General features: G+C 59.9%; 47 protein-coding genes and 3 pseudogenes. 20 read left to right on the forward strand and 30 right to left on the reverse strand.

What is annotated here, in order from left to right; all coding sequences use genetic code 11:
• Nucleotides 1–317 precede the first annotated feature (317 nt).
• Nucleotides 318–1,172: pseudogene (locus AC3WJR_RS20035) on the forward strand (D-cysteine desulfhydrase family protein); the annotation flags it as partial.
• A gap of 169 nt (nt 1,173–1,341) precedes the next feature.
• Here AC3WJR_RS20035 and AC3WJR_RS20040 read toward each other — a convergent pair.
• The gene (locus tag AC3WJR_RS20040; RefSeq protein WP_492727381.1) at nt 1,342–2,385 is read right to left on the reverse strand and encodes an NAD-dependent epimerase/dehydratase family protein; all 1,044 of its coding nucleotides are present in this window, start codon (nt 2,383–2,385) and stop codon (nt 1,342–1,344) included.
• A 265-nt stretch (nt 2,386–2,650) separates the two neighbouring features.
• Between AC3WJR_RS20040 and AC3WJR_RS20045 the strand changes: the two genes are divergently transcribed.
• The 3 genes from AC3WJR_RS20045 (at nt 2,651) to AC3WJR_RS20055 (ending at nt 5,292) form a co-directional block, all read left to right on the forward strand.
• Nucleotides 2,651–3,736 (forward strand): NAD(P)H-dependent flavin oxidoreductase, encoded by a 1,086-nt coding sequence (locus tag AC3WJR_RS20045; protein WP_492727386.1) that lies wholly within the window; start codon nt 2,651–2,653, stop codon nt 3,734–3,736.
• Nucleotides 3,737–3,967: 231 nt separating this feature from the next.
• Nucleotides 3,968–4,780 (forward strand): ATP-grasp fold amidoligase family protein, encoded by an 813-nt coding sequence (locus AC3WJR_RS20050; RefSeq protein WP_492727388.1) that lies wholly within the window; start codon nt 3,968–3,970, stop codon nt 4,778–4,780.
• A 143-nt stretch (nt 4,781–4,923) separates the two neighbouring features.
• On the forward strand, nt 4,924–5,292 hold the full coding sequence (locus AC3WJR_RS20055) for a hypothetical protein (protein WP_492727390.1): 369 nt from the start codon (nt 4,924–4,926) through the stop codon (nt 5,290–5,292).
• 550 nt (nt 5,293–5,842) lie between these two features.
• Here AC3WJR_RS20055 and AC3WJR_RS20060 read toward each other — a convergent pair.
• The 8 genes and pseudogenes from AC3WJR_RS20060 to AC3WJR_RS20095 all read right to left on the reverse strand — a co-directional run bounded on the left by AC3WJR_RS20060 (nt 5,843) and on the right by AC3WJR_RS20095 (nt 17,272).
• Nucleotides 5,843–8,539, reverse strand: a complete 2,697-nt coding sequence (locus tag AC3WJR_RS20060; RefSeq protein ID WP_492727392.1) for a glycoside hydrolase family 3 C-terminal domain-containing protein — start codon at nt 8,537–8,539, stop codon at nt 5,843–5,845.
• 471 nt (nt 8,540–9,010) lie between these two features.
• Nucleotides 9,011–9,229: pseudogene (locus tag AC3WJR_RS20065) on the reverse strand (transposase); the annotation flags it as partial.
• Between the two features lie 419 nt (nt 9,230–9,648).
• Complete coding sequence (locus AC3WJR_RS20070; protein ID WP_492727394.1) at nt 9,649–9,984, reverse strand: hypothetical protein; 336 nt, start codon at nt 9,982–9,984, stop codon at nt 9,649–9,651.
• A 467-nt stretch (nt 9,985–10,451) separates the two neighbouring features.
• A complete protein-coding gene (locus AC3WJR_RS20075; protein WP_492727396.1) occupies nt 10,452–10,820 on the reverse strand; it encodes a response regulator in 369 nt (122 codons plus the stop codon).
• Nucleotides 10,821–11,083: 263 nt separating this feature from the next.
• Nucleotides 11,084–11,710 (reverse strand): hypothetical protein, encoded by a 627-nt coding sequence (locus tag AC3WJR_RS20080; RefSeq protein WP_492727398.1) that lies wholly within the window; start codon nt 11,708–11,710, stop codon nt 11,084–11,086.
• 39 nt (nt 11,711–11,749) lie between these two features.
• Complete coding sequence (locus tag AC3WJR_RS20085) at nt 11,750–13,822, reverse strand: beta-galactosidase (RefSeq protein WP_492727400.1); 2,073 nt, start codon at nt 13,820–13,822, stop codon at nt 11,750–11,752.
• Nucleotides 13,823–15,212: 1,390 nt separating this feature from the next.
• Entirely contained in the window at nt 15,213–16,325 is a 1,113-nt protein-coding gene (locus tag AC3WJR_RS20090; protein WP_492727402.1) for an SGNH/GDSL hydrolase family protein, read from the reverse strand.
• Between the two features lie 320 nt (nt 16,326–16,645).
• The gene (locus AC3WJR_RS20095; RefSeq protein ID WP_492727404.1) at nt 16,646–17,272 is read right to left on the reverse strand and encodes a TetR/AcrR family transcriptional regulator; all 627 of its coding nucleotides are present in this window, start codon (nt 17,270–17,272) and stop codon (nt 16,646–16,648) included.
• Nucleotides 17,273–17,347: 75 nt separating this feature from the next.
• Here AC3WJR_RS20095 and AC3WJR_RS20100 point away from each other — a divergent pair, with 75 nt between their 5' ends.
• Nucleotides 17,348–17,710 carry a darcynin family protein gene (locus AC3WJR_RS20100; RefSeq protein WP_492727406.1) on the forward strand — a complete coding sequence of 121 codons (363 nt, stop codon included), beginning with the start codon at nt 17,348–17,350 and terminating at the stop codon, nt 17,708–17,710.
• Nucleotides 17,711–17,724: 14 nt separating this feature from the next.
• Here the strand turns inward: AC3WJR_RS20100 and AC3WJR_RS20105 are convergent, their stop codons facing one another.
• Nucleotides 17,725–17,958: a LysR substrate-binding domain-containing protein gene (locus tag AC3WJR_RS20105; protein WP_492727408.1), complete on the reverse strand. Its 234-nt coding sequence runs from the start codon at nt 17,956–17,958 to the stop codon at nt 17,725–17,727.
• On the reverse strand, nt 17,936–18,544 hold the full coding sequence (locus AC3WJR_RS20110; RefSeq protein WP_492727410.1) for a LysR family transcriptional regulator: 609 nt from the start codon (nt 18,542–18,544) through the stop codon (nt 17,936–17,938). Before AC3WJR_RS20110 ends, AC3WJR_RS20105 begins: the two co-directional genes overlap by 23 nt.
• A 78-nt stretch (nt 18,545–18,622) precedes the next feature.
• On the opposite strand from AC3WJR_RS20110, the gene AC3WJR_RS20115 reads away from it, so the two are divergent.
• The 4 genes and pseudogenes from AC3WJR_RS20115 to AC3WJR_RS20130 all read left to right on the forward strand — a co-directional run bounded on the left by AC3WJR_RS20115 (nt 18,623) and on the right by AC3WJR_RS20130 (nt 23,101).
• Complete coding sequence (locus AC3WJR_RS20115; protein ID WP_492727412.1) at nt 18,623–19,417, forward strand: DODA-type extradiol aromatic ring-opening family dioxygenase; 795 nt, start codon at nt 18,623–18,625, stop codon at nt 19,415–19,417.
• 19 nt (nt 19,418–19,436) lie between these two features.
• Nucleotides 19,437–20,054 (forward strand): annotated as a pseudogene (locus AC3WJR_RS20120) (FMN-dependent NADH-azoreductase).
• A 366-nt stretch (nt 20,055–20,420) separates the two neighbouring features.
• Complete coding sequence (locus AC3WJR_RS20125; protein WP_492727414.1) at nt 20,421–21,638, forward strand: MFS transporter; 1,218 nt, start codon at nt 20,421–20,423, stop codon at nt 21,636–21,638.
• The gene (locus tag AC3WJR_RS20130) at nt 21,635–23,101 is read left to right on the forward strand and encodes an MDR family MFS transporter (protein ID WP_492727416.1); all 1,467 of its coding nucleotides are present in this window, start codon (nt 21,635–21,637) and stop codon (nt 23,099–23,101) included. Before AC3WJR_RS20125 ends, AC3WJR_RS20130 begins: the two co-directional genes overlap by 4 nt.
• 96 nt (nt 23,102–23,197) lie before the next feature.
• Here the strand turns inward: AC3WJR_RS20130 and AC3WJR_RS20135 are convergent, their stop codons facing one another.
• The 3 genes from AC3WJR_RS20135 to AC3WJR_RS20145 form a co-directional block, all read right to left on the reverse strand.
• Nucleotides 23,198–24,361 (reverse strand): acyltransferase family protein, encoded by a 1,164-nt coding sequence (locus AC3WJR_RS20135; protein ID WP_492727418.1) that lies wholly within the window; start codon nt 24,359–24,361, stop codon nt 23,198–23,200.
• Between the two features lie 163 nt (nt 24,362–24,524).
• Nucleotides 24,525–25,607, reverse strand: coding sequence for a molybdopterin-dependent oxidoreductase (locus AC3WJR_RS20140; RefSeq protein WP_492727420.1), 1,083 nt, complete (start codon nt 25,605–25,607; stop codon nt 24,525–24,527).
• Nucleotides 25,608–25,903: 296 nt separating this feature from the next.
• Nucleotides 25,904–28,198: a hybrid sensor histidine kinase/response regulator gene (locus AC3WJR_RS20145; RefSeq protein ID WP_492727421.1), complete on the reverse strand. Its 2,295-nt coding sequence runs from the start codon at nt 28,196–28,198 to the stop codon at nt 25,904–25,906.
• An 891-nt stretch (nt 28,199–29,089) separates the two neighbouring features.
• Between AC3WJR_RS20145 and AC3WJR_RS20150 the strand changes: the two genes are divergently transcribed.
• Complete coding sequence (locus AC3WJR_RS20150; protein WP_492727422.1) at nt 29,090–30,769, forward strand: methyl-accepting chemotaxis protein; 1,680 nt, start codon at nt 29,090–29,092, stop codon at nt 30,767–30,769.
• Nucleotides 30,770–31,079: 310 nt separating this feature from the next.
• On the opposite strand, the gene AC3WJR_RS20155 is transcribed toward AC3WJR_RS20150, so the two are convergent.
• The 6 genes from AC3WJR_RS20155 to AC3WJR_RS20180 all read right to left on the reverse strand — a co-directional run bounded on the left by AC3WJR_RS20155 (nt 31,080) and on the right by AC3WJR_RS20180 (nt 35,679).
• Nucleotides 31,080–31,799 carry a phosphocholine cytidylyltransferase family protein gene (locus AC3WJR_RS20155; protein ID WP_492727424.1) on the reverse strand — a complete coding sequence of 240 codons (720 nt, stop codon included), beginning with the start codon at nt 31,797–31,799 and terminating at the stop codon, nt 31,080–31,082.
• Nucleotides 31,796–32,890 (reverse strand): inositol-3-phosphate synthase, encoded by a 1,095-nt coding sequence (locus AC3WJR_RS20160; protein ID WP_492727425.1) that lies wholly within the window; start codon nt 32,888–32,890, stop codon nt 31,796–31,798. Before AC3WJR_RS20160 ends, AC3WJR_RS20155 begins: the two co-directional genes overlap by 4 nt.
• Before the next feature lie 7 nt (nt 32,891–32,897).
• Nucleotides 32,898–33,830, reverse strand: a complete 933-nt coding sequence (locus AC3WJR_RS20165) for a CDP-alcohol phosphatidyltransferase family protein (protein WP_492727427.1) — start codon at nt 33,828–33,830, stop codon at nt 32,898–32,900.
• A gap of 255 nt (nt 33,831–34,085) precedes the next feature.
• Entirely contained in the window at nt 34,086–34,274 is a 189-nt protein-coding gene (locus AC3WJR_RS20170) for a helix-hairpin-helix domain-containing protein (protein ID WP_492727429.1), read from the reverse strand.
• A 143-nt stretch (nt 34,275–34,417) separates the two neighbouring features.
• Nucleotides 34,418–35,293, reverse strand: a complete 876-nt coding sequence (locus AC3WJR_RS20175; RefSeq protein WP_492727430.1) for an SDR family oxidoreductase — start codon at nt 35,291–35,293, stop codon at nt 34,418–34,420.
• A 98-nt stretch (nt 35,294–35,391) separates the two neighbouring features.
• Entirely contained in the window at nt 35,392–35,679 is a 288-nt protein-coding gene (locus AC3WJR_RS20180; RefSeq protein WP_492727432.1) for a hypothetical protein, read from the reverse strand.
• 242 nt (nt 35,680–35,921) lie between these two features.
• On the opposite strand from AC3WJR_RS20180, the gene AC3WJR_RS20185 reads away from it, so the two are divergent.
• Nucleotides 35,922–36,368, forward strand: a complete 447-nt coding sequence (locus AC3WJR_RS20185; RefSeq protein WP_492727434.1) for a DUF4142 domain-containing protein — start codon at nt 35,922–35,924, stop codon at nt 36,366–36,368.
• 727 nt (nt 36,369–37,095) lie between these two features.
• Here the strand turns inward: AC3WJR_RS20185 and AC3WJR_RS20190 are convergent.
• Together AC3WJR_RS20190 and AC3WJR_RS20195 are read right to left on the reverse strand one after the other, a co-directional pair.
• Nucleotides 37,096–37,263, reverse strand: coding sequence for a hypothetical protein (locus AC3WJR_RS20190; RefSeq protein WP_354281230.1), 168 nt, complete (start codon nt 37,261–37,263; stop codon nt 37,096–37,098).
• A 441-nt stretch (nt 37,264–37,704) separates the two neighbouring features.
• On the reverse strand, nt 37,705–37,992 hold the full coding sequence (locus tag AC3WJR_RS20195) for an HU family DNA-binding protein (RefSeq protein ID WP_354281228.1): 288 nt from the start codon (nt 37,990–37,992) through the stop codon (nt 37,705–37,707).
• 527 nt (nt 37,993–38,519) lie between these two features.
• Between AC3WJR_RS20195 and AC3WJR_RS20200 the strand changes: the two genes are divergently transcribed.
• Nucleotides 38,520–38,687, forward strand: a complete 168-nt coding sequence (locus AC3WJR_RS20200; protein ID WP_492727436.1) for a hypothetical protein — start codon at nt 38,520–38,522, stop codon at nt 38,685–38,687.
• A gap of 64 nt (nt 38,688–38,751) precedes the next feature.
• The gene (locus AC3WJR_RS20205; RefSeq protein WP_492727438.1) at nt 38,752–39,567 is read left to right on the forward strand and encodes a transporter; all 816 of its coding nucleotides are present in this window, start codon (nt 38,752–38,754) and stop codon (nt 39,565–39,567) included.
• Between the two features lie 3 nt (nt 39,568–39,570).
• Here AC3WJR_RS20205 and AC3WJR_RS20210 read toward each other — a convergent pair whose 3' ends face one another.
• The 3 genes from AC3WJR_RS20210 to AC3WJR_RS20220 all read right to left on the reverse strand — a co-directional run bounded on the left by AC3WJR_RS20210 (nt 39,571) and on the right by AC3WJR_RS20220 (nt 41,309).
• On the reverse strand, nt 39,571–40,407 hold the full coding sequence (locus tag AC3WJR_RS20210) for a DNA adenine methylase (RefSeq protein WP_492727440.1): 837 nt from the start codon (nt 40,405–40,407) through the stop codon (nt 39,571–39,573).
• A 113-nt stretch (nt 40,408–40,520) separates the two neighbouring features.
• Nucleotides 40,521–40,787, reverse strand: a complete 267-nt coding sequence (locus tag AC3WJR_RS20215) for a hypothetical protein (protein ID WP_492727442.1) — start codon at nt 40,785–40,787, stop codon at nt 40,521–40,523.
• A gap of 126 nt (nt 40,788–40,913) precedes the next feature.
• Nucleotides 40,914–41,309 (reverse strand): hypothetical protein, encoded by a 396-nt coding sequence (locus tag AC3WJR_RS20220; protein ID WP_492727443.1) that lies wholly within the window; start codon nt 41,307–41,309, stop codon nt 40,914–40,916.
• A gap of 133 nt (nt 41,310–41,442) precedes the next feature.
• On the opposite strand from AC3WJR_RS20220, the gene AC3WJR_RS20225 reads away from it, so the two are divergent.
• Nucleotides 41,443–41,904, forward strand: coding sequence for an acyl carrier protein (locus AC3WJR_RS20225; RefSeq protein ID WP_492727445.1), 462 nt, complete (start codon nt 41,443–41,445; stop codon nt 41,902–41,904).
• Nucleotides 41,905–41,910: 6 nt separating this feature from the next.
• Here the strand turns inward: AC3WJR_RS20225 and AC3WJR_RS20230 are convergent, their stop codons facing one another.
• A complete protein-coding gene (locus AC3WJR_RS20230) occupies nt 41,911–42,162 on the reverse strand; it encodes a hypothetical protein (RefSeq protein ID WP_492727446.1) in 252 nt (83 codons plus the stop codon).
• A gap of 161 nt (nt 42,163–42,323) precedes the next feature.
• On the opposite strand from AC3WJR_RS20230, the gene AC3WJR_RS20235 reads away from it, so the two are divergent.
• Nucleotides 42,324–42,932, forward strand: a complete 609-nt coding sequence (locus AC3WJR_RS20235; RefSeq protein WP_492727448.1) for a hypothetical protein — start codon at nt 42,324–42,326, stop codon at nt 42,930–42,932.
• Nucleotides 42,933–43,314: 382 nt separating this feature from the next.
• Here the strand turns inward: AC3WJR_RS20235 and AC3WJR_RS20240 are convergent, their stop codons facing one another.
• A complete protein-coding gene (locus tag AC3WJR_RS20240) occupies nt 43,315–43,926 on the reverse strand; it encodes a DUF2971 domain-containing protein (protein WP_492727450.1) in 612 nt (203 codons plus the stop codon).
• A 64-nt stretch (nt 43,927–43,990) separates the two neighbouring features.
• On the opposite strand from AC3WJR_RS20240, the gene AC3WJR_RS20245 reads away from it, so the two are divergent.
• The 3 genes from AC3WJR_RS20245 to AC3WJR_RS20255 all read left to right on the forward strand — a co-directional run bounded on the left by AC3WJR_RS20245 (nt 43,991) and on the right by AC3WJR_RS20255 (nt 45,387).
• Entirely contained in the window at nt 43,991–44,224 is a 234-nt protein-coding gene (locus AC3WJR_RS20245) for a peptidase S24 (protein ID WP_492727452.1), read from the forward strand.
• A gap of 159 nt (nt 44,225–44,383) precedes the next feature.
• Nucleotides 44,384–44,515: a hypothetical protein gene (locus tag AC3WJR_RS20250; RefSeq protein ID WP_492727454.1), complete on the forward strand. Its 132-nt coding sequence runs from the start codon at nt 44,384–44,386 to the stop codon at nt 44,513–44,515.
• Between the two features lie 281 nt (nt 44,516–44,796).
• The gene (locus AC3WJR_RS20255; protein WP_492727456.1) at nt 44,797–45,387 is read left to right on the forward strand and encodes an RNA polymerase sigma factor; all 591 of its coding nucleotides are present in this window, start codon (nt 44,797–44,799) and stop codon (nt 45,385–45,387) included.
• 1,328 nt (nt 45,388–46,715) lie between these two features.
• On the opposite strand, the gene AC3WJR_RS20260 is transcribed toward AC3WJR_RS20255, so the two are convergent.
• Entirely contained in the window at nt 46,716–47,102 is a 387-nt protein-coding gene (locus AC3WJR_RS20260) for a type II toxin-antitoxin system VapC family toxin (protein WP_492727457.1), read from the reverse strand.
• Nucleotides 47,099–47,392, reverse strand: a complete 294-nt coding sequence (locus tag AC3WJR_RS20265; RefSeq protein WP_492727459.1) for an AbrB/MazE/SpoVT family DNA-binding domain-containing protein — start codon at nt 47,390–47,392, stop codon at nt 47,099–47,101. Before AC3WJR_RS20265 ends, AC3WJR_RS20260 begins: the two co-directional genes overlap by 4 nt.
• A gap of 260 nt (nt 47,393–47,652) precedes the next feature.
• On the opposite strand from AC3WJR_RS20265, the gene AC3WJR_RS20270 reads away from it, so the two are divergent.
• Both AC3WJR_RS20270 and AC3WJR_RS20275 read left to right on the forward strand, forming a co-directional pair.
• Nucleotides 47,653–48,348, forward strand: coding sequence for a recombinase family protein (locus AC3WJR_RS20270; protein WP_492727461.1), 696 nt, complete (start codon nt 47,653–47,655; stop codon nt 48,346–48,348).
• 165 nt (nt 48,349–48,513) lie between these two features.
• A complete protein-coding gene (locus AC3WJR_RS20275) occupies nt 48,514–48,768 on the forward strand; it encodes a DUF6894 family protein (RefSeq protein ID WP_492727463.1) in 255 nt (84 codons plus the stop codon).
• A 71-nt stretch (nt 48,769–48,839) separates the two neighbouring features.
• Here AC3WJR_RS20275 and AC3WJR_RS20280 read toward each other — a convergent pair whose 3' ends face one another.
• Entirely contained in the window at nt 48,840–48,980 is a 141-nt protein-coding gene (locus AC3WJR_RS20280; RefSeq protein ID WP_492727465.1) for a PEPxxWA-CTERM sorting domain-containing protein, read from the reverse strand.
• Nucleotides 48,981–49,013: the final 33 nt, after the last annotated feature.

Consider the following 49,013-nt stretch of genomic DNA (forward strand, 5'->3'; position numbering starts at 1 on the left):
GGTCAGCGGTCGAGACCGCGCCACATCGAAAGCTGAATGAACGTCGAAAGTTGGAGAGGCGAATAAGCGCTGGGAATGGGGGGTTTGGGTCGACGCAGATGCCGGAGTTGCACCGCCACCTTCAAACGGGTCTTAATGCGCAACTGCGCGAATGACCGCCTATGTGTTCCTGAGCGTGACGAGGTTGCCCGAAGCTGCCACAAAGACACCTACCGCTAGACCGGAACGATCGATGCTAACTCAGCTTGAGAAACTACCTAGAATTATCCTGCTCGAGGGGCGCACGCCGATCCAGCGCCTGACGCGGCAACAAGCTCAGAAAACTGGAGTTCCTGATCGGCGAGGCACTGGATCAAGGCTGCGATACGTTCATCACTACAGGCGCGCGGCAGTCGAACCATGCCCGACTGAGCGCTGCCGCTGCAGCGCGCGCAGGGCTCTCCTGCGAGCTGATTCTGACCGATACCGTCCCGCGCGATGACGAAGCCTACCGGTGCAATGGCAACGTAGTGCTCGACGATCTGTTCGGCGCATCTGTCCATCGAAGACCAGGCAATATTGATGCCTTAGCGGTCGCTCAGGAGCGCGCTGGACAACTGTCCGCCAAGGGGCGCCGCGCCTATGTTGTTGGGTCTGGTGGCTCTTCGCCGCTCGGCTGCCTCGGCTACGTTCTGTGTGCAGAGGAGATCATGGCTCAAGAGCTGGAACTGGGGCTTCGCTTCGGCCGGATCATTGTGCCGAACGGCAGTTCTGGGACGCATGCCGGCTTGGCTGCGGGTATGAAGGCGGCCGGAGACGCGCCCGGCCGGATCGAATCATTCACCGTCCTTGCTACAATTGAACGCGCGCGGGCAGTTACCACTGACCTTGCGGCGCGGACCCTGGCGCTCATTGATCCGGCCACTGCATTCGTAGGAGGCGACATAGTCGTCGCTGACGGTCAACTCGGCGAGGGCTACGGCGTGCCGACTGACGCTATGTTCGAAGCCGTTCGACTGGTCGCCCGGTCTGAAGGGCTGCTGCTTGATCCGGTCTATGGCGGGAAGGCTTTTGCTGGCCTCATCGCTGCGATCCGAGAAGGGGAGTGGCGGAATGAGGAACCGGTATTGTTCGTCATGACGGGTGGCTTGCCAGGCCTATTCGCTTACGAGCCGGCGTTCCGGTGCGATTAGTCCCGCTGACCCAGTAAACAATCTCAAGCTTGTGAGCTGAACGACTGTTTGCACGTCGCGACGGGTAAGGATGGCTAAACGTCCGGATGTAAGGCAACCCGCTATCGTTAGCCGTCAGGGGGCTGCCACCTCGTTCGCGACGCGCTCGACCAAGCTCTCAAAACGCCAGCTAACTGGCTGGCTTGATTTGAGGAATCACACCTGCAGCTTGTTGACGTTCGATTGCTCGGATCAACGCGTTAACGGGGTCACGATCCTCTTGAAAGCCAGCAAGGCGGATCTTGGTCATGTCGGAGATCACATCTGCCTCGGTGCCAAAGATAAAGTCGCCAAATCTCCACCCCACCGCCTTCGTGAAATCGTTCTGGAGTAAGCCCGCGCATATCTGCCGCCAAACGGGCTCGAGCGCTGGCATATGGGTAGTGAGCGCGAAGGGGATAGGCTCGCCAGTCTCAATGCCGAAATGCTGGGCAACCTTGTCCCACATGCGCCGCCAGCGGAACGGCGGGTGAACGTAGTTGAACGCCTGGTCCGCTGCTTCGCTAGCAGTAGCGGCCCACAAGCTCGCGCGCGCCAGCGCATGTGCATCCGTCACCTGGACTAAACAGTCATCGTAGGTCGTACGAGAGCCCGGGAAACGGAACGCTGCCCCGTCGGCGGCTGACAATGCGGCGTAGGTGCCGATCACCGTCGCGATATTCATCGCATTTCCGGCTGCGTCGCCAACAATAACGTCCGGCCGGAGGATCGCCCATTCTGGTCCACCGGCGGCGCGACGCAGTTGCAGCTCGCGTTCCTGAGTGAAATAGAAGTTCGGCCCGATGGGTCGCGGGTTTTCGTCCTCATAGAATGGCGTCGTTACTGGTCCGAGGTGAACGCCGTAAACTTTTGCCCCCTGATACAGCACCACTCGCTCGATCGGCGCGCTGGCCGCCTCCAAACCGTCGAGCAGGTTGCGGAGCATGGCCGAATTGCGCTCGTCCTCCTCTGCCAGACCGCCGCCTGGCCCGTAGGCCGCATAAAAAAGGTGAGTGACATCGCTCGCGTTTGCCAGTGCAGTTCGGCTTGCCTCGGCGTCGCTAAGATCCGCAACAATATCACCATGGCTACGCGACAGGGCTACCCCACGCCAGCCTGCCGTTCCGGCGATCTCTTCGAGCAGAGCCTTGCCGATGATGCCGCCTGAACCGGCGACGAGTGCAACGTTGGTCAAGAACCTGCTCCTGGATCAATGCGGGGAGGCTAACCGAACGATCGGCTCCGACAAACTATCCAACCAATCCGTTATGGCGTTAGCGTCCTCAAGACGATTGGTGCCAGCCGCAGCACCTTAACGAACGAACAGTTGTCACCACTGACCGTCTTTCGGTTGTAGCGGTTAAAGGGCAGATGATCCGCGTTCGCCCACTTGGCGCCATTCACTTAATGCGCTGGCGTAGTCATAAGCGCACGATCGTTAACGGTTGGATCCCGTAGGTATGTCTCTCATCAATCGGCTCGAACTCTCGGTGCCCTTGATCCAGGCGCCGATGGCGGGCGTTGCCACACCTTCGCTAGCGGCAGCGGTATCCGAGGCGGGAGCCTTGGGGTCGATCGGAGTGGGCGCGACCGACGCCGCCGGCGCACGTGCGATGATCGAGGAAGTGCGCAGCCGCACGACCCGTGCGTTCAACGTCAATGTCTTCGTTCACGCCGGCGCAAAGGCCGATCCTTCGCGGGAAGCGCAATGGCTGGACTGGCTTGCCCCGCTGTTCGCCGAGTACGGCGCAGAACCCCCGAGGGCGCTCAGGATCATCTACAAAAGCTTCGCAGATGATCCCGAAATGTTGGCGGTACTGCTCGATCTCGCGCCGCCAGTGGTCAGCTTCCACTTCGGGTTGCCGTCCACCGACGTGATCTCGGCGTTGCGAGCGCGCGGTATCTACCTCATGGCGACTGCGACCAGCCTCGACGAAGCACACGCGATCGAGGCGGCGGGGATCGACGCGGTGGTCGCTCAAGGAATCGAAGCTGGCGGGCATCGGGGTGTCTTCGACCCCACCGCGCCCGACGACGCGCTCGGCGTATTCGCGCTGACCCGGCTGCTGGTGCGCAAAAACAACCTACCAGTCATCGCTGCTGGCGGGATGATGGACGGTGCCGGCATCGCCGCGGCGCTCGACCTCGGCGCATCGGCAGCGCAACTGGGAACTGCCTTTGTCGCGTGCCCGGAGTCGGCCGCAGACGATGCATACCGGGCGGCTCTCACCGGTGCGGGCGCTTACCACACCGTCCTCACGTCGCTTATTTCTGGTCGACCCGCGCGTGCGCTGGCCAACCGGTTCACGGCTCTAAGTCAGTTGGTCGATGAACGCCGACCGCCTGATTATCCTATTGCCTATGATGCGGGAAAGGCCTTGCACGCGGCTGCCAAGGCGCAAGGGCAACACGGTTTTGGGGCGCAATGGGCAGGGCAAGGTGCGCCACTGTCTCGTGCCATGCCGGCAGCAGCCTTGGTCGGGGTGCTGCGAAAGGAACTCGAATCGCGACGGATTAGAGGCTTTGTTGAGCGCGACATTCCTTGATCGGACTGACGTTTCCCCTCTCGAAGCCGTCTATGTAGACCGTCCAGCGTACAGAATGCGACCGTACGATCGAGATGAACCAATGGCCGAAGTTGGAAACACGAAAAGGGGTCGCGAATGGCCGCGACTGGGTCTTCGCATCGGCTCACGCTGCCGGTCGTGCGTGGCCGTTATGTTGCTCTTGCTGACCATCCTTGCGTCGACCTTTCCAAACGCGCAATGTAATCGCTTGTGACTTTTCTTGCCCTGCTACGTGTCCATCTCACCTACCTGTGGCAGCACCGTCGCGCTCTGCATTTAAATTCGCCGCAGCGGTTCACTGAATGGGTGCAACACCGCAAGCTTTACGACCGCGATCCTCGGCTGCCGGACCTTGTCGACAAGGTTGCGGTCAAGGAATTTGTCGCCCTCGCGCTCGGGCGTGACTGGGTAATTCCAACACTGTGGGAAGGCCGCGTGCTGCCGAAGGAGCCGCCGGCACCGTTACCGCTGGTGGTCAAGGCACGACATGGCTGCGGGCACATTGCGTTCGTGCGGACGTTGGCCGAATGGGAGGCGGCACGTTCGCAGGCGGAGTCTTGGGGTGGTATGCGCTATGGCCGCTGGTTGGACGAGTGGGCCTATGCGAGCGTGCCGTCGGGGCTGCTTATTGAGCCCTATCTCGGGCAAGAGGAAGTGCTGCCCATCGACTACAAGCTGTTCGTGTTCGGTGGCCGTGCGGCGTTCGTGCAGGTCCATCTCGACCGAGCGACCGCGCACCGCTGGATCGTAATGGACCGCGGCTGGCTTAGAGTCTCACCACCGACCGGCGATCCCGATCCCGCCCGCCCGTGCACCCTTGATCGGCTGATCGCTGGGGCTGAGCGGCTGGCGCAGGGTCATCACTTCCTCCGCATCGACTGCTACGAAGTCGCGGGAAAGTCGCTATTCGGCGAGGTGACCGTTTATCCGGGCTCCGGACTACTGCCGGTCGTGCCGGCTTCTCTCGACCGATACATGGGCACGCTCTGGCGGCAGGCGCGAGAGGAGCTGCGCGATGGTTGACTATTGTACCTGAACGGACGGCTGCATTTGGGAAGCGTCCCTAAGCAGTTGAGTGGCGGGAATTGCGTCCTTTTGGCTGCGAAGCTGCCGTTCCGCTCTCGCCCAATTGCAGCCATTCGATAAACCGGCAACAAGCGAACTTGATGCCTACTTCTCGCCTCGCCGTGCTGGCGTTCGTCCTGCTGCAAGCCTGCTCGGCGACCGACGTTACCCAATCGCCATGGGAGCCTTCGCCTACGGGAGGCTGGCTGACCAGAACAGTCCGCACCGACACGTCGGGTCCGGGCAACAACTATCTGGCGGAAACCATTCAAGTTCGGAACGTAGCTGCAGATAAGCCGGTGGACGTCCTGACACTGGAAGAGATGAACGGACCTGCCACGATCAAGCTGGGCTGGCGTGATCCGACCCATCTTGAAGTCGCTTATACCAACGGCAAGATCGTGTTTCAGGTCGTAAAAGTCGGAGATTTGAGCATCGACGCCATCCCAATGGCCGGTGCCAAGGAATGACCGCTTCCCACCACCTATCGCCGTTCAAACCATTCGCGAGTGCCAATCCTGTCGGAAAGCCGACCGGCAGCTATCGGGCGGCAAATCTGCCAGTCTGCAAGCGCCCAGTTCAAGACATTCACGCACGGTGGGCGGAACGTGGCAGTCCGCCTTCAGCGAGCTGACCGTTGCGGCGCGGCAGGCGTTGAACGATCGCTAGCTACTGGAGGCGGGCTGCAGTTCGGACGTGACCTTAACTGCAGCCCTGGCCAAGTTGATCTTTGGGGGACCCTCGAGGTTATCAGCAGCTTAGACCTATCGCCTGAGGCGGCAACGCGATTCAGGCCGTCATAGATCAAGCGGCTGCCGGAACCATTGCAGTCGGGTTCCCAGTTCTCTCGAACCCCGAACAAACGCGGATCATGAGGAACTACGTTCAGACTTCATGAAGGAACGTCCGGAAGTGGGAGACGGGGAAGGGCGTTTGAATGTCAGAGTTTGGGTCAATGTACATCGCCTTCGTTGCCCAATATCAGCCAACGTTTTGAGCATTTTGACTCTACACCAACCCTCACTTCGGGAGGGGGACGGAAACCGTCGTGGTGAACGTTGCCGATTGGCCGGCCACGCCGGTTCCGGGCTGACCGGAGCCGACTGTCACCCGGTAGCTGCCCGCCAGCACCTTGCGGCTGCCGTCGATCTCGACCGCGCTGAGATCGCGTGGCGAGAGATCAAAGGTGACGGTGCGTCGCTCGCCGGGCTTCAGCATCAGACGCTGGAAGCCACGAAGCGCAAGCCGCGGCGTTCCCGGCACCTTGGGAAATTCTAGATAGAGCTGAGCGACTTCGTCGCCCGCCTGAGTACCGGTGTTGCTGATTTCGGTGACGACCCGCAGCCCTTGCTCGGCACTCCCTTGGGCCGGTGTGACGTTTAGGGGAGAATAGGCGAAGCGCGTGTAGCTCAGTCCAGCGCCGAACGGGTAGACGGGCGTCCCCTCGAAGTAGCGGTAGGTGCGGCCGTTCATGGCATAGTCGTCGAAGGCCGGCAGATCCGCGACACTGCCGTAGAACGTGAGCGGCAGGCGCCCGGCAGGATTGGTCCTGCCGGCCAGAACGTTGGCGACCGCGGTTCCGCCCGACTGGCCCGGATACCACGCTTCCAGGATGGCGGCTGCATTGTCCTTCGCCCAGGACAGGTTGATCGGACTGCCGTTCATAGCGACGACGATCACCGGCTTGCCCGTCGCCTTCGCGCGTTCCAGCAGCGCGACCTGATCGGCTGGCAGGTCCAGCGTCGTCTTGTCCCCGCCCTTGAAGCCCGGCACGTCGAGGCCGGTCTCCTCGGCCTCTAGGTCGGAGGTGAGCCCCACCACGGCGACCAGCACGTCGGCACGACTTGCGGCGGCTGCGAGGTCGGCTTCCGGCTGCGCGGAAACCAGCTTCCAGACGAGATCGGTGTTGCCGAATCCGCGTGCCGTGGAGACGACCCGCAAGCGGTAGCGGTGGCCTTTTTCCAGAGTCACCGTCTTCAGTGATGGCAGGGGGCTGCGATGGTCCTGGCCGACATCGAGGAAGGTCCGGCCGTTAAGTTCCAGCAGTCCGCTGCCACCGATACCCAGCCGGTAGCGTCCTGTCACCGGCGGCACAATGAACCCTGCCCATTCGGTCCGGTGATAATCGTTGACCGCGGGCAGCGTGAGTGCCCGCTGCGCCAAGTCGGCCTCCCGATGGACGACAACGGGCTTCGCCGCGTAGCGCAGGGCAGAGATCTGGTCGCGATCGGTGCCGGGTGCGAACGGCAGGATAGGGGGCACGACCGGATTGAAGTAACGCACCAGCAGGCCCGGCTTGCCGTCCGGCGTCCGCAACGCGCTGGTTGGGATGCGATCCCCGTCGGTGATAGTCTCGCCGAACGGCACCAGCTCCACCTTGGCCGCGCCGATCGCCTTGCGCAGTCCGTCGACTACCGACACCGGCGTAGCGGACTGCGGCGACGAGTAGTTGCCGCGCAAGACCCGCGTGGCGTCGCCGAGCGGTCCGATCACCGCAACGCGGACGCCCGACCGAAGCGGTAGCACGCCGTCGTTCTTGAGCAGGACCAAGCTGCGTTCTGCGGCCTCGAGCGCTAGATCACCGTGGTCGCGCGCGCCGATGACGCGGGCGGGTTCTGGCTTAGGTGCCTCGGTAAGGCCGGGTAGATCACCGTTGCGGATACGGGCCGAGAACAGCCTGACGAGCGATCGGTCGATGTCTTGCTGTGAGATTAGGTTGCGCCTGAGCGCTTCGCCGAAACGGTCGGGCAAGCCCCCTATGTCGCCGATCGTCTGCGTGTTGCATTCGTTATCCACCCCGGCCCTGATCGATGCCGCCACGGCGGTGGCCTGATCGGGGGCATATTTGTGGTTGTCGGCCACGTCTTTGACCGCGTCGCAGTCGGAAACGACGTAGCCTTCGAATTTCCAGGCACCGCGCAGATGCTCTTTCAGCAACAGGTCGTTGGCACAGGCGGGCTGGCCATTGATTCGGTTGTAAGCGCACATGATCGAGCCAGCACGACCTTCAACGATAGTGGCGCGGAAGGCCGGCAGGTACGTGTCTTCCAAATCGTGCGGCGATACGTAAACATTCGCGGCGTGACGCGTCGACTCGGGTCCGCTGTGAACGGCGAAATGCTTGGGGCTGGCGATGACGTTCGGCAGGTCGGGATTTGGCCCCTGCATGCCGCGAACGAAGGCAACGCCGATCGTAGCGGTCAGGAACGGGTCCTCGCCATATGTCTCCTGTCCCCGGCCCCAGCGCGGATCGCGGAAGATGTTAATGTTGGGCGACCACGTGTCGAGACCGGTACCGATTCGCCCCAGCTTGCCGGTCTCCCGCGCCATCGTGTGGAGCGCGCGTACTTCGGAACTGATCGCTCCTGCGATATCGTGCACCAGTGGTGCGTCGAAGGTAGCAGCCAGGCCAATCGGTTCGGGAAAATTGGTCGTCGGTACCGGCCCTAGTGCGCCGTGGAGCGACTCCGTCCACCAATTATAAGCGGGTATCTTTAGGCGCGGGATCGCTGGTGCGACGTTGAGCAACTGCGGCAGCTTCTCCTCCGGTGTCATCCTGGCAACGATCGCTGTCGCGATTGCGTCGGCACGGGCGCGCTCCGGTGATGCCGAGTTAGCCGCGTTCAGGTCGGTCTGAGCGACTGCGGGAAGGCTTATTGCGAGGCTGCCGAGCACTGCGCCGGATAGCAGGACTCGTGTTCGGATGGAGACGCTCATGATGATCCTCTACCTGTTCCGCCAAAGGGCGGCGCATGCCGCTCCTCTGCGATACTCATATCTCGTTGAGCGTTGTGGCCGATTAGAAACGACCATAGTCACGCCGCAGAGATATTAGCGCTACCATCTGGGCCAGGTGTTCGGCGAAAAGCAAGCTGCGATCTCGATCGGCTTGTTAGTCAACATACATCGCTGGATCCACGCGGGCGCTTGCGGTTAGGCCAAAAGGCACGATCCAGATTAGACCGGCCTTCACTGGCACGACGGGGCAGCTCTGGTGCATCGACCAACTGACCGATGGATCCCATTGGATCATGCCCAAGGCTAAAGCGGGCGCGAAGTCGAACGCAGCACTCGTTGCGATTGGTCTTGGTATGCCTGCTCTGACCAACTTCGACCCTGTACGCTATGCCGGCCGGTGGACGTTCGCGAGACCTTGACGTCGTTAGGCTCAAGACTCGTTGATCACAGCTAGAAGATGACGGTCGCAGCGAGCGCGAAGGCGGAGAAGAAGACCGTCGGACATCGATCGTAGCGGGTGGCGACACGGCGCAAATCCTTCAGGCGACCAAACATGATTTCGATGCGGCTACGACTTTGGTAGCGGCGCTTGTCGTATTTGATGGGCACGTCCCGGGATTTTCGTCCTGGAATGCAGGGCATGATGCCCTTTGCCTGAAGGGCGTCCCTGTTCACTCGCGCTTCGATGACACCCGGCAGCGCGAGTGAACCTCTCCCCAGAGACGCCTCGCTCGCTGCGTTAGCCGGACGAGGCAGTTGCGACCTTGCGACCTCGATTAACTTAACGCAACATTTCAATCAGCATTACTGACATAAAAAACACCCGCAACGATCAGGCGCTGCGGGTGTAAAGATTACGGTTGTCGCTGATGTGGGCCAACAGCATGCTCTAGATACGGCCCAAACCTATACATAATCATAACGCCTTTGGACCATCATCGCCGTTCCGACGTTTCGCAGGCGTGTATCGTACCCGAAAAGTCGACCGGCAGCTGTCGGGGGGGGGGGGGGGGGCTGCCAGTCCGAAAGCGCCCAGTTTCGGACATAGCGGAGTGCGCTCTAACCTGTTGCGGTTCTGGCCTGCGGCACTAATTAGCAGACACGAAAGTGGTGGAACTTAGCTCCGCCTCGGACCTCATGGCCGCAGCGCGCGGCAGCAGCTTCGGGCCTAAGCTCAAGCCGAATAGGAAGCCGCCCAACTGCGCTTCCCAAGCCAAACCACCCGCGGTTCCGCTCGTCCACGCTATCAGCGCGAGCAAAGCGCAAAGGAAAGTGCAAAGGATAGCATTCTCCTTTACTAGGTCCCAGCCGATTTGCCGTATTCGCCTCGAGTTTACGTCCAAGACGGCTCCGCCATCCGCAGGCGTCTGAATTAGCAGACCGATGTGGCCGTAGAGTGTACCCGAAGCGCCGACCATCGGCACCGTACCCGTCGGATGTAGCGCTAGATAAAATGCCGCACCGGCCAGACCGCTAAGAAAAAAACATCAGCAGGAAACGCACCCAGTTCAGCGGGGGAAATGTCCCCAGCTATGGTGGTGTGCCACCGCTATCGCTTGCGAGGATCGCCGAACGGGCGTTGCAGGCTTGGCTACTGGCGGCTCGCAATCATGCCCAAGGGGGGTCGAACATCCTTGTTAACCGCGGTCTGCGGCCAGACGTATCATCAACGCTTGCGGACGAACTGCAAGATTGTGGATACTTACTGCAGCCTTTGGGGGAGTGCCATCCCACCGAGGTTGCAAACCGCACCCCTCCCTAAGGGTATAGAGACACCGAAGCTGAATTAGAGGCGGCCCGAAAACAGCGAGCAGGTCCCTTAACTATCAGGCATTAGCCATCAACGGAATCGCCCAGCGTACTGATTACGCTGCTCAGCTGGATGCTGTGCTTATGCGGCTAGTAAAATTCTAACTTCGTTCTCAAGGGACCATAAAGTAAAAGGCTTTTGTATAAATCGGTCGGCATGCCCAGTGCGTTGCGTGCTTTCGCCAGTATAACCCGAAATGATGATCGTCCGAAGGTGGGGGCGGCTGGCGAGTGCTTTCTGAACTAAGTCGAAACCATTTATAGCGCCAGGCATTCTGACGTCTGTTACAATCAGGTCGATGCGAGGCGTCCCTTGCAGTATCTCGAATGCGTCATCACCGCTGGCTGCCAGGATCACTTCGTAGCCCACCGCTTCTAGTTGGTCTCCGATCAACTTTCGAATCTTCTCCTCGTCATCAACGACGAGGATAACCGAACGGTCACGAGACATCGTATGCGTCCCCAGATTTCCCTAGGACACATACTGAACCTAGGATGGTGAGTATGGCTAGTGCTAAACTTCTGATCGTAGATGATAACGCGCTGGTCCGTCAGATGATCGCGAGTCTTGCGCGCGAGCTGGGCTTGTCTGTCGTTGAAGCAGCCTCAATTGACGCCGCACGTGTTCCGCTTGCTGGTGGCGATGTTGACGTGCTGCTTTGTGATGACGACTTGGGTGCGGGCCTGTCAGGCGTAGAGTTCATAGCGAGTGGCTCAGCGAAAATGCCTGCGACAGTCGTGCTGATGTCCGGCAATCCGAAGCCGGATGGGCTGGCTGATCTGCGTATTCACCTGCGTCAGCCGGCGAGGCAGACCCCGGATATCGAGATGGCCGTCCTGGAAGCAGCCGGTGCCGTAGAGACGTTCATCGGGCGGGCTGGCGAAACCCTGCGTTACCGCAAGGGTCGGCTCGGTTCCGATCGTCGATGGTGCGACGTGCCGCGATCCGGGCGCTTCGCTGAGGAGCAGCTTGCTCGCTCCGTCATGGAACGACAGGCATCCCGTCGCTTCGTCCCACACGCATTGCGCGTGCGGGAGTGTCAGTCGCGTTCGGCTGCCTTCGTGCGAGCGCCTGGGGATTGGCGGCTTCGCGATGAGCGCGAGCATTTCGCTGGGCGCTGCGGGAGGCGCTCCAAAGGGCGCAACGCGGACGCGGAACGCGCGATCGCTGAGTGCCGCGACGGTAATCGCCAATTCCCCCGAGGAGATCACGAAATCCGCGGCAACGCTCCGCGTCGCGGCCTGCACCGCGCCGCTCGCCACGATCGCCGCGCCCGCACCGCTGCTGAGCAGCGTCCGCCGGGTGATCGCCCAGCTACGCGGCGTTTTCTCGTCTGTCACGCAGCCTCCCGTTCGCTTCGTTTCCGCACGGCTCGGCTGTCAGTCGGGCCGTCCATCTTCCTCAATGATCGCGACGTCCCAGGCGGCGAGGTCGATCTCCCCGCCACGCTGCACCTTGCGCCCATGCAGCAGTTCGGTGCCCGCGGCCGGCGCAGTCATATGCTGTGGTACAGCCGAATAGTTGAGCACGTACCGGACGGTATGGCCGTTCTTCAACGTGCCGCCGCGGACGATCAGCGGGAATTGCACACCCGCGACCGAGGGCACGACACCTGCGCGCGCAACCTCGGCAGCGACGATCTTCTCGGCCAGCGCGTCGCTCGGCATGAAGCCGACATAGCTGACCTCGCCTTTGCCCCAATGGTTTCGGGTCATGGCGGCAGCGGCTGGCCATGACGGGTGCTGATAGCGTGCCACGACCTCAGCGGTGGTGGGCTTCAGCATCTCCATCCACCAGCGTGGCGCGTTGTCGGCGTCCGCAACCCCGAACGGATTGCCCGCGAGCGTGACCCCCACGGGGATCGTGAACTCCTGATAGGTGACGCCCGCCGCCTCGGCGATCGCGCCCGGCTGTGCGGCATAGCGGACCTTCGTATTCTCGTCCGAAAAGCCGCTCTTGAACGTGTAGAGCAGGTGGCCGCCGCGCTTGGCATAATCGTTGAGCCGCGCGATTTCAGCATCGCTCGCCGCGTACAGCGCAGGGACGACGATGAGTTTGTAGGTATCGAGCTTCTGCGTGCTGTCGGGAGACACGATGTCGGCCTCGACATTCATCCGATAGAGGGCGTCGTAGAAGGGGCGCAGCACCCGGTTATATTCTACGCCATCCGGCTTGAACGAATTGAACGCGGTCTGAGCGGCGTTACTCACATACACGGCGACCTGGTTATGCTTGGTCATGCCTGCCAGCTTCGGCCCGAGCCGGGCTATCTCGGCGCCGATTACCTTTGCCGCCGCATACTCCGCGTTGGGCTTGTAGTCCTGCGACAGCAGCCCACGCCAATAGGTCTCGGCCGCGTTGGCAGTGGTCGCCCAGTGCCAGTATTCGACCATCTGCGCGCCCGAAGCGAGATGGCTGAAGGCCTGGAGGCGAAGCTGGCCCGGAAAGGGCGTCCATTGCGCGAAGCCCTGCGCCTTGGTTTCCAGTACCAGGTAATTCTGTCCATTTCGGATCGAGCGGGCCTCGTCGCCGCCAAAGGCGATCTCCGCGCCGGTCAGCTTTTCCTGGGTTGGATGATAGATGTCGATGCCCGCAATATCGAGCGACCGTGCCGCCTTCCAATGGTCGACTTCCGGCTGAATGCCATAGGAACCCTCCCGCCAGCCCAGGTCGAAATTCTGCGTCATGAACTGGCCGGGCCGGGAATGAGCGCGCACGAGCTTGGCCTGCCACGCCAGGAAGTCGGTGACGAGGCTGCGCTGATAGGCGGTGAAGGCGTTGGACATGCTGGCGTTGATCGAGCCGTTGGTCGACGGGAAGTCCTCCCACCGGTTGATCCGGTTGGACCAGTAATTCAGGCCCCACGCCGCGTTCAGGGCATCGAGGCTCGGCCATTTCGCCTTGATCGACTGAACGAACGCCGCCTGCACCGCTGGGCCGCTGGTGCCATAGGGCTTTGTCTCGTTATCGAGCTGATACCCGATCACCGCGGGATGATTCTTCACATGGTCCACCAGCGCGATGATCACGCGCTCGGCCGCGGCCAGGTAGTCGGGGTCGGTGATGTCCATGTTCTGCCGGGTGCCATATTGCGCGCGGACTCCGTCGCGGCTTGCGACGAGCACGTTGGGATGCTGACGCGCGAGCCAGGTCGGGATCGCATAGGTGGGCGTTCCGACGATCACCTTGATGCCCTGTTTATGCATCGCAGCGAGCGTGCGATCGACATGGCTGAAGTCGAAGACCCCAGGCTGCGGCTCCAGCGTGCCCCATGTCGACTCCGCGATGCGGACGACACTGATGCCCGCCGCCTTCATCATACGCGCGTCCTCATCGACGCGGTCGACCGGCGTGTATTCGTCATAATAGGCGGCGCCGTAAAGGATGGTATCCGGCACCTGCGCTTGCGTCGTTGTCGGCAGCGCCACCATGGCCAATGCGAGTGCTTTCACGACCCTCTGTATGATCCTGCCTTCCATGCCAAGTCCTCCCCGCCTTATGGTTTCCAAGCTATCGGTCGTGTCGTACGAGAAGCATTTTGGTGTCCGGCCTGATGGCGAGCACCAAGGCCACAGTAGTGCCGCTCCGATCACAAGCTGACGCGAGCCACGGCACTATAACGTCGACCGACGTCGCGAAATTCCTGCCTATACCGAACGGTGTTTTCACAATGGAATTGATCGCAGCTAATTCGCAAATTTAGGAGCACTAGTTTAGGTCCGCGGTGACCCGAGATACATGTCGCGCGATGTATGTGCGAAAGACAAAGCGAAGCTGAGTCTTTCATAGAACATGGCTGCGGTACAGAAATTGGCACAGCACCGCGAGGCAGGCGAGCTTTCATACATCTTCTCCCTCTTTACGCTGTCTTCGTTTTCCGAGGGTGTCGCTGAAAACCCTTCCCCGGTTGACGACGTGTATCGTTAACGACCGTTTCTACACGGTGATGTCGCATATACAAATTAGTTTTCACATATGCGTGCCTTGGTCAGGGCGAGCGCGATCGGTCGGCCGCGCTCATTGTCCAGGCAGTGGATCTTCGCATGTCCGTCCGCCGCGCAAACGGCTGGTCTCTTCCTGTGATGCCCCTTTTTGAGCCGGCTGCCGAGCGGCGCGCCTTTGTACGCGCCCTCGATCGACAACGCATCGGGAACCAGCCTGGCGCTAGCGATCTTCTCGAACAGCTGCTGCCATATGCCGCGTGACGCTTATCAATCGTAGCGGTGATAGATCGTTGTCGGCGGACCATAGGTCGCAGGTACGCGCGCCGCCTGCGTGCAATCCCCGGCACGTGCAGGATGCCCAAGATAACGGTCTAATCACGGACCCGCGGCCTACCCGGCTTGTCGAATGGCAAGTGCAACTCGATCGCTGCCCACGCCTCATCAGACAGCCAAACCGATGCCGTGCCATAATCACTGTTGCACATGGTTGGGTTGGAATTTGACCGATAGGAGAAAAGTAAGCGTGCTACTGAATCGTAACCGTCATTATCACGCGACGGTTCGCGGGGGCGACGCTCGTAACGGTGGGATGAAGGGACTCGTCGCGAGGCAGCCAAGGAGCCGGCGATTGACCCAATGCCCAAAAGCCACTTGGCGGCTCGCGGCACAACAGGAACTAAGTCGTGGGTGCGCAACTCCACGAATGGTTTGTTATCGCGCGACCGGTCATTCCCGATACTAAGAGCGATCGGCAGGAATGTCCCACTTTTTGCCCTTCGAGGCCGGCGTTGGTGGCCGGTCGAGCGACCGTCTTGCTACGATTAACGAGCGTCTGAAGTTGGGAAAGCCGGGGGAGGGCTCTGAACGGCGACTTATGGGTCAATCGCCCCTGCTATGTTCAGTAGGCAGGTCGGGGTCGGCCAACACTCCAGACGTCGCCGTGCGCATCAATAGCAGCGGCGATTCTACCGGCAATTACCGTTTCGTCTACGAGTGAGGGATGGGCGTGGCAGCCGGTGAACGATAGCCCGTTCACCGGCACATAGTCGACCAGTTTGTCGCCCGAAGCACGCAGCGTCGCCGCGACTTTGGCCGCCTCCGTCTGGATCTCACCTTTCGCCATGTCCGTTGCCCAGATCACGATCAGCGCGTTTGAGTTGCGCGCGCGGAGGCGCTTTATGAAGCGGACATAAGTCGTCTCGAAGTCGGCATGCAGCACGTCACGGGTCGCCCACCTTTCTCCGGGGTTGAGCGGCGTCGTGAAGTCGTTCGTGCTCAGAGCAATGACGATGACCTGTGGCTGCCAGCCGGGCTCGTTCACAAACGTGCGCTTGTCGAACAGCGTGAACGGGTAAGCCTCTGGCAGCTTGTCCGCCGCGAAACCATTGTAGTTGCGCACCACGCCACGGCCTGAGATTGCGTTCACCTCGTATTCGGCACCGTATTTACGTGCGAGGGCAGGGCCGAACGCTTTGGACGTGTCGGTGGTCTCCCAGACTTCGTCCTGCGTGCAATCCGTCTTGGTTGAAGTGTTGCCGTAACCAACCGTGTGAGAGTCGCCGATGAATTCGATCGCACGTGCCGAAGTTGTGAGCGGCAAGGCTTTGGTGCCAGCGTCGGCAAAGAAGCCCCCGAACATCGTCGGCTTCGCTTGGCTCTCGGACGCCACTTCCACTCGCAGTTTATGCCGACCATGTGCAAGGCCGGTGACCCGGTACATGCCGGGCTGCGGTTTCACCAGCGTGCTAACTTGGGCGCCGTCAACGAAGATGTTTAGCCTGACCTCGCCCGGTCCAATGCGGAAGAGCGCGGCTCGACCTTTGAACGCAGTCTCGAAGTACGAGCCGGGCCATTGCCGCACGAGCGCCCGAGGATCACCCGGTGCGGTAGCTATTCTGCCGCCGACATGCTCTGTCAATGGCGGTGGGGAGCCGGCATCGGGAGCGAGCGCGACCGTGACCCCGGGCAGCGCATGAGTAACCAACGCGACTAGGTATGCTATGGTCGACATCGGTTGGAAGGCCTTCGGATAGAGGATAGGGCCCCCCAATAGGGGGAGACAAAGCAGCGTTTTGCTGAAGATATACGTTGGGTATCATTCTTAACGCCGCTTAGCGCGTCTCGAGCCATAATCGTACTTGGCGGCAGCATCCAAACAATGAACGGGCGTCCGGTTTTGGGGATCGCCGAGCAAGCGCTGAATGTCGCTTTATGGGTCGCAAATCCCGTCGGGCGGTGACTGGTACGCTTCGCAGGCCGGGCAGGTTTTCCGACACCACTGCAGAACAGTACGAGTGCCGTGTCCGCTTGCGTATGCATCCGGGAAGGCAGCTAGAAGCAGCTGCAAGCCTGCATCGAGAGATAGTCTAGTACGGCTCGACGAACCCGCGCCACAAGCGCTTCCTGTCCTTGCTCACCGCGCTCACCGGCGGCATCGATCATACCTCGCATGATTGATGCGACGTCGCCGGCGGCAGCCGCTATGTTCGACGGCTCGGGAAAGTCCGGGCGCGCGAGGATGTCGGCAAGGATCGCCACGAACCTTGATCTTACGACCTGCGTCCCGGCATCCAGCGGCAGACGTGCTTCCTCGAAATCGAGTAGCCTCGCTAAGCGAGGGCGGCGGACCTGGTGGCGCACGGCCGCCCGGACCAGGGCATCCAACGCCTGCTGGCCCGCTGCCAGCATACAAGCGGCCTCGGCTCCTTCGACAAGGCCAGCCGTCTTACGACCGATCAGCGCGCCGAGCAGCGCATCCTTGTCGGGAAAATACTGGTACAACGTGCCGATACTGACGCCGGCCAGTTCGGCCACGGCGTTCGTGGTGAAGCCGCCATGTCCCTGCTCCTCCAAAATGCGAGCAGCGGCCTCGATGATCGCATCCACCGTATGCTGCGCGCGGGCCTGCCGCGGTTGTTTTCGGGGGAGTGTGCGCTGATCGGAAGCCCGTTCAGTCATGAGAACCAATGCAAGTAGTCAGGCTGAGCCTATGCTCACATTTTGTAGTCCTCAATCAAGACGCAAGGAAGCATTATGGATACGCAACCCGCCCAGTTCGAAGCCGCGCTCACGACGTTTTACATGGTCAAAACCTCGCCCGAATGGCTGGGCTTCTCGTTCGACACGCGTCTGTCTCATGCCCGCGAAACCTTTCAGCCCATCCTTGACGAGTACAAGGGACGCGTCCGACTGAAGTGGTACGATGTCGAATTCTACACAGCCAAGATCAGTGACATCTGGATGGTCAAATCCAAGGACCATCACAGCTACCAGTTATTCTGCGAGAAGCTGCGAGAGACGCCGTTCTGGGATCGTTTCTTCCTGGTGCATGACATCTTTTCAGGAGAGCTGAACGCCTGGGCCAAAAACTACGAAGTCGACGCACTGCAATCGTAGCTGCCTTGAATGCCCTAAAGCTCAAGCGGCTGTCGCAGCGTGTCGAGCAGCCAGCGGCCGGCAGGACCCAACACGTGGTCCCGCCGGTGTGTTGCATAGATGACGAGCCCCTCTTTGGGCGTTGGATCATCCTCGATCTCGATCGCGGTCAACCTCCCGTCAGCGATGGGTGCCGCGACGAGATGCTCCGGCATACGGCACCACCCGAAGCCGGCAAGCAGGAAGTCAAACCGTCGGCCCAGATCCACGAAGCGCCATAAGATCGTCGCGCCTTGCGGGGCGGCTCAGCGATGCCAGCGGATGACCGGGTGCCACAACCGGACGCATGCGGATCCGCAGCAGCGGATAGGCGACTATGTCCTCTGGCAAGTCGGGCAGCAGCAGGCAGATCGCCAGCGCTGCCGAACCGTCGCGCAGCCGCCCCAGCGAGCCGCCCAAACCTTCAGCCGAGAAGCTGACCGGCAGGTTCGGAAAGGTCTCTCCCACAGCACGCAAACTGTCGATCAGCGGCGCGGTCGGAACGAGCGGGTCGATGGCGAGCGCCAGTTCGGGTTCGACCCCCTGACGCGTTCCCGCCGCCACCGCCTCGAACCGCGCGGCGCTGGCCAGTACCAGTCTTGCGTGGTCAACGAGGACGCGCCCCACTTCGGTGAGGCGTGGCTTGTAGCCGCTGCGGTCGAATAGCGCGACGCCCTGTAGCGCCTCCAAGGTCGCGATCGCCTGACTGATCGCCGACTGGGCCCGTCCTAGCTTCCGGCCCGCGGCAGAGAAGCTGCCTGCATCGACGATCGTCACCAGTACGCGCAACTGATCGAGGCTAAGGTTGCCGATCATCGTCCATCATCTACGCTGATGGAGACAATCACCATTTGATCTCTCCTGCTTGGCGAGCGTGGAGCCTAGATCAGCATCATGCAACCGACCTTCTTCATCAACCACGGAGGCGGCCCGTGCTTCTTCCTCGATCCCGGTCCGATGCGGGAGGCGTGGTCCGAACTGGAAGTTTATCTCCGGGGTTTTGCCGCAGCGCTCGAAGAGCAGCCGCGCGCAATCCTTGTGATATCGGGTCACTGGGAAGAGGCACGCCCCACGGTCAACGCTGGCGCGGCGCCGCCTCTGCTTTTCGACTATGGCGGGTTTCCCGAGCACACCTACCAATTGACATGGCCCGCGCCCGGGAGTTCGGAGGTGGCGGCACGGGTGTGCGACCTGCTCGATCTTGCCGGCATCGAAAGCGGCGCAGACGCTACGCGCGGCTGGGACCATGGCGTCTTCGTGCCGCTCAAGGTCATGTTCCCCGATGCCGACATTCCCACCGTGCAACTGTCGCTGAAGCAGGGGCTCGATCCCTCAGTACATCTCGCCATCGGTCACGCGTTGGCGCCGCTGCGCCAAGAGGGCGTCCTGATCGTCGGCAGCGGCCAGAGCTACCACAATATGCGAGGCTTCATGGGCGCGGGCCGGCGAACCGATCCCGACGCGGAGGCATTCGATACATGGCTCCGCCAAGCGATGGCGGACGGCAACACGCGGAACCGTTCGCTGATCGCGTGGGATCAGGCGCCCGGCGCCCGTCTGGCGCAGCCGCACGAAGATCACCTGCTGCCGCTAATGGCGGCGGCGGGGGCCGCGTCCGGCGAGCCCGGCCGGACCGTCTTCCACGGACACGTACTCGGTAAGCCGATCTCCGGCTTCCGCTTCGGATAATCATCTCAGGGAAACTATCATGACCAAGCTTCTTGTCGTCGAGACCAGCCCGCGGGGCGATCATTCCATCTCGCGCGCGATGACGCGTCGCTTCATCGCTGGATGGCAGGCCGCGCACCCACACGGCGAGATCATCCACCGGGACCTCATGGAAACCAACCTGCCGTTCGTGACCGCGCCTTGGCTTCAGGCCTAATTCATGCCAGCCGAGCAGCACTCGCCGGAAATGAAGGAGGCACGGCGCCTGTCGGACGAGCTGGTCAGCGAGTTACTTGCTGCCGACCACGTCGTCATCGCAACGCCGGTTTATAACTACAATGTACCCGCGGCGCTGAAAGCGTGGATAGACCACATCGTTCGCAAGGGGCTGACGCTAGGGCATGATGGCAGTGGTCTGGTCACCGGTAAGAAAGCGACGGTGCTGCTCGCCTCGGGCGGCGTTTATACCGAAGGCTCGCCGATCCGAGATCGCGACATCGCCACCCAATACCTGCGCCTTATCCTGAGCGTCATCGGCATCACCGACGTGACCGTGGTAGCTGGTGGCGGAGCGAAGGTGGTCGACCTGGGCGAGCAGACGATGGATGGTTTCATCGCGATCCTTACCCCCCAGATCGAGCGCGCTACAGCCGCCTGAACCTCCCGCGGTGACGCATGCTGGGGAAGCGACTCCTTGCACCGATAGAGCGCGGATGACGATCAACACGTCCTGAACGAACGGCCGGTATTAGGAAGGGGAAAGGCGGGCTTGAACGTCCGGCCATGGGTCTGAGAAGCCAGCATCCTGATCAACGCTTTTTGGAAACGCGCGGAGCCAAGCTCCTTGACGTGTGACCCCGCGGTTCCTGATCCAGCGCGACCATGGACAAGATTACCGCAGGCTGTCGGTCGCGGATCGCTAGTGCCGAGCAGGGCTTCCAAATGCCTTGTCCCCATCAGGAATATCAAGGGCAGCCAAATGCCTGTTCGCGCGTTGCTGCAGCGCACAATCTGGACTCAACTTATGCCTATCCCCCCGCCCGACCGGTCTGCCTCGGTCGGGCTTATCCACTTCGCGCTGGCGCTCGGTGGTTTTGCGATCGGTGTGACCGAGTTCGCGACGATGAGCCTGCTGCCGTACATGTCTCGCGGGTTGCACATCGACGAGCCGACCGCTGGGAACGTCATCAGCGTCTATGCGCTCGGGGTCGTGGTGGGCGCGCCGTTGCTGACCGTGTTCGGCACCCGCCTTAGCCGCCGCACGCTGCTGATCGTGCTGATGTCGCTTTTCGCGCTCGCCAACGGGCTGAGCGCGCTGGCGCCATCCTATCACGCGATGCTTGTATTTCGCTTTCTCAGCGGCTTGCCGCACGGTGCCTACTTCGGCATCGCGTCGCTGGTCGCCGCGTCGCTTGTTCCCCAAGAGCAGCGCACACAAGCCGTGGGGCGCGTGATGCTCGGGCTGACGACCGCCACAATCATCGGCGTGCCCTTCGCCAACTGGCTCGGGCAAGTGGCCGGTTGGCGCTGGGGTTTCAGCGTTGTGACCGTGTGCGCGCTTGCGACCGTGGTGCTGGTGCTGGCGATCGTCCCGCGCGACTGGCCCGACGCCGACGCCAGCCCGCTTCGCGAACTAGGCGCATTGCGCCGCGCGCAAGTGTGGCTGACGCTCGGCGTCGGCGCGATCGGCTTTGGCGGACTATTCGCGGTCTATACCTATCTTGCGTCCACGCTGGTTGAAGTGACGGGCGTGCAATCGACGGTAGTGCCGCTGGTGCTCGCGGTGTTCGGGATCGGCATGACCGCGGGCAATCTGATCGTCCCGCGCTTCGCCGATCGCGCGTTGATGCCAACGGCGGGAGCGTTGCTGTTGTGGAGCGCTACGTCGCTCGCGGTCTACACCGTGGCGGCGCACCATTTGTGGTCGATCGTCCTGGCAGTGTTCGCGATCGGACTTGGCGGTGCGCTCGGCACCGTGTTGCAGACCCGGCTGATGGATGTGGCGGAGGACGCGCAAGGCCTGGCGGCGGCGCTGAACCATTCGGCGTTCAACACCGCCAATGCGCTTGGCCCCTGGCTCGCTGGGATGGTGGTGGCGGCCGGCTATGGCTGGACCGCGACTGGATGGGTGGGCTGTGCGCTGGCGCTCGGAGGATTCGCCATCTGGGCGATCACTTTGCTCTGGACGATTGTGGAACGCCGCCAGAGACCCGTAAGTGGATCGAGCGAGGCGGTGGCATGACCGAGGCTTCCAAGCCACCTGCGGTGCGTCGGGGCTTCGTCCTGGCGGCCGTGATGGCGGCGTCGTTCATGATCGCGATCGAGGCAACGATCGTGTCCACCGCGATGCCGCAAATCGCCGGACAGCTCGGTGACCTGCAATATTACGCGTGGGTGTTCTCCTCCTTCCTGCTCGCGCAGACGGCGACAACGGTGGTGTTCGGCAAACTTGCCGACCTCTATGGCCGGCGATCGGTACTGCTGGTCGGCATCGGCATCTTTTTGCTCGGCTCGGTGTTGTGCGGCTTCGCCTGGTCGATGCCGTCGCTGATCGTCTTTCGTCTCGTCCAGGGCCTTGGTGCAGGCGCGATCCAGCCGGTGTCGATCACGGTCATCGGCGACCTCTACGCAACGCATGAGCGCGGCAAGGTTCAGGGTTGGTTGGCGAGCGTGTGGGGTATCTCGTCGGTGATCGGGCCGCTTGCCGGCGGTCTTATCATCCAGCATCTCAGCTGGGCGTGGATTTTCTGGATCAATGTACCGATCGGACTCGCTGCGGCGGCCGGCTTCTACCTGTTCCTGCGCGAGACCGTGTCGACGCACGAGCGCAGCGTTGACGCTATCGGGGCGGGCTTGTTCACGGTCGCGATCGCGGCGCTGATGGTGGCGCTCACCGAAGTCGGGCCGGCTGGCAGCGGCACCGCCGCGATCGCCGCCTTGGTCTGCATCGCTGCCGGAGCGCTGTTCGTCGTGCAGGAGCGGCGCGCGAGCGATCCGATGATTGCGTTTACGCTCTGGGCACGCCGCACGATCGCCGCGACCAACGCGGTGACGCTGTTCAGCGGCATGGCGGTCATTGGCCTCACGACCTTCCTGCCGATGTACGTCCAGGCTGTGATGGGTCGTTCGCCGCTCGAGGCGGGTTTCATGCTCACCGCCATGGTACTCGGCTGGCCGATCGCGGCAACGCTCGGCGCGCGCAACTTCAGACGTTTCGGCCTGCGACCGATCCTGGTCTTCGGCGCGGCCTTGCTGCCGGTTGGCGCGATACCCTTTGTGCTGCTGTCTCCGCTGAGTTCGCCGCTCGTGGCGGGGTTCGGGTCCTTGGTAATGGGGTTCGGGATGGGATTCCTGAGCACGGCCGCGATCGTGCTGATCCAGGGCAGCGTGGGCTGGGCAGAGCGTGGGGCCGCGACGGCCTCCAACCTGTTTGCACGCAATCTGGGCAGCACGCTTGGGGCGGCTGTGCTCGGCACCGTGCTCAACGCCAGCCTTGCCCGCGGCCACGCCGGGTCGCTGCAACAGGTCCAGCAACTGCTCGCGGGTCATGGGTCAGCGGCAGGCGCACTGGCGAGCCGGGCAGGGCTGGCGCACGGCCTGCATCTGACGTTCTGGGGCGTCCTGCTGATCGCAGGCGTAACACTAGCGCTCTCGGTGTTTGTGCCGAAAGCAACTAAGGACCATGCCGCGTCAACTGATGTCTGATTGTGGGCAGCTGAGGCGGCGTGAACGTCTGCGTGTGGGCCGTTTATCGTACTGGTGGGAAACCGGGCGACAGACCGGCATTGAATTTAATGTCCATTAACGATGGCCGCCAAGTGCGGTGCGGAGCCGCGCACGGATCGGCTCGTCCCAGAATGTATACGACGCCCATGCAACTGCGATGAGGAGGGGAACAAGCGCCAGCCCGATGACTACCAGCGTATCTTGGGTCGGATGGTCGTTCGCTACGAAGTTCATCCAGACATACAGGAATGGAAAATGCGTCATGTAGATCGGGTAGGACATGCGCCCGACGAACTTGCACAGCGTCATCATGCCGCGCCCCGCTTCTGAGTGGCTGCCGGAGAATATGACGAGCGGGAATATTATGACAATGCACGCCGTCTCGTATAGACCGTTGAGCTTGACCGCGCCCACGTCCGACAGTGTCGGGAACGCGGCCAACGCGATCAGGACGACCGTCAGCGGCAGATAACCAAGGCGGAAGAACGGCAGTCGGCCTCGTACGCGGAAAAGCCAAAGCCCCATGACGAACGGGAAGCACAGCCGGACGGGTGCCATCCACAAGCTATCCCAGCCCGAACCCTGATCCATACTGCCAAGTCGGAGCCCGCAGACGACGAGGACGATCCCACTTGCGATCGCGATCGCCAGCAGCGCGCGGGTGGGCAAGCGACGAAGCAGCAGCGCGTAGGCGACATTGCCGATGTATTCCTGCAGCAGACTCCAGCACGGCCCGTTGAAAGGGTGCGTGTCGCTCCAGCGATTAGGGAGCGGCCCGGCGGGCAACAGAAACAGCCCAAGAGTGAACGCCCCAAGCAGCTTGCCCAGCGGGACGCTTTGCGCGCTACCGGCAAACGGGTCGAACAGATAGCTCACGAAGCCCAGCATAACGCCAAGGATCACGAGCGGGTGCAGCCGGATCAGTCGCAAAGTCAGAAAATGGCGGACCGACATACGGTCCCAGCGATCGTCATAGGCGTAACCAATCACAAAGCCGGACAACAGGAAGAAGAAGTCGACGGCCAGGACCGCGTGGTGAAGAATGACCTTGGAGGCATCCCACATCACCGTGATGCCCTGAATGTGGAACAGCACAACGAGCATGGCAGCGGTGCCGCGCAGACCGTCGAGTACCTCGAAATGCTCTTTGCCCGTCGCTGTCTGATCCGATGCCGTATTTGAAACGCCGGGCGGCGATGCTGGTGTATCCGCCACTGCCAATCGCAACACTTCTGCCATGCTCGCTCTCCCGTCGTACCTCAACGCAACGCTGGCCGATGGACCGTTTGACCACAACCATAGATCGCGGTCAGCAGAGGAGCCCCAGATTAGCGCATGTGGTAGATGAATGAACGGCGAGAGTTGGATACGCGATAAGCGGGGCTGAATGACCGCATATGGGTCATCTCACGTCGACGGTAATTCGGTGCCAAGCCGTCGAGAGGTAGCCGGCGAAGTTCCAGACATCTTCTGCCCGCTCGGGCTGCGATTGCCCGGCGTCATCGACGGCACGCACCACTATCTCGTTCTGGCCTGGGGCCACGTCTATATCGCAACGCCAACGCTGCCATGCATCCGGGACGGTTTCTTGGTCGATGAATTGTGCTTGCGCCCAGTGCCGGCCTCCATCAATCGAGAGGTCAACGCGCGCAACGCGGCGGCCGTAAGCTAGCGCATAGCCGGTGACCGCCAGCGGGCCGGCACCGACGATCTCACCATTGCGAGGGACGCAGATGGCAGAGTTGACCGGCATTGCCTCGATCACCATTCCCTTGCTCCAATCGACGTCTCGACCGTCCTCATCGGGCGGGAACAGTTTATAGTCCCGGGCTTGGATCGGCGCAGCGCTGGGCTTGTCGCGCAGTTCGATACGGGTCACCCACTTTACGCTCCGCACTCCCGCATAGCCCGGTACCACCAATCGCATGGGCGCGCCGTGTGCCGGGCTGAGCGGCTCACCGCCAATAGCCCAGGCGATCAAGACGTTGCCCGTCATAGCGCGCTGCAATGAGATCGAGATTTCGTAAGGGTGCGTCTCACCTTCGACCTTGTCCACGTCTGCGGCAGTGCAGGCAATATAGCCCTCACGCCGGTCCCCGATGCCCAACTCGCCCAACACCTCGGCGAGGCTGACGCCCGTCCATTCGACGTTGCCGATTGCGCCGACTTCCCATGGGTCGCCGTTAGTCTTTCCCGCCAACTGGAGATCGGCTCGACGGTTTCCCGCGCATTGCATGGTCGCGACGATGCGTCGCTCGGCGAAGTGTGCTTTGAACTGGGCAAGTGTCAGGTCGGCGTCGCGCAGGCCATTGCCTCCAAACCTGATCGCATGGTCGCCGGCTAGGTGGGGTATAACCCCATGGCTCCGGACGTAGAGCAGGGCCTGCGGGGTGAGGTATCGCTCGATAAGCCGGCTGGGCAGCGGCTCGGCGTTAAACGGCTCGCGCTGCTGGATGATGAAGTCTGCTTCGTTGAAGTCATCCATGATGCCCGCTCCTATGGTCTCGCGTCCTTGCAGCATAGCGGCGGCGGTAATTACTGACTATGCCGGCCGTCGCAGCGCGGCCCGCTCGCGTGCGGTTCATCCCATAACGCGGCGTGCCTGTATTCTGGCCGAGTCCTTAGAAGGTTTATGGGGGAAGGGCCGCTTGCAGCCCGCCCGCTAGAGAAGTTCCCGCGAATATGAACGAGCGGCAGAAGTTGGATAAGCCGTGGGCCCCTCCGAACGGCCATAATTGGGTCTGCCCGGCTTAATGCCGTCAGAGGCTTCCAGGTAAACGTTTAGATCGCCGGCGATTTGAGGATGTCAGCCACCTTCACAGACAAAGCTTCGAGCGTGAACGGCTTGGTCAACAACTCCATGCCGGGATCCAGATGTCCGTTTCCTACTGCCGCATTCTGAGCAAAGCCCGTGATGAAGAGCACTTTCAAGCCTGGCCGCAGCCGTCGGGCCTCGTCCGCCACCTGTCGACCGTTCATTCCATTAGGCAGCCCGACATCGGTAATGAGCAGGTCAACTCGGGCTCCCGATTGCAGTACCTTTATTCCAGCAGCTCCGTCGGCTGCGCCAATGACGGTGTAGCCAAGGTCATCGAGCACTTCGTCCATCAGGTGGCGGATGGTGGCCTCATCTTCGACGACAAGTACCGTCTGTCGATCAGTGCTAGCGGCCAACACGCCCGCCTCCTCCAATCCAATATGTTCAGCTTCGCCGTGATGGCGCGGCACATACAGGCATACCGTCGTGCCCAGCCCCATCTCCGAATAGATCCGGACCTGGCCCCCTGACTGGCGCGCAAAACGATAGATCATGGACAGGCCAAGTCCAGTTCCCTGACCGATCGGTTTGGTAGTGTAGAATGGCTCGAACGCACGCTCGATCGTCGTCGGCGACATGCCCGTTCCGTTATCCGTGACGCAGAGCGAAATGTATTGGCCCTGTGGTAGATCGCGTTCGCGACCCGCCCGATCGTCGATCCACTTGTTGGCCGTCTCGATAGTCAGCTTGCCGCCATCCGGCATTGCGTCGCGACCGTTGATGCACAGATTGAGGATGGCGTTCTCAAGCTGGCTTGCGTCGATACTGACCGTCCATAGCCCGACGGCACCGATGACTTCGATCTGGGCCATAGAGCCGACCGTCCGGTGCAGCATCTCCTCCAGTCCAGCAATCAGTTGGTTGACGTCGGTAGGCTTGGGATCGAGTGTCTGACGGCGGGAGAAGGCGAGCAGGCGTTGCGTCAGAGCAGCTGCGCGCCGGCCTGCGCCTTGTGCCGCACCAATAAAGCGGTCGAGATCGTCAAGGCGGCCGCGCGCCACCCGCATCTGAAGCAGCTCGAGATTGCCCATCACACCGGTCAGGGGATTATTGAAATCGTGCGCCAATCCGCCCGTTAGCTGCCCCACCGCCTCCATCTTGTGCGACTGTCTGAGCGCTTCCTGTGTAACTGCCAATTCAGCTGCCGCCTGCACCTCAGCCGTGATGTCCTTGGCGTGATGAAAGGCGCCGACGATTTCGCCCGATGCGTCGCGAAGCGGACTATATACGATGTCCCAGGATGGCTTGCGCAAGGCCGGATCGCCAAATTCCTGGCGCACGTTGAACGTTTCGCCAGCCAACACGCGTCTCATGAAGCCCTGAACGATAACTGCCTGATCGGGCACGAACTGCTCAATCAGAGAGTCGCCGAGCTGCTGCTCGATACCGTAGACCACACGATAAGCATCGCTGTGCGCCTTGTTGAAAGCGATTAGCCTCAAATTCCTATCCCAAGCGACGATCGGCGCAGTGTCGGACTCGACGATGTCTCCGTAGAGCCGGAGAGAGGCCGCGAGCCCAATCTCGTCGGTGACGTCGCGCGCGACGCAGAAGAAGCGATCACCATCGAGAACCGCTGTCCAGGCGAATGAACGGTATTGTCCATCTTTGGTTCGCAGGCGATTGACGAACTGACGCGTAATGCCGCCGTTCGCCACCCTCTCGACTTCAGCTCGGCTCTTCGCGACATCGTCGGGATGCTCCATCCACTCGGATGTGCGCCCGATCAGATCCTCACGCCGGTAGCCGAGCAGGTCTTGCCAGACCGGGCTGGTGTCCACAAAGCGACCTTCCCGGTCGCAGATTACAAACGGGTCGCGGGACACCTGCCAGAGCCGATCACGTTCCGCCGCTATGGCGACAATCCGTTCCTGAAGCGTGTCGTTCAGAACACGCAGCTCAGCCTCGCTTGCTTTCAGAGCCTCGGTGGCGCGTACCCGTTCGGTACTCTCGACACCTTGATTGAGTAGTCCAACGATGCACCCGTGTTCGCCGTGGATTGCCGACGCGGTGAAGTCCCAAACCGTCTTCTCCAGCGTACCATAACGAACGATATCTATTTCAACGCCTTCGTTAGCGAAACCTTCGCCCGTCTTCAGCGCGTGGAGGAAAGGCGGTGCAACTTGTTTCCAAGCGTCACCCCAAACCTCAGCTACGGGACGCCCTAGCGCAGCGGGATGGCGGTCGTGAAGCGAGGGGGCATACGCATCGTTGTAAAGTAACAGGAGGTCAGGTCCCCAGAGCACCGCGCCCATCATTGGAGACTTCAGACAGACTGATAAAACTGCCTTTAGCGATAGCGGCCAGTTCTCCGGCAAGCCTAGCGACGTTGCTGCCCAATCGTGCGAGCGCATCCGCGCACCCATCTCCCCGCCATCTGTAAGGAATGCGGTAGAGCAGTCTGAAGCGAGATTTGGCTTGGATGACATTTGCACTGTCTAGCGTCGTCACAGGGTTGCGTCAGTCGGAATAAGACCAGGAAGATGCTTTCTACCGGGCATACAGGACAGTATCGACCTAGCAGGGTCGATCGTGTCCCAAAGCAACAGAATTGGGAACGGAAGGCCGGCGAACCAAGCGTCAGGTATCCGCTGTAAGGCTCCTGGCAAACGCTTTGCAGGAGGGCTCCAATCTCAACTGTTTCGCACTGCCGCTTGAGCTCGCCTTACAAGCAGTCCGCTCGCATGAACAAGCGGCAGGTATCGGGTAGCGGCAAGCAGGACGTAAATGGTCGGTATTGGGTCTTGGCAGCCGCAACGCGGACCGGCGGCTAGCGCCCATAAGCGGATGCTATAAGGGTTGCGGCACAACGCGGTTGCCGGACGCCCCATTGGTGATGTGGAACCGCCGGTCGATTTGGCGTCACCAAAAGAGACCGGTACGTGCGGCGGACCCGAACCGTCGTCATAAGGACGGTAACCAAATCAGCAATATCATCATGCCTTACCGCCAGGTGACGTTACCCGATCGCGATCCCGCGCGCATTTGCAAGCATGAAGACTGCGGGTCTGACGATTGTGTCTGGGCTTATTTGAAGAGGCGTGCGAGACGCATCGACCCTATCGCTTATCCTAGTCAGATTCTCATGTCTCGCTGACATAGAGTCGCCTTAACCAAGCAGCAACTTTGCGCTGCAATGGCTTGTTGTCATGGGAGAAAACCATCATCTGTTAGCCATAGCGGAACGCAGAGGCCATGCCATCGGCGTCGACCTGCTACGTTCCCTGCAATCTTACTGTCATGACGTGGTGGCGATCAGCGTTGACCACGACGTCATTCGGCAAAAGGCTTTTTGCCAACAATTAACTGCTGTTACGAGGGGGATGCGACCGCTCATTCCGCTGGCTTTGATGCTCGTTAGCATTGCCCTTGTTGTGTTCTGGCGCCGGGGGAACCAACCGCTTCTCCTTGGTGGTGCCGCAATCATCGGCATTACAGCTATAGTAGCACGAGTGTGGCTGATGACGCCGGGGACCGATCTCAATGCGTTCGCTAGATCGCATCTGCTCGTGGCAATCAGTCTGGGCATTGGGTGGGGTACGCTAGGTTGGGGCATTACTGCTATTGGCGACGCTAATGTTGTGATGATGATCCTGTGGATCCAGATGGGTGTGATCGCATCAGGGTTGGTCATGTACTATTATTTACCCGTAGCGTTCTTGGGGTTTAGTGTTCCAATCGCCATACCTATGACGATCATGTCTGCAGGTTACGGAATTGGGGGGCTGACCAGCGCGTCGGCTCTGACGATCTTGTATCTCACCGTGCTAGGCCGGGCGGCCGTAGATCAATGCCGGGTATTCGTCGCAGCCTCTTGCGCGACTGAACGATTGATCGACAGCGAGGCTGCGACGCGGGCGGCTGACAGTCTCACTGCTGCAGCGCGAGTAGATGCGGCGAATGCTCGCACTGAGGCTGCGCATCTCCGCTCGGAACATATTGCGGCAGCGGCTACGGCGGCAGGTGCCGCAGAGGCACAACGCCGTAATGTCATGATTGAGCTGGCAGAGCATTTTGAAGCCAACGTCTTGAGCGTGGCGCAACAGGTATCTGCCGCGGTCTTCGATCTGGAACAATCAGCGCAGCGCCTCGCCGTGATCGCAGACGAAAGCGCGGGTGCGGTTAGCGAAGTATCCTATCGCGCCAAGGCGGCATCTTCATCGGTATCGACCCTGGCTGCCGCTGCTAATCAGCTCGGCACAACTATCACTCATATCGCGTCACAGGTCGACGATCACGCCACTCTAAGCGCTGGCGCCCATGCATTGGCGGAAGCAAGTTCGGGAGCGATCGCGGGGATGTGCGACCGGGCAACCCAAATCGGCAATATGACGGCTGTTATCACTGATGTTGCCAAGCAGACCAGCCTGCTCGCCCTGAACGCCACGATTGAGGCCGCTAGGGCCGGTGAGGCGGGGCGCGGCTTTGCGGTTGTTGCGGCTGAGGTGAAATCGCTTTCTGTTCATACTCGGGTGACAGCCGGGGATGTGTCCTCCCATATCGAGAACATCTTTGCGCAAGTGGATGTAGCGACCGACGCTGTGCACAAGACGGTTTCTAGCATTGATGGGGTCGCTGCCATCGCAACATCCATCGCAGGAAGCATCGACGACCAACGCAATGCCACCGTCGAGATCGGCAAAGCCGTTGAAGTTGTGGCCAACCATGTTCGCGATATGCGAGATCAGGTAACCTCCTTTGCAGAAAGTGCCGATGCCACCGGCCGCCTAACCGAAGAGGTTGGCGCGACCAGTCGCCGCGTATCCATGCAATCGACCATGCTGCAGCAGGTTACCGTCGCATTTCTTGATGAATTGCGGCTCGCATAGATAGAGGCGATGGCCCATCGTTAGAGCACGCTTTTCCATGATCTGCGCTTTTGCCTCCCTAAGCAGACGGTCTGCAGTCCACCAGTTTCAGGTCGTACAGAGGGCTGATTTAGACGCTCAAAATTTGCCGTCCAACCGCCTGAACGAATGTCCGAAAGTGGGAGGCGGGGAAGCGCACTTGAATGTCCGCGTCTGGGTCGTTGCGGCCAGTGCCGTATGGCGGTTAATGCTTGGGACATAGCCAGCCCTTGCCACTTAGACAGTCGGCAAAGTGAGCTGGCCAATGTTGGATTGAGACGCGGCCGCAACGTCAACGTGATTTTTCGACACCACCTCCTCGCAGCCACGCCTCCGCCGTGTCTAGCGCCGCCTGATCATCGACATCGATCCAGGCTAGATCGCTGCAATCGAGGGTTAACGCGCACCCCTCCTGCGCGAGAATGCGCATGCCCTCGGTGATGGAGGGATCGTCCAGCCCGTGAAGCGCGGCAAATAATCCAGCCCCGATCGCGAATACGCCCGTATCAAAACAGTCGTAGGAAACGAGACCCTTGCCGATCTCCACGATCCGCTCGCCTTCGGTCCGGACGCATGTGACATCGTTCAGGTCGACCCAATCGCTGCCGATCCGACGGTCGATCGCCAATCGCGCCATGCCGGTAGCGCCAGCTTCGGCAGTGCGGCGGTAGAGTTCGGGGTCGACTAGATGATCGCACATTGCCAGCAGCGCCTGCCGACCGGCGGCATGCCCTTCCGCCGCAAGGAGCGAAACACCGTTTGGCTTGCGATAATCCTCGGTTCGCACCGTCTGGACAATGATCGGCCACGTCATCGCCGCAATATGCGCCTCAATCTGCTCGGCACCGTAACCCAGCACCACAATCACATTCTTCAGTCCGGCATTAGCCAGACCGGCGATTGCATGATCGATGAGCGGTCTACCGCCGACCGGGCAAAGAGGCTTGAGCGGGGCGGCGGAACGTAGGCGACTGCCTTCGCCCGCCGCCAGCAGAATCGCGGTGTCGATCATTCCCGCTGCATGATGAAGTCTTCCACCGCCTGTGCTGCGAGGTCGTCGGTCATCTGCGTGCGCGGATGCTTGCAGAAGTAGGCGGATGCGGCATCGATCGGACCAGCCAGTCCTCGATCCTGCGCCAGCTTAGCGCAACGGATCATGTCGATCGCAACGCCCGCGCTGTTGGGACTATCCTCTACAGAGAGACGGAGCTCAAGGTTCATTGGAACCCCGCCGAACATCGTACCTTCCATGCGCAGGAAGCAGACCTTGTTGTCGTTCTGCCAAGGCACGTAATCCGATGGGCCGATATGTACGTTGTCGTCCTCGAGCCGTTCAGCGGCGACCGATTGCACCGCCTCGGTCTTGGAAATCTTCTTTGAGGCTAGCCGGCGATGGTTCGACATGTTGAGGAAGTCGGTATTGCCGCCGGTGTTGAGTTGGTAGGTGCGCTCCAGCTTGACGCCGCGCTTCGCGAACAGATCAGTCAGCACGCGGTGGACGATCGTCGCCCCCAGCTGTGCCTTGATATCGTCGCCGATGATCGGGACGCCGGCCTGCGCGAAGCGGTTAGCCCATTCGGGGTTGCTGGCGATGAATACCGGGATGTTGTTGACGAATGCCACGCCTGCCTCAAGCGCGCATTCGGCGTAGAACTCGCTGGCCGCTTGCGATCCGACCGGGAGATAGTTCATCAGCACGTCCGCCTTGGTAGAACGGAGCGCGGCGACAACCTCTTCCTTGGTCGGCTCCGGCGCGTCGGCGAGGAGGAAGGTACGGTCGTCCGCATAGTCCGCCATATGTTCGGCAACACCGTCCAGAACCTTACCCATCCGCACGGTGGTGCCCGTCGATTCGACCGACGCGCAAAAGACCGTGGTGCAGTTGGGCTTGGTGAAGATCGCCTCGGCAACGTCCTTGCCGACCTTGCGCCGGTCGACGTCCCATGCCGCCACGACTTGAATGTCGCTCGGCCGGTAGCCTCCCAGGTCGTGGTGCATTAGGCCGATCGTCTCGTTCGCCCCTTCGCGGTAATACGACAGTCCTTGAACCAAGGAGCTCGCACAATTGCCGATGCCGATCAGGGCGACGTTGATACTCGTCATTGGTTCTTCACGTCCTTCGGGTAGATGAGGGTGTTACGATCGCGGCGGCATCAGATAGTCGCGCTTCGACCCTACGGTGCCAAAATATTCCAACCAGCAAGACCGCGGAAAGTGGCCCAAGCTCGAACCACCAGAACCAGCGCGGATCGTGAGCAAGGCAGGCGACACCGATCGCGTAGACCCGCACGTTGGCGCTGAGAAGGGTCATCAGGCGCATCGGCCCGACCGCTGCCGCGCCATATGCGGTCGCCAGCTTTGCAGGGTTCGAGTGTGCGCCAAGGACCGCATCGAAGCGACCGGCAGAGCGTTCCAGCGTACCTGCGACGTAATCGTAGAGCCGGACGAGCGGATTGCGGCTCGGTGTCGGCCGCGTGGCTACTGCCACGCCCATGCAGCGGCGGTGGAAGCGGGCGCGCTCGCTTTCATATAGGTTCGATTGGACCGAATGTGCTGCACCCGCCGCCAGCGTCAACGCCCAGACCGCAGCCGTCCCGATCGAGCACGCGAGCACGACGTAAATCAATGTGAACACTCCGTGGTCGCACAGGCCGTCCAGCACTCGGCCAAGCGGGCTGCTGGTGCCGGTAGCCCGCGCGACCATGCCATCAAGCCCGTCCGCAACAAGCCATGCAATCGACAGTAGCAGGCCCAGCATCACGAACGCCCAGCTCTGCCAATGTGCGTAGGCCAGCGCTGCTAACCCGCCAACGGCAAGCCCGCTCAGCGAAACGGCATTGGCTGAAATTCCACGTGCGATAAACCACGGCAGCAGCAGATGTGCTGCAGGATGTATGATCCAGAGGTTTGTCGGATCCTCGATCCGGCGATCCCGCGACCGGTCCGGCGTAGGAGCTGTCATTGAACCGACCCGTACAGGGCAACCGGGATGCGCATCAAGTGATTTTACGAAGCCGGAGTACTTCCCAAAAGCCTTGCTCAACGACAGTCGTACGATAAATAATTTGCCGTTCAACGATGACTTTGCACCAACATGAGGGCCGCCACTCATCATAGTGAATGCACGGCCAAAGTCGGGAAGCGGGCAGGGCGGTCTGAATATCTAACTCTGGTACGACCCGCCCCAACCCCTTCCGCCGAAGCTTGAAGACGTGTTCTACCAAGATGAACGGATGTCTGATGTTGGGGAGCGCGCAACGACGCCTGAATGTCGTCTATTGGGTCTTTGCTGCAATCGTTAACGATCGATGCCGACGGTCGCCTCTGCTCCGCTCCACTTGCCTGCGAGGCCAGGCACTTCTTCCAGCTGGCGCACTTCGTCGAAGCGGCCTCGCTCCTCCCGATACCGGACGATCTCGAATCCGTGTCCTTTAAGCTGCGGCACCTCGTCGAGTTCCGCTGCGGTAGAGGTGTTCAGGTTGATCATGAGAATGTCCATGGAAGCAATCAGGATGAAACAACGTCCGCTTGTGGCGGTCCGCCAAGTGCCGTGCTGCGTCCGAAACTGAGTCCTGTCGCAACCTCAGCTGACCGCTTAGTCGCGATCGGCTGAGGATACGCCGTTAGGGTTTAGGAAATTGGAACGCCACCGGTTACGGCGACGACATTACCGCACATGTAGCTCCCCTCCGCCGACGCGAGCATCACATAGGCGGGAGCGAGTTCGCCCGGCTGTCCAGCGCGGCCGAGCGGCGTGTTCTGGCCGAGTGTTTCCAGTTCCTCCGGTGACTTGGCGATCGGCTGGATTGGCGTCCAAATCGGGCCTGGCGCCACCGCGTTCACACGAATGCCGTCGCTGGATAGAAGGTTGGACAGGCCCACCGTCAGGCTAGAGATAGCGCCCTTGGTTGCTGCGTAGATAATCATGTTCTTGCCAGCGACCTTTGCCTGTTCGCTGGTCGTGTTGATGATCGCCGAACCCGGCTTCATGTGCGGCGCTGCTGCCTTGGCCAAACGGATCATGGCAAAGACGTTAGCGGCGAACGCGGCCTGCATCTCGTCGTCGTCGATGCTATCAAGGCCCTCGTTCATTGTCTGAGCGGCAGCGTTGTTGACGAGCACATCGATGCCACCGAGTTCCGCGATCGTACGCTCGACCAGGGTTACGCAGTGATCCCGGTCGCGAAGATCGCCCGGAAGTAAAATGCAACGTTGCCCCGCCTTCTCGACCCACGTCAGTGTCTCTTCGGCGTCAGCTTGCTCGTCGGCAAGATAGGAGATCGCAACGTCGGCTCCCTCACGGGCATAGGCAATCGCCACTGCCCGGCCGATACCGGAGTCCCCTCCGGTTATCAGCGCCACATTGCCCTTCAGTAGGCCCTTGCCGACGTAGCTCTCCTCGCCGTGATCGGGCTTGGATCGCATCTTCGCCGTCAAGCCGGGTCTCGGCTGCTGCGGCTCATCAGGAAAACTTGTCGGCTGGCTGCTGCGTGGATCGTCGGTCATAGCGGTTCCTGCTGGTGGAGATCAGCAGCAAACGGCTCAGGAGCGATAACGTGCCGGGCCGCCGCACATGAGGACGACGTCCCGTCGGCGTCAGCGTTTCACCGGTTGTCAGCGATAACCAGTGCCAGCCTTGACGATCTGGCCGAACCCTGGGAACGGAAAATGCGGGCTGAACGGCTACGCGGCATGAGCTCGCTCGGGTTGAACCGATTGTCCATTGGGCGATCGGCGGAAAACAAGGTGCCAAAGTGCGTGTGAAGCGCCTCGGGTTCGTAGCTATTGCGGGCACGGTTACACATCCCCTCAGCCTGCAGCAGTTGGCGAATAGTGTCGAGGCCGTAGCGGCTGGTTTCCCGGAGAACACACGCGACGGCAATCATCTTCATGTGGCCACCCGCGGAGGGTCACTTCAAAAACCCTCATATTTCACGGCACACCAAGCCGCGACGTTACCAGGACCGGACGAGTCTGACTAAAGCTGATATTGATCAAACAGATATGGTTGTTCGTCTGCGAGGCAATTCAGCGTGCCGGACGTTCCATGATCAGGACAAAGCATAGACGCTTTTCCAGTAGGAGATCAAAGATGCGTACTAGCAAGATTGTCGGGATATTGGCGTTGAGCACGATGCCAGCGGCGGCGATCGCTGCGCCGGCGATGACCTCGGCGACCTATGTCATGAAGGCAGGAGCGGGCGACCTCTACGAGAAGCAGTCAAGCACGCTTCTCATGCAGTCGACTGCTAACCCCGCGCTCAAGAAGTTCGCCAAGGAAATGATCACCGACCACACGAACAGCACCGCGGCGCTCAAGGCGGCCGCAATGAAGGCTGGGCTGCATCCCGCCCAACCTAAGTTGACCGCGAAGCAATCAAGCGATCTCGCTGCGTTGCGCGCCGCGACAGGCACTGCGCGCGACACGCTGTACATTCAGCAGCAGAAGGCAGCGCATCAAGAAGCACTAGCTCTCCATCAGGACGAGTCGTCAACCGGGACCGCGGCGCCGCTCAAAGCCGCCGCAGCCAAGATTGTCCCCGTTGTGCAGCATCACGTCGACATGCTCGCCGCAATGTAACTGAAGGCCAGGCCCCGGCGACGTTACCCGTTGCCGGGGAGCTAGGATAGGCGCTCACAGCAACCGATGGTTAGGCGAACGCGAAGCAGCTAACCTCGGATGATCAGTTCGTTCACTCGTTTGCCGCCGCCGGAGGATGCAGTCGCAATTGTATAGGTCGTCTCGACCTCAGCGACGTCGAATCGGCCGAACACTTCGGGCGGGGTATCAGTCACGTTGATCGTCAGAATGACGCGTCTTGCGATCCACGCCCGCTGCTTCGGCAAGTGTTCGGAGTTCTCACGAGCGCTCCGGCGTCCGCCGATCGACGCTGAAGTTGTGGCCGTCGACCTTGCCGCCAAACGTCGACGCGCTTTCAAATTAGTTCAGGAGCTTGCTATGGCTGTGACGTGGCGACCCAATTTGACGTCCAGCCGCGCTGTAGACCGGCCCAGATCGATATCAAGCAAACGCTTGCACATCACACTTCAGTAGTGCGTACATGCTTGCTCTCATGGTGAAGGCCGGTCGATGATACATTTGCATTACCCCGATGGACGGGGCGTCGATCTCGACAAGGGTGCAGTCACCTTCTTCGAGCCGGCTCGCAACGGTGGCACGTTGATATGGACCGGGTCAGAGGAGGATAGCCTAGCGATACATGTTCGCGAGGAATATGAAGAGGTGCACAAGGCCGTCATGAAACCTTGACCTGCCAATGTACGCATGCCGGTATCGACAGTGTGCTTCAGATCACAAACTTGAACTCCCACATGCTCTTCTGCGCAACGGCGAGGGAGCGCCGTAGGTCATCAGCATAGGCTTGAAGCGCACTTTTGGACTGTTGATCCGTTACGAGATAGGTAGTGCGCTCGATGCGCTCTAACTCGATACGGATTTTAGCGTCGTCGGACATGATGTATCTCCAGCCCCGCTGTCGATTTGTGAATCCTGGACCACAATAGTTAACAACTAGTAAACTGCGTACTGGCATACGGCCATCAAGGTTAGAATCGGTACACGTGCGTATCGCGCTTAAGCCTTTGCGATTGCGGCAGCAGGAGTGCTCTTGATCTCGTGGGTGGCTCGCCAATGGCAAACCGAGGATGCCCGAATGAAGCCTGTCGCCGCCGCCACACCCGACAAGGTGCACGAAACGCTGCAAACGCATGCTGCCGGACATCGCGTAACCCTCGCGGTGTTAACTCGACTATGGCGCCTGCCACTAGGCTATCTGGCGCGCTCCGCTGGCGGTGCCAGGCAGATCAATTGCCAGCGAACGAAAATCCGTTGCTGGCGCAGTTCGCCCGGGTCGACCCGCGCCTGTTCGGCGAACGGGATGGGTGACAAGTGCTGATCACTCGCCTCCCTTCGTGAGGTGTTTACTAAATACTCCGGCTGCCCTGAAGTGAAGAGCTCGCTTTGCGTTAACTTGTACCGGTTCGCCAGTACGCGGGTTGCGGCCCACGCGTTCTTCGCGTGCGCGAGTGCTAAACGTGCCAAGGCCCCGTAGCTCGACACGACCCCCTTCTACCAATCGGTTCTCAATTTCCTCGAACAAACAAGACACGGCAGCCTCGATGGTGGACAGTGGCAAATCCGGATTGTCAGCGGATACCGCTCGTACGAGTTCAGATCGAATCATGTCGCGCCCTCTGTATTGAGTGAAGCCATACCATTAGGGCACCTACGGAAGTCTCTTTACCCGATATAAATCGCGCCAGTTGCACAAAATGTATGTTCGACACTAACCGTAACGAACGTTCGACTAGGGGTCGGAAGCATGCACAATGAACTGCGGGTCGTAGAGGGCTCAGAGCGATGGGAGGGCCTTTGCGTTAGGGTCGATGTGCTGCTCGATGGCGAACTGAAGCGTCTGCGGCTATGCGCCAGCGCAATTGCCTCGTCGGCAAGGTCAGATCCGGCTGTGACCGTCAGCCGGAACTTTGACGCGTTGGTCCCTGCAATCCTGAACGCGTGTCGAGGCGCGGGAGCTCACATCCGCAACATCTACTGATTATTCTATGCGGATGTTCTCCACGCTCGTTGGCAGAGTCGAGGAGCGGAAAATATACACGATCGACCTTGAAAAGATCCGATGAAAGGTTCGTTTGCGGGGGCGATCCGATCTGGACGATAGCGTCCACCTCTCACCACTAACGTACCTATCGCATGACCAAAATCGAAGCAGTTGCCCGGACGCTATGCCGTTTGGATGGATACGGCACGGATGTGCACGACAAGGGCCGCCCGATGTGGATGAACTACCGGGATCACGCGCGTCAGGTGATTGAAGCAATCGAAAGGGTTGAAACAGAAGCGGCTCGTCGTCCGATTTGAGAGCACTCTTTACGGGAGCGTAGCCTTCGATAGGGAGAACCGAAGATCGTATTGGGGGCGTAAGATGCGTTGGTTGATTAGAGTGCTGGCTTGCAGCGTCGCGTGCGTCGCTTCGGCAGCGCAGGCTGAGGACAGCAACGCGGATCGGCTGTGCAGTGAGCGGCCTGGGTTAACGACTACCGCCTGTATCACTGCGGCCGGCCGCCTTCAGACCGAAACAGGATTGGCCAGTTGGACGCTCGAGCAGGGTGATGGCGAGCGCACCGATACCGTCCTTATCGGCGATACGCTTGTCCGATACGGTGTTGGCGGCAAGACTGAACTCCGCTTGGGCTGGTCTCCCTATGGGTTTGCTCGCGATCGCGATGCCGACGGTAGCGTTAAACGCACCAGCCGCGTCGGCGACGCAACTGTTGGTGTCAAAACATCTGTTGTTGAACGTAAGGGTGATACCGGACTGGCGATGTCTATGCTCGTCGACGCAGTCCTTCCAATCGGGCGACGACCAATTGGCGCTGGGGACTGGGGTGTCACATTTCAGCTTCCCGTGACCTACCGCACGTCAGACAAAATCTCGCTACAGGCGACCCCGATCGTTGCAGCGGCGGTGAACGATGACGGTCGAGGCCGCCACTCCCTCTACGGCAGCGCGGTTGAGATCGAATATTCACTAAGTGACGCGGTAAAGGCAGACCTTAGTGCGCAGGTGACGCGCGACGACGATCCCGATCCGCAGGTACGCGGTACGCCAGCGCTTGGCAGTATCGCTCTCTCCTGGCAGCCAAGCAGCAACATGCAGCTAGACCTTGGTACTAACGTCGGTTTGAACAGAGCTGCGCCGGATGTCGCGGTTTATGCTGGTGTCTCGCACCGCTTCTGACGCTCAGTTCCGAATAATCAGTTCCTTCACACGCTTGCCGCCGCCGCTAGAGGCGGTTCCAATGGTGTAAGTGGTCTCCGCCGCAATCACGTGAAATCGGTCAAACACTTCCCTGGCACCGTCTGTGGCGTTGATCGTCAGTATGAAACGCCCCGCAATTCCAGCGAGCTGATCGGAGAGGCGTTCGAAATCTGCTCGTTCGAACACACTCGGCCCGTAGTCGCCCTCGCAGCCCCAGTAGGGCGGGTCGAGGTAGAACAGCGTGCCGGGCGCGTCGTATCGCCGGATCAGGTCGGCATAGGGCAGGCGCTCGATCACGACGCCGGTCAGGCGCTGGTGGAGCTCGTCGAGCATTGGCCCAAGCTTGGTCACGTCGAAGCGTGCCGAGGCTTCACGCTTTACGCCGAAGTTGCGCCCGTCGACTTTGCCGCCGAACGAAAGCCGCTGGAGGTAGAGGAACCGCGCCGCCCGCTCGAGGTCGGTCAGCGTTTCCGGGGCGGCCGCGCGCAGCCGATCAAACTCCGCCCGGCTGGTGATCTGCCATTTTAGCACGTCCATGAACTGGAAATAGTGCCGCTGTAGGATCCGGAAGAGGGTGGTGAGGTCCGCGGAGATATCGTTGATCACCTCGGCCCGGGGCTGGCGCGTCCGCTTTAGAAACACCCCTCCCATGCCGGTGAACGGCTCGACATAGGTGTCGTGCGGTGTCGCATCGGTTAGGGCGCACAGACGGCGCGATAGGTTGCGCTTGCCCCCTATGTACGGGGCAGGGGGAGACACCGGGCGGACTGACGTCGACGGCAGTTCGGATATTAGCGAAGTTGGAAATTCTTGGCGCATCGATAAGCGTGGACCACAGAGACGATCTTGTAGGAAAGCCCTTTTTAGGCCTTTCGAAACAAACGACCCTGTCTCCGAAACTGACGGGAATGTCTGGAACTGGTGGAACGCGCTCAATCGGCGGCGACGAAAACGATCACACATACGAAAAAGACAAGGAAGACTGCGTAGGTTGCGGCCACGCCCCAAAACCATACTGGCGTAACACTGCGAGTTTCGGAGCCACCGCGAGCCGGTATCCGCCCCGTGGACAGACCAACAAACAGAAACCAACCAAACACCAGCGGCAACATCAGGAAGGCCGTTCCTCCAACGAACGCCCGCCATTCATCCGGAAGCCAACCGAGGACTACCCCCGGGAATGCGGCGACCGCGAGCATTGCTGCTGTAAGCGCAAGCCTCTTCGAACCTGTCCAGTCCCACCAAATCATGGGTCGCAATAAGCCATCTTACTCAATGTTCCGCAATTAGGCGTTAGCGGTCACTCCACCTGAGTGGAATGCGGCTTAATTCGCGACGCCGGTCCGTCCGGTGTTGGGTGGATAGACGACCTTCGGGCGGGTATATGCGGTGTACATCGCTTGACCCGTGGCATCGACTGAGAAGATATCTGCGCGACGGCGCATTTCGGCGAAGCGCAGTTGGATCCGATCGAGCTTCCGCTGCAGCAGGTCCTTGTGGCTTGCAATCAGCGTACCTCCGTCACGGGCCTGCAGGTCTAGTGCTTCGGTACGGAGCGCGATCATTCGCTTGCGATGCATCATGTCCGATGAAATACTGACCGGAGTGGGAACGTAGACGATGCCTTCGGCAACGTTGGGGTAGGGTGCGTCGATTCCACGGCTCGGCACTACGGTCGGCGTATTCGCGGCAGCAGCCGCGGCAAGCAGGATCGGCAGCATGATTTCTCCTTTGGCATTGGAGTCTTGATTTAGGCCGAAGCAATACTGCCATAACGCGCGGTTGCGTCAATTGGCTCCTCCGCGTGGAGCATTGGTGGATTGCAGACATTCGCTGGCAAGGTAGGATGTTGCAATGAGGGACGATCCATCAGCGACTGTGCGCAAGCTGCTGATCGACGGGCAGGGACTGCGAGAGCGCAAGGTCACGCCCGATGCTAGGATATTGCACGACCTTGGTGTGGATGGCGACGACGCTGGAGAACTATTCCAAGCGCTGCATGAGCAGTTTGGGACAGACTTCACAGAACTTACTGGCCAATGGCGCGTGTTTTTTAACACCGAAGGTGCGAGCCTACGAGCATTCCTTCTGGGTATTCCGGCGATTATGGTCTTGGGTGGCTCTGCTGGAGTAGTGGCCGCCGCATTGCAATGGCCACCGATTGTGGCGCTGGGATTAGCGTTGGCGCTGTTTCTAGGTGGGCGATGGTTATTCTCGCGGTGGCCTGGCCGAAAGTTACAGCCTCTTACGGTCGCCGGCCTCGCGGAGATTGTGCAGGCAGGTCGCTGGCCATCTAATCCGGCCGATGTCCGTTAGTGGGCGTCAGCGGCCATGCGATAGGAGAGCAGCAACGTGATCGCGCATCCGCTCGCGCTTCAAGGCGGCGTAGGGTTCATCCCGTTCACGTATGTCATCGTCGTCAGCCCAATGGCTTAATTCTTCCCACGCGATCTTTTCTGCTGGATCAAGCGCGAATGGGTCAAGCACCGCGATGTTGAGCTCGGACTCGGTTACGTCCCCGCCATCAGCAATACGTTGCAGGGCTTCAAGAAGGAAGTCGCGGGCGACCGTCATGAGCGCTTTGTGATCTACATGCGGAATGACCGCAATAGGGCGTTGGCGGTCCGTCCGCTTTTTGCTTCCAGTGGTGGACCGATTTCGTGCCGTTCCCTCCATGCAGCACCCATGCCTGCCGCCATTGCGGTAGCGGTCGTGTTCTTGATCTCGTAGGTGCCATGGGATGCCATGCCGAGGATGTCGAATGGACCAATCGCCGCCGCCGTGCCCGATCAGGTATCGAAGGCAACGCGATCATCGTCTTGCGAAAGCTGGTCTGTCCGTTTCGAGGCTTCCTGATGAATGAGCCTACGAACGGCCTGGTGGACTGCCCCTTTTGTGGCGATAGCGTTTCGATGGTTCGCTACGGGCTAGAAGACGGTCAGCGCAAAATGGCGATAAACTGTGGCGGCGTTTGTCGAGGGATGTTCATTTTCCCAAATGTTAAGTCAGGAGATTGGGATGGCTTGCGTTCAATCTGGAACGCCCGTGCTCCGCAACCTGTTGCCCCCACTCTCCGCGAAGGACATGATATGAGCGGTGACTTCGCTTGGCGACGCATTGAAAGCGCGCCAAAGGATGGAAGCTATGTGGTGGTTCTGTATCAGTCATTAGGCGGTCCCCATGAATATTGGCATGGGCGTTCGTTCGTGGCGCGATACGAAGGCAAAACCGCCGACGGTTATGACTTAGGGTGGAACCTCTTCCCCGGCTACGGCGGTGTCCCTGACATGAGCCTGTCTTACTGGATGCCGCTTCCCCCTCCGCCCCCCGAGGTGACCCCATGACCGCCGCAGCTGATAAGGACCGCAGGCGGGAGGTGGGGTAATTAGGGGGCTGGATGAGTTCGTCGCCTGCTGCGTGATCTACGATAGGCAGTCTCCGGGTTAGAAACCTGAAACAATTTACGAAAAAGGAGGCGCGACGCCTTTCAAGCGTAGCTCGAAGGTTTTGAGTCGAATTGCGCTTGGTAGAAAGCTGGTGCCAATTTGCCAGTACGAGCCCATTTTTCGACAGAACGCTTGTCAGCTTGTGAGCATTTGGCCCCAAAGACTATGGTCGGTAAATCGCGAGGGCAAAACAGCTTATGACCGATATAATTTCGTGACAGCACCCTCCACTCATTCTCATAAGCCCAATAATCGGCCTTAGTGAATAGAGCCTTTTCGATCATCGTGCCTTGGTCTTTAAAAAGCGAATGACTGGCCGGTCATGTTCGTATTGAACACGTTCTGCACCTTCGAGGATTGCGCTGTCCGTATTGAATGCTAGCGCGACGCCAGTGTGGCTCGCGGCATAATGACTCCACATCAATACAACCGATGGATCGCTCCCAAGGCTGAGAACGCCAGTGTGTCTGATAACTTTATCCAGCGTTTGCCTTAGGAAGTCGTCTCCTGCGTCAGAGCCTGAAAACCCCGGCCGCAGAAACGGGTGAGCGTTTGCAAGTTCGTTTACGAAGCGCACGCGCTCGGCACGCGGAATGTGTGCGTTTTCTGTTGAGATGTGCGTTATAAAATGGGTGCGAACTTGTCGGAGTGTCGCAGTACTATCTATGACTGGCGCGCAATCGTATGGGTCGTTGAACGTTGCTGGGTCAGCAAACCAGAGCTCTTGATGTTCTAATATGGTGCGCAAACGGTCATCGACAGCCCTAAATTTCCAAAGTGTTTGCGGTCTATCCATATGGTCATGGTACCCGATCGTCGCAAAAAGCGAACATACGGTTTTCGGTCTTTCGAATTGGCTATCAGCGCAAATGCCGCCATGGCTGTATGCCATTGCGGTAGCGGACGTGTTCTTGATTTCGTAGGTGGCTCGCCGATGGCGAACCGAGGATGCCCGAATGAAGCCTATTGTCGCCGCCACACCCGGCCAGGCGCGCGAGAATCTGCGCGCGCTAGCCGCGAAACATGGTTTTCCGCTCGCGCCTCTGTCCCGAATGGTCGGGCGTCCATCGGACTATCTGGCAAAGTTCGTACGCGGAGGAGGGAGCGAGCGATTAAAGCCGAGCGAGCAGGAGATGTTGGCGAAGTTCTTCAGGGTCGATCCGCGCCTGTTTGGAGACCGGGACGAGTGAGGGCCTTTCTCAGCTGGCTGAGGCGGCTTCTTGATCTGTGATCAGGTTGCCGACGCTGATTGATATCCAGCATGTCGCCGCTTCCGCGCGAGTCCAGCCCTTGTGCGGATCGATCAGCGCGCCCAGCCTCGGACCATGGCCCAGCCTGATCCCCCCGAATTGAATGACGACCCCGTCGAGGTGTCAGATAGCGACTTGCTGGCGGAGTATCAGCGCAGTGGGGGCGAGCCGGGCGATCCCGAAGTCGAGGCGATCGTTACTGAAATCCAGCGCCGGAACCTCAATTTCTGACAGGCGCCGATATCTACTTGATCCAAAACAATGCGACCGACGCTCAGGTAATTATCATTCCAGGCAACCGGCCCGCTTCCCCTCCCGGCATGCGGGCTAGGGCCGCAGCCTCGGGCCCTTTCCCAGCTGCGGCCCGCTATCGGCGTTATATGGAACGCGGGCTGCCGCGGTCTTCCATCACGTTAGAAAACAGGTTCCTCATAAGGATATTGTCGCCAGTTGTTAAGTTGCTGGCAAGCTAGCCGGTTTATTCGGCCGTTTTTAGCATTGGCCAACCAACAATGTATCGAAAACTCTCAGGCATTAAAACAATTGCGAATGCCGGCTTTGCCGACGCGCTTAGCGACAATACACGCTCCCTCCAGTCTTACGCGCGACGCTTAGCGGGAAACGCCCCTGATGCGGATGATCTCGTTCAAGAAACCATATTGCGATGCTGGTCGGCACGAGAGACTTTCCAGCCTGGGACGAACATTGGGGCGTGGAGCCGCGTCGTGATGAGGAACACGTTCTTATCGAGTCATCGGCGTGACCGCTTTCATGGCGATCTACCGGACGACGCGTTTGATCGCATAAAGGGCACCTCGGGCGGGCAGGATTTGGCGCTTGAACTGCGGGATGTTGGATGGGCGCTCGAACAGCTTAGTCCCGACGAACGTGAAGCAGTAATGCTCGCAGTGCAGGGCCTCTCGGGTGCGGACGCTGCGTCACAACTCGGAATCTTGCCAAGCACCTACAAGAGCCGTTTGGCAAGGGGGCGAGGACATCTGCGCGAACTCATCGACAACCCGGAAGCTCAACCCTACGCCCCGCCTTCAAAACTGCGGCACGCGCTTAAGACGCGCAATTGGCATGGTGTTGTAATTGGATAGCGCACCTAATCGGTAGGCATCGACGTCGAAAAGATGCTGAGGTGCGCGCCACTAAGACGGCAGTGATTTTGCCTCGATCACGACGGTACGGATTGCGTGAAACAGGTTGCCTACCGCCGCTCTGTAGCCGTCCAAATCGGCGCAGATTGCAGCGGGACTACATTTTGTTACGTGGGTATTAACAAGCAATCCGAGTGCCGAGACTTTCTGATCGAGGGATAGGCACACTACTGCTTGCAATGGTGCTTCGTTGCGCAGCCGGGACTAATTGAGAGTACCATGGTCTTTTGTTCATAGCGTCACGTCGTTTTCACAAACTAGTGCGCGCTTTGAAGCTGCGTCCGTCCAAGACTGGGGTACTGGTACTAGTCTGGGCCCAGAAAAGCACGCTTTGTATCCGTGATAGAACTCATTTTGGTCATATTTAGACCCATAGTCGTGACGAATATACAGTCCTCCTTCAAGGTTTCCAGGCCTTTCAAAAGACCTTATGAACGTCGGTCCAACTCCGGTGGCATTGTTTACTAACGCTATTTTGTCGAGACTGATTGTACCATCGGACCAACCAATAACATTAAGGTGTGTTTTATATCGAAGTGTATGAGCGGCAATAGGTCGTTGGAAAGCCGCCGTCTGTCCTCCCGAAGATTTTGTGATTGCGTAGTCCGCAAACCGGTTATCAGCCGAAGTGTGACACGACGTATGCGACCGCGACAATCGCTGCGATAACGACCCACCCTTCCCAAGTGCGTGGCCATAGCCCCCAACCATCGCTTTTAGGCACAAACCAAGTTTTGGGGTGATGAAGCATCACGGCTCCTCCCTTGGTTGATCCTGGAATGACTTATGCTCCACGATCTTGCGCAGCTGATCATCAAATCTAACTTCGCTCTCGTCGCAGATCTCAACGCAGTTATCTACCATGTTAGCAATAAGCCACGATGCGACAACGGCTGCAAGTAGGCGACAGCAGAAGGGCTGCTTCTCCTCCGGCACGGCCCCTCCTTAGCCCCGTTCGCAGCTTCAACGGTGCCGTTTGGATGGGTGCCGTATGGTCCTCGTTGGCTAGCACTCAGCCGGACCTGACGAGCAAATTGGCAAGGATTTTATGCGTCATTTCCTGACGTAAAAAGATCAAGGTAAGGATGTACGCTTAGGATATGCCCGAAAAAAAGACTAGCGGTCCATTAGCCTGCGGCATGTGCGGGGCAGGGGGCGTTCGCCGAGGTGCAGACTGTCCGTTTCTCCAGGATCGCATCAGCCCAGCGACCCAGTGTCGTCAAAAGCACGAAGTCCGCATTCATGATTTAGGCGCGTTATGGGTGTGGCTATCGGATGTGCTCGAGCTTCAAGTTCGTGACTTTCACCTTCTTCCACTCACGATCAGCAGTGAGGGCAGGAACGCCAAGCTGCACGGCAAGTGCGAGACAGGACCGATCACCAAGGCCGCGGCCATATTGGCGCGTCTGTCTATGCAAGGCAGCGGCTGCATAGGCTGCCTCGATATCGTGGGCACGAACATCGAGGCGAAGCTCATCGAGCAGTTCGCGTGTAGTCGCCTCGTCAAGGCCGCTGAGCAGCAGCTCCTTGACGATCTCTTGCAGGTTGACCGCCGAAATCGCAGCACGCCCGATATGGGGAGCGACCTTGTCGGCGCCGGGTTCATCTCGAACCAGCGCCAAAACCGCGGATGCGTCGAGGACGACCGACGTCATTGTACGTCCCGATCCTCTTCGCCGGATGATACCTCTCCGAGATCAGCAGCGGTTTCCGCCTTTCGGTCATCCAGAAAGTTGTCTGTCGTACGCATATGCTTGGCATGTTCACGATAGAGCGCCTGTGCGCGTGATACACCATGTCCGATCGGGGACAGGCGTACCTGATCGTCTTCAACCGTCAAGATGACCTTTGTATCACCGTGCAGGCCCATCGCCTTTCGAACGGATGCAGGAAGAACCATGCGGCCATTGCTGGCTACACTGATATCGATGGTTTGGAAGGCCATTGGCTAGCTCCTTATTTTAACTTCTGCCACAGATATGGCATAACACCCTAAATGACACAACGAGCTTATCGCACAAATCCGGATATGGCTCAGGAGAGATGTGAATAGCAGCGCGCTCCGTTGTCACAAACTGCTGAACACCACTCGTAGTGGCGAAGATAGGTCCGCTGGCTTGGCTAGGCTACGATAGATCGCTAATCGTAGTTGTAGCTGATATCGAGACGACTGGCTAGTAAGGGTATACCCACTGGAGCCGAGGAATGATGACCGATCAGCCGAAACGAGATGCGATCCGAGCAGTCCGGGTATACTTGCGTGTGAGCACCGACGAGCAAGACCTGACGCGACAAGAGGCGATCGTGGGGAGCGCGCGGGCGGCTGGTTTTTACGTCGCCGCGGTCTATCGCGAGAAAGCGTCAGGCGCTCGACCCGACCGCCCGGAACTGTTGCGCATGGTAGCAGACCTTCAGGCGGGCGAAGTGGTCATCGCCGAGAAAATCGATCGCATTAGCCGCTTACCGCTGGCCGAGGCGGAGCTTCTGGTTGCCACCATCAGGGGGAAGGGGGCTCGCCTTGCTGTGCCGGGAATCGTTGATCTGTCGGATCTGGTCGAGGACAGTTCAGGCGTGGCTCAGATCGTGCTGGAGGCGGTGCAGGATATGCTTCTACGGGTCGCGCTTCAGACTGCCCGGGATGACTACGAAACCCGTCGCGAGCGACAGCGAGAAGGAATAGAGCTCGCTAAGCGCGCAGGACGCTACACGGGGCGAAAGCCGGACCTGGCGCATCACCGTCGTATTGTCGGACTTCGGGATGCAGGGATGAGCATTGCCAAAACAGCCGAGTTGGCAGGCTGCAGCATTGCTCAGGTCAAACGTGTGACAGCTCTTCACCGGAGGAACCTTGCGGCATCGGGCACGAGTAACACATCGCTTTCGCCAGTTAAGGCTGATTAGCATCTGGACGATCACATTCCGCGACGAGGCACTGACCACGAAAGTTTATCAGCCCGCGTCCATGCGTGTGATAAATTACAGGCTTGACTTGAATATATACTGTGTTACTGATACAAGTATAAATCTAGGCAATAATTAGTGCATACCAGCAGAATTGGTTGCTTTATGAATACATACATATTTAGCTTTGCTGGTGAGAAAAACATTTACAAGACGATCACGTGTGAGTCACTTTCAGATGCACGAAATCAAGCGGTAAAGTACTTGGCTTCGTATCTTATTGATCATCCGGGTTTTGCGGATGATGGGCATTGGCGGGTTAACGTGGAAGACGAGGCTCATAACGAGCTTTTTCACGTGATCGTCGCAACGGTAACCTCCCGGCATGCAAAGCGACTCAGCCAGTCTGCAGATCTATAACTGGCTTTGACGTTACTGAAGGTCGGTGCCGATCGGGACGTTGGTATGTCCCGATCGGCGTAACAATGCCGTTAGCCTGCGGCGGAGCGTGGCGCCTTGGCAGGGCGATAGCGTAGCGCACCACCGATAACCCCAAAGCCCATAAGCATAATTACCCAGCTTTGCGGTTCTGGTACCGCCTGTGCCATCGTCAGCCCAAACTTGCGGTCCATGTCTTTGTAGCCGGCGGCTTGCACAGCGGCTGT

The organism is Sphingomonas sp. FW306-05-A (assembly GCF_058782275.1).

Excerpts from the sequence above, each read along its gene's own strand:
- AC3WJR_RS20140 (WP_492727420.1), bottom strand. The coding sequence starts at position 25,607 with ATGGATGACTTCAACGAAGCAGACTTCATCATCCAGCAGCGCGAGCCG.
- AC3WJR_RS20190 (WP_354281230.1), bottom strand. The coding sequence starts at position 37,263 with ATGTCCGACGACGCTAAAATCCGTATCGAGTTAGAGCGCATCGAGCGC.
- AC3WJR_RS20205 (WP_492727438.1), top strand. The coding sequence starts at position 38,752 with ATGCGTTGGTTGATTAGAGTGCTGGCTTGCAGCGTCGCGTGCGTCGCT.
- AC3WJR_RS20195 (WP_354281228.1), bottom strand. The coding sequence starts at position 37,992 with ATGATTCGATCTGAACTCGTACGAGCGGTATCCGCTGACAATCCGGAT.
- AC3WJR_RS20045 (WP_492727386.1), top strand. The coding sequence starts at position 2,651 with ATGTCTCTCATCAATCGGCTCGAACTCTCGGTGCCCTTGATCCAGGCG.
- AC3WJR_RS20055 (WP_492727390.1), top strand. The coding sequence starts at position 4,924 with ATGCCTACTTCTCGCCTCGCCGTGCTGGCGTTCGTCCTGCTGCAAGCC.
- AC3WJR_RS20145 (WP_492727421.1), bottom strand. The coding sequence starts at position 28,198 with ATGATGGGCGCGGTGCTCTGGGGACCTGACCTCCTGTTACTTTACAAC.
- AC3WJR_RS20210 (WP_492727440.1), bottom strand. The coding sequence starts at position 40,407 with ATGCGCCAAGAATTTCCAACTTCGCTAATATCCGAACTGCCGTCGACG.
- AC3WJR_RS20090 (WP_492727402.1), bottom strand. The coding sequence starts at position 16,325 with ATGTCGACCATAGCATACCTAGTCGCGTTGGTTACTCATGCGCTGCCC.
- AC3WJR_RS20265 (WP_492727459.1), bottom strand. The coding sequence starts at position 47,392 with ATGGCCTTCCAAACCATCGATATCAGTGTAGCCAGCAATGGCCGCATG.
- AC3WJR_RS20280 (WP_492727465.1), bottom strand. The coding sequence starts at position 48,980 with ATGGACCGCAAGTTTGGGCTGACGATGGCACAGGCGGTACCAGAACCG.
- AC3WJR_RS20110 (WP_492727410.1), bottom strand. The coding sequence starts at position 18,544 with ATGATCGGCAACCTTAGCCTCGATCAGTTGCGCGTACTGGTGACGATC.
- AC3WJR_RS20115 (WP_492727412.1), top strand. The coding sequence starts at position 18,623 with ATGCAACCGACCTTCTTCATCAACCACGGAGGCGGCCCGTGCTTCTTC.
- AC3WJR_RS20060 (WP_492727392.1), bottom strand. The coding sequence starts at position 8,539 with ATGAGCGTCTCCATCCGAACACGAGTCCTGCTATCCGGCGCAGTGCTC.
- AC3WJR_RS20200 (WP_492727436.1), top strand. The coding sequence starts at position 38,520 with ATGACCAAAATCGAAGCAGTTGCCCGGACGCTATGCCGTTTGGATGGA.
- AC3WJR_RS20095 (WP_492727404.1), bottom strand. The coding sequence starts at position 17,272 with ATGACTGAACGGGCTTCCGATCAGCGCACACTCCCCCGAAAACAACCG.
- AC3WJR_RS20150 (WP_492727422.1), top strand. The coding sequence starts at position 29,090 with ATGGGAGAAAACCATCATCTGTTAGCCATAGCGGAACGCAGAGGCCAT.
- AC3WJR_RS20240 (WP_492727450.1), bottom strand. The coding sequence starts at position 43,926 with ATGGCATACAGCCATGGCGGCATTTGCGCTGATAGCCAATTCGAAAGA.
- AC3WJR_RS20260 (WP_492727457.1), bottom strand. The coding sequence starts at position 47,102 with ATGACGTCGGTCGTCCTCGACGCATCCGCGGTTTTGGCGCTGGTTCGA.
- AC3WJR_RS20270 (WP_492727461.1), top strand. The coding sequence starts at position 47,653 with ATGATGACCGATCAGCCGAAACGAGATGCGATCCGAGCAGTCCGGGTA.
- AC3WJR_RS20170 (WP_492727429.1), bottom strand. The coding sequence starts at position 34,274 with ATGATCAACCTGAACACCTCTACCGCAGCGGAACTCGACGAGGTGCCG.
- AC3WJR_RS20245 (WP_492727452.1), top strand. The coding sequence starts at position 43,991 with ATGAAGCCTATTGTCGCCGCCACACCCGGCCAGGCGCGCGAGAATCTG.
- AC3WJR_RS20135 (WP_492727418.1), bottom strand. The coding sequence starts at position 24,361 with ATGGCAGAAGTGTTGCGATTGGCAGTGGCGGATACACCAGCATCGCCG.
- AC3WJR_RS20155 (WP_492727424.1), bottom strand. The coding sequence starts at position 31,799 with ATGATCGACACCGCGATTCTGCTGGCGGCGGGCGAAGGCAGTCGCCTA.
- AC3WJR_RS20185 (WP_492727434.1), top strand. The coding sequence starts at position 35,922 with ATGCCAGCGGCGGCGATCGCTGCGCCGGCGATGACCTCGGCGACCTAT.
- AC3WJR_RS20075 (WP_492727396.1), bottom strand. The coding sequence starts at position 10,820 with ATGTCTCGTGACCGTTCGGTTATCCTCGTCGTTGATGACGAGGAGAAG.
- AC3WJR_RS20125 (WP_492727414.1), top strand. The coding sequence starts at position 20,421 with ATGCCTATCCCCCCGCCCGACCGGTCTGCCTCGGTCGGGCTTATCCAC.
- AC3WJR_RS20100 (WP_492727406.1), top strand. The coding sequence starts at position 17,348 with ATGGATACGCAACCCGCCCAGTTCGAAGCCGCGCTCACGACGTTTTAC.
- AC3WJR_RS20225 (WP_492727445.1), top strand. The coding sequence starts at position 41,443 with ATGAGGGACGATCCATCAGCGACTGTGCGCAAGCTGCTGATCGACGGG.
- AC3WJR_RS20255 (WP_492727456.1), top strand. The coding sequence starts at position 44,797 with ATGTATCGAAAACTCTCAGGCATTAAAACAATTGCGAATGCCGGCTTT.
- AC3WJR_RS20230 (WP_492727446.1), bottom strand. The coding sequence starts at position 42,162 with ATGACGGTCGCCCGCGACTTCCTTCTTGAAGCCCTGCAACGTATTGCT.
- AC3WJR_RS20220 (WP_492727443.1), bottom strand. The coding sequence starts at position 41,309 with ATGCTGCCGATCCTGCTTGCCGCGGCTGCTGCCGCGAATACGCCGACC.
- AC3WJR_RS20160 (WP_492727425.1), bottom strand. The coding sequence starts at position 32,890 with ATGACGAGTATCAACGTCGCCCTGATCGGCATCGGCAATTGTGCGAGC.
- AC3WJR_RS20175 (WP_492727430.1), bottom strand. The coding sequence starts at position 35,293 with ATGACCGACGATCCACGCAGCAGCCAGCCGACAAGTTTTCCTGATGAG.
- AC3WJR_RS20130 (WP_492727416.1), top strand. The coding sequence starts at position 21,635 with ATGACCGAGGCTTCCAAGCCACCTGCGGTGCGTCGGGGCTTCGTCCTG.
- AC3WJR_RS20180 (WP_492727432.1), bottom strand. The coding sequence starts at position 35,679 with ATGAAGATGATTGCCGTCGCGTGTGTTCTCCGGGAAACCAGCCGCTAC.
- AC3WJR_RS20275 (WP_492727463.1), top strand. The coding sequence starts at position 48,514 with ATGAATACATACATATTTAGCTTTGCTGGTGAGAAAAACATTTACAAG.
- AC3WJR_RS20215 (WP_492727442.1), bottom strand. The coding sequence starts at position 40,787 with ATGCTCGCGGTCGCCGCATTCCCGGGGGTAGTCCTCGGTTGGCTTCCG.
- AC3WJR_RS20235 (WP_492727448.1), top strand. The coding sequence starts at position 42,324 with ATGGGATGCCATGCCGAGGATGTCGAATGGACCAATCGCCGCCGCCGT.